Source organism: Arenibacter certesii DSM 19833 (assembly GCF_000429545.1).
GTDB classification, from domain to species: domain Bacteria; phylum Bacteroidota; class Bacteroidia; order Flavobacteriales; family Flavobacteriaceae; genus Arenibacter; species Arenibacter certesii.
Genome location: NZ_AUCB01000007.1, coordinates 115,343 through 173,013 on the forward strand (window position 1 = coordinate 115,343; position 57,671 = coordinate 173,013).

Consider the following 57,671-nt stretch of genomic DNA (forward strand, 5'->3'; position numbering starts at 1 on the left):
TGACTTGGATGCCAATATGGATTTGGCGGAGGATTTTATAAAAGAGGTAATAAATTATGCCTTGGAAAACTGTAAGGACGACTTAGAGTTTTTACAGCAGCGACTTCTGGACGAGGAAAAAAGCAAGCCCGCAGCAGAGCGAAGCGACATGCCACTTATAGAGAAGCTGAAATTTGTATCGGAAAACACTTTTAAAAGAGTTTCCTATACAGAAGCTATCGACATTCTAAGGAACAGTAAGCCCAATAAGAAGAAAAAATTTAAATACCTAATAGATGAGTGGGGTGCCGATTTACAGAGTGAGCACGAGCGTTATTTGGTAGAAAAGCATTTTAAATGTCCTGTAATCCTTTTTGATTACCCAGCACAGATCAAAGCATTCTATATGCGCTTAAATGAAGATGAAAAAACGGTAAGGGCAATGGATGTTTTATTCCCTGGAATTGGTGAAATAGTTGGTGGATCACAGAGGGAAGAGCGACTAGATGTACTAAAAGAGAAGATTAAAGCCCTTAATTTAAGTGAAGAAGAGTTGTGGTGGTACTTGGAACTAAGAAAATTTGGTTCTGCCACTCACAGTGGATTTGGCCTAGGTTTTGAGCGTTTGGTACTCTTTACCACCGGGATGGGCAACATTAGAGATGTAATCCCATTTCCTAGAACACCGCAAAATGCAGAGTTCTAATCTTTATTCTTTAACTTTATAGGTTAGATTACGACCCATTATGCTTAAACAACATCTACAATTTAAATTATCGCAAAAATTATCTCCTCAACAAATTCAGTTGATGAAGTTAATTCAATTGCCTACGCAGGCATTTGAACAACGCTTAAAACAAGAGCTAGAGGAAAACCCAGCCCTAGAAACAGGAAAGGAGGAGATAGAGACCGAGCAAGATGAGTTTGATGATCTATACGATAACGAAACAGATAGTGAGAGTATAAGTGCGGAAGACATTAACATAGATGAATATTTAAGTGATGACGAAGTTCCCGACTATAGAACGCAAGCCAACAACTATAGTCAGGATGACGAGGAAAAACACGTGCCCTATGCTGCAGGCATTTCCTTTAATCAATATTTACTTAATCAGCTCAACACCGTCTATCTTAACGAAGAGGAGTGGGCTATTGCCAATTTTCTGGTGGGCAGTGTAGACGAGAGCGGATACATAAGAAGGCCATTAGAGGATATTATGGACGACCTGGCCTTTACTCAAAACGTATACACAGACGAAAAGACCATAGAGAAGGTATTACGCGTTGTACAAAGTCTAGATCCTGCAGGAGTTGCCGCAAGATCTTTGGAAGAATGCCTTCTTATTCAACTAAAAAGAAAGGAACCTACAGCACGTATTGAATTAGCTATTGACTTATTGGAGAAATCTTTTGAACAGTTTTCAAAAAAACATTACCAAAGACTCATCCAGAAACACAATATCACCGAGGAGCAATTAAAAGACGCAATTTCCGAAATAGAACGCCTTAACCCTAAGCCGGGAGGCTCCTATTCAGGAAACAATAGGATTGTAGAGCATGTTGTCCCAGATTTCACTATCCGCATCGTAGAAGGGGAATTAGAATTGAGCCTAAACGGAAGAAACGCTCCAGAATTACACGTATCCAGGGAATACAGCAATATGTTAGAAGGCTATAAACATTCCAAAGAAAAATCCAAATCACAAAAGGATACGGTAATGTTTATAAAGCAAAAATTAGACTCGGCAAAATGGTTTATAGATGCAATAAGGCAACGCCAGCAAACGCTATTTATAACCATGAACGAGATTATGCAATACCAAAAGGAGTATTTCCTAAGTGGAGATGAGCGTAATTTACGCCCTATGATCTTAAAGGACATTGCAGATGCCATAGACATGGACGTCTCTACGGTCTCCCGTGTGGCCAACAGTAAGTATGTTGATACTCCATATGGCACCAAACTGATCAAGGATTATTTTTCAGAATCCATGAAAAATGAACAGGGGGAAGACGTTTCTACCAGGGAAATAAAGAAAATCTTGGAAATGGTAATCATGGATGAGCCGAAAAGGAAACCTTATACCGATGATAAATTGGCGGCCCTATTAAAGGAAAAGGGATATCCAATAGCACGTAGGACCGTAGCAAAGTACAGGGAGCAGTTAGATATTCCAGTAGCAAGGCTGCGTAAAGAGATCTAATGAGGACCTTATTCCTGATAGTCTCCAATGTATTACACCCACTTTACATCCCATTTGCAGGGACATTGGCCTATTTCTTGATTACACCCAAATACAGCCCTTTTGAGACCCAGAGCGGCAACATTGCGCCCATATTCATCCTTACTGTAATTATCCCCGTAATCATATATTTTATATTTCGAAATCTAGCGGTTGCCAGTACCATACCGTTACCTAATTTCAATAATAGAAAATATACTTTATACCTAACATTGGCATTATTGCTGTTGGTTTTACTTAGAATAATCCCTAATAATTTCACACTAGAAGTATACTTTTATTTCTTAGGCTTGATTGCAGCCATTTTTTGCGCATTAATACTTATATTTCTTAAGTTTAGATGTAGTTTACATCTTATGGGAATGGGCAGTCTGTTGATGTTCTTAATAAATCTGAGCATACATTTTGAAAAGAACCTTATAATAACAATAAGCATCACTACATTTCTTACTGGCCTTTTAGCAACCTCTAGGCTTTACATTAACCCTAATAGGAGAGCAGAAGTCATTATAGGTCTTTTAATAGGGGTATTTACCCAGCTATTCACTATTAAATTTTGGCTATAATATATAAAAGACAAGTCCTATTTGTAGTGGCTGCAAATCTAAGGGGGTGCCAGAGGGCAAACTAACACCCTGTTTAAACAAGGAGGTTAGTGCATAATACGCATGTATATTAAAGGTATTATACCCCACATTTAGGGTCAATCCATACTGAAAGTTTCTAATATCCGGATTTTTGAATCCTATCTTTCCTGAATTGCCAACAAATTTAGAACGATTCCCCACCACATAACCCAATTTCATTCCAGTATAAATTCTCCAAAACTTATATTCTTCGGGGGTAGAATTACGCCATCTCAATTGAAGCGGCATTTCAATGACATGGGTTTCTATTTTATTTCTCTTATAGGAGGTATTCCCATCCAATAACTCATATGCTATACCCGAATCAAGTTTATGGGCACGCACATTAGAATAATAAGAATTAATAGCGTAACCAAGCCCTAAACCAAAACCAAGGGTTCTATCCCAGTTCACCGGAATATCTTTGATAAAACCGCCTTGAAGGCCGTAAGAAAGGTTCCTCTGCTCCACGTCTACAGGTAAGTCCCTAAGAAAGTTATAGGTAACCCCAACGTAAAATTGATCCTCCAAATACTTCCTATTTTCCTGATCATATAGGACGTGTTCTTGAGCGACCATACCGAAGCCAACAAGAAAAAATAATAAAAGTAATGCTCCCTTCATAAGGAATAAAGGTAATTAATTAAACATAAAAAAAACGCTTCAAATGCGAGCATCTGAAGCGTTTAAAATCTCTAATCCTTTTTACTAACTATTGTAAGTTCCGGAACGCATCACCTTCATAGGTGGTGTAGTTCACTTTTAAGGCATTTACTTTTCTAAGTTCTTGTTTAATATCTGATATGATACCCATATTAGCATCTTTATCCACTTTAAGTGATGTGGTCAATACATTTTGTAGTTCTTGTGGCTTTTTTGCTCTTTCCATCAAAATGTAATCTCCTACTTCAGAAGCTTCTGCGAACTTATCGTTCAATTGAATTTTAGATTCGGTTCCATAAACCTTCTCATATTCTTTGGTAGGTTTTCCAACATAGATATAAATTACCCTATCCTTTTTCTCCAGTTTTTTGATTTCAGTAGCGTTAGGCAGGGTGTTATCTACCTTTAAGGTACTATCTTTCATTACGGTAACTGTCATAAAAAAGAACAAGAGCATAAAAACGATATCTGGTAAGGATGCCGTATTCACAGCTGGTAAAGCGGCGTCCTTTTTCTTGTTAAATTTTGACATAGTAATTCTATTTATTAACCATTAATTAGTTGAAGCTGAAGCGGTTTCTGCTTCAGACAATTTCTGCGGAAACAGATCCTGAATTCTTTTCACTTTTTCCTTCAACTCATCCTTAACACTAGAAGGAGTTTCTGGATTAAGATACTCCGCTTCCATATCCGTAAAGTTTCTCTTGTACAAACGTTGGGCTTCACGGTTCCTAAGATCATTATAAGCTCCAACCAATTCATTTTGCACCGTAATGTAGGTAGAGTACTTAGTCTCCCTATCATTCTTCAAAGATATAATTGCCTTAGATGGACTATCGGATGAAGAAGCATCTCTAGCTCCTTTACAGTAGTTACAATAATCGTCACTACCGGAGGGCGATCCCCCATTATCTAAAAATGCAATGGCTTTAGCTCTAAGGTCTTTGATATTAATCAATTCCTCATCGACTAACAATTGCCCTTCACGGTTAATATTAACCTGAAATATATTCTTTTGCTTAATAATCACATCCGTATCTGGCGGCTCTATAGGTGGCAACATACGATCCAATCCTGCATCCGTCTCAATAGTGGTGGTCACTAGAAAAAAGATAAGCAATAAGAACGCAATGTCTGCCATAGAACCTGCATTAACCTCTGGTGGTGCTCCTCTTTTTGACATAATATTGTTTTAAATTATTTACTGATCATTTTCTTAACGCCAGAATACAACATGGCTGCTACAGCAATAATAGTCAGAAGGAAGAACACGTTTAATCCTGTTCCAATTGCCTTTACCGTATCTACGGTAGTAGGCACGCCCTTTCTGGCCATTTCATCCAAGTTTACATCTGTACCAGTGGCCATAGCGTAGGATATTACTACTACAATCAAAAGGCCAACTACAGCAAACAAGGCTTTCTTTAAACCTCCTTTAGAGGTGAATAAGTTCATCAATCCAAAAAGGACTGTAGCAACTATTGCAATTCCCAATAGAATATAGGTGATAATGAACATAAAGTTCATAGATCCATTGTTAATGGCCTCCGTTGCCGGAACGTCTGAACTAGGTAACTGGAACCATAATATGGCTCCCACAAGACCGAGTACAACTAATATTATTTTAACTATTTTATGCATGATACTTTAAGTATTTAGTCCGACTTATTTTTTGTGATCTGCCAACATATCAATCAAAGTGATTGATGAATCTTCCATGTCATTTACAATACTGTCGATTTTTGCAATGATATAGTTGTAGAAGATTTGAAGGATGATCGCAGTAATAAGACCAAATACCGTAGTCAATAATGCTACCTGGATATCACCTGCAATAAGCGAAGCACTCAAGTTACCTACAGCTGCAATTTTCTGGAAAGCCTGAATCATCCCGATTACAGTACCCATAAATCCAAGCATCGGTGCTACCGCGATAAATAGAGATAACCAAGAAACGTTCTTCTCTAACTGTCCCATTTGAACACCACCGTAAGCAACAACCGCTTTCTCAGCAGACTCGATGCTATCGCCAGCTCTTTCCAAACCTTGGTAGTAGATAGAAGCAACAGGCCCCTTAGTATTTCTACAAACTTCTTTAGCAGCTTCAATTCCGCCTGATGCCAATGCATCTTCAACTTGCAATTTTAATTTTGTAGTGTTGGTAGTGGCCAAGTTTAGATAAATAATCCTTTCAATAGCTACAGCCAAGCCTAGGATCAAACATAAAAGTACGATACCCATAAAGCCGGCACCCCCTTGTATAAACTGTTCCTTTAGCACTTGCGTAAAACCTTTTTCAGCAGCTGGAGCCGCGTCTTGCAAAACTGCCGCCGCAGCTACGACTTTTGCACTTACAGTATTTGTACCTGCTACAAATAACCCAGCTGTTGCTAGGATAGAGAATAATCTTTTCATTTTCTAAACTTAATTTTAGTTAGTTAATAGGGTTAAAGATAAAAAAAAAACACAATAAAAAAATTAAAACTTAAAGCAGAGAGGAAGGGATTCGAACCCTCGATACCCTTTTGGGGTATACACACTTTCCAGGCGTGCGCCTTCGACCACTCGGCCACCTCTCTATTTCACACTTAAATTACTGGGGTGCCAAATAACAAAAAATAAATTAGTTAATGAAATTTCGCGCCCTATTTTTATTGCATTTCTCCTCTTAGAGAGGTTTCAAATATGGTTTTGAACAACTTAGGAGAAATATTATTTCCTAAAAGATACATCAATTTGGCAATTGCAGCCTCTGTGGTGATATCTTTTCCGTTAATCAAACCCAAATTTCGGAGATGTTCACTGGTTTCATACTGTCCCATTAACACACTTCCGCCTGAACATTGTGTTACGTTCACCACAAATATACCTTTTTTAATAGCGCTACCAAGTTCTTTTTTAAACCATTCTTCCGTTGGAGCGTTGCCAGATCCATAAGTTTCTAACACCAAGGCTTTTAAATTTGGGGTATTCAACACACTATGCAATAAAGACTGACTAAAGCCAGGAAAAATCTTTAAAATAGCAACGTTTTGGTCCATATTTCTATGCACTTTCAAAGTTTTCCCCTTCTTCCCCGTTAGCAACATTTCCTTATTCACTTTTAAATGTACACCAGACTCCGCCAAAGAGGGATAATTCATGGAGGCAAAGGCCTCAAAGTGCTCCGCATTGATCTTGGTAGTGCGATTAGCTCTGTAGAGTTTATATTCAAAATATAGACAGACTTCCTGTATAACGGGCTTGTTATTTTCTTGTAAAGCCGCTATCTGTATAGAGGTAATGAGGTTTTCCTTAGCATCTGTACGTAAATCACCAATAGGAAGTTGCGATCCTGTAAAAATAACTGGCTTGCCCAAGTTTTCCAACATAAAACTTAAAGCAGACGAGGTGTAGCTCATTGTATCACTCCCGTGCAACACTACAAACCCATCATAACTCTCGTAATGATCTTCAATTATTTCAGCTATAACCACCCAATTGTTGATACTCATATTAGAGGAATCTATAGGTGCATCGAAAGAAATACTATCAATATCACAATCCAATTGATACAGCTCTGGAATATTCTTAAGGAGTTTTTTAAAATTAAATGCCTTTAACGCTCCAGTATTGTAATCTTTAACCATTCCAATGGTGCCACCAGTGTAGATCAATAGAATATTCGTCTTATTATTTATCAAAGTCAAACCGTTTATATTACATGTAATTTATCAGATTGTTTCTAGATAAGCTTTGCAGAAGTGCCGCGAGTAAATCTATGCTTTTAAGATAGGACTTCCAGCTTTAAAGCTAGGCGGAAACCAAATTGCTTTACCGAATAACTATACGCCAAAGACTTCCTTGGAATTTGCGGTGGTGATAGCCGCAACTTCATCTACATCCATATTATATAAAGATGCCACTTTTTCTAACACATGTACTATATAAGAGCTCTCATTTCGTTTTCCTCGATAAGGCATTGGAGCCAAGTAAGGCGAATCTGTTTCTAAAACTATATGTTTAAGGTCAATTTTATTTAAGAACGCATCGATCTTTCCATTTTTAAAAGTTACCACTCCCCCTATTCCCAGCTTCATATTATAAGATATAGCCTTTTTTGCTTGCTCATAATCCCCAGTAAAACAATGAAAGATTCCAAAGAGATCGTCTCCTTTTTCAGATTCTAAAACTTCAAAGATCTCATCAAAACTATCCCTTCCATGTATCACTATAGGGTATCCATATTTTTTAGCCCATTGAATCTGCTGCTTAAAAGCAATCTTTTGTTGTTCTAAAAAACTTTTATCCCAATATAGATCTATCCCTATTTCCCCAACTGCATAGAACTTCCGAGCCGTTAGCATTTCTTCTACATGAGCTAGCTCTTCCTTATAATTTTCCTTTACATAAGTGGGATGCAATCCCATCATTAAAAAAACATGCTCTGGATAGGCTTTTTCCAGATCTAACATAGAAGCGGCATAGGTGGAATCTATCGCGGGGATAAAAAAACGATTAACGCCTAGATCCAGCGCTCTTTTTATTACCGACTCCCTATCTTCCTCAAAAAGTTCACTATATAAATGGGTATGCGTATCCGTTATAATCATGCAACAAAAATAAGATTATCTTTGACAAAAAAAGTACATGGCCAGTCTGAAATCATTTCTAAAAAAGAAAAATTATATCTGCATACCTCTTACCCTTACTGCTACCAACCATTTTGAAATAAAGGTTTCCATCAATGGGGTAGAAGGACTATTTATTCTAGACACCGGCGCATCTAACACTTGCATCGGAATGGACAAAATAGACTTTTTTAAGCTGAACTCAAAAGAGTCTGAAATTAAAGCTGCTGGAGCGGGAGCAACAGAAATGCTAACCAAGCTATCAACAAAAAACAAGATTGAAATAGGCAAATGGTTAAAGAAAAAGCACAAAATAGTCCTCTTTGACCTTGTACATGTAAACGAAGCGCTAACCTCGCATCAAGCGATGCCCGTAGATGGCATCATTGGGGCCGATCTATTAAAAAAAGGAAAAGCCATCATCGACTACAAAAAGACGAGACTTTACCTAAAACAATAAATATTCACCCCAATAAAATAAATATCCATACAAAAATAAGGCCCACTGGATTATACATCTAGCAGGCCTTTTATAAATTAATTTGGTAGATTATTACATCTCCAATGCTTTCTTAACGTTATTGTCCATTAAGAACTCTTCAGGATTCTCTAATGCCTCTTTAACGGCAACCAAGAAACCAACAGACTCCTTACCATCTATTATCCTGTGATCATAGGATAAAGCCACATACATTATAGGAGCAATAGCTATTGCTCCATCCCTAGCTATAGGACGCTCAACAATATTGTGCATACCTAAAATAGCACTCTGCGGAGGATTGATAATAGGAGTAGACAACATAGATCCAAACACTCCGCCATTGGTAATAGTAAAGGTGCCACCGGTCATTTCATCAACTGTAATGTCTCCCTCTCGTGCTCTAATGGCCAATCTTTTAACCTCAGACTCCACCCCTCTAAACGTTAGGTTCTCTGCATTCCTAATTACAGGCACCATAAGTCCTTTTGGACCCGAGACCGCAATACTAATATCACAGAAGTCATAAGAAATCATTTCGTTGCCATCTATCATGGAATTGACCGCCGGGTACATTTGCAAGGCCCTTATTACCGCTTTAGTAAAGAATGACATAAAACCAAGCCCTACATTATGCTTATTTTTAAAATCTTCTTTATACTGCTCCCTTAATTTAAATATAGCAGACATATCCACCTCATTAAAAGTGGTAAGCATAGCAGTTTCATTCTTAGCAGATACTAACCGCTCTGCCACTTTCCGACGCAGCATAGATAGTCTTGAACGACTTTGCCCCCTAGAACCGCCAGTTGGCGTACCCATAGACGGAACTGCCTTAACAGCATCCTCCTTGGTTACCCTGCCATCTTTCCCAGTACCTTTTATTGTTGCCGGATCTATCTCTTTTTCAGCCAATATTTTTTTAGCAGCAGGTGATGCCGCACCCGTAGCATAAGTTTCTTTGCTTGCTTTTTCCTCTACAGGCTTATCAGCAACTTTCTTTTCTTCTGGCTTGCTTTCTGGAGCAGCTTCTTTTTTAGCAGCTCCCTCTGGCTTTTCAGCACTAGTATCAATTAAGCAGACAACAGCTCCTACCGCTACCGCATCGCCAACTTCTGCTTTTAAAGTAATAATCCCACTTGCTTCCGCAGGCAATTCCAAGGTAGCCTTATCAGAATCAACTTCAGCGATGGCCTGATCTTTTTCTACATAATCCCCATCACTCACCAACCATTCCGCTATCTCTACCTCTGTAATAGACTCCCCCGGGGAAGGAACTTTCATTTCTAAAATCATTTGCTATAATTTTAATTTTTGATTTGTCTTATTTTCTCTCCAATACAACAGTCTGTGATTGGACTTGTTTCTTCGTTTATAGCCGCAGCTACTTTAACTATTTTTTGTTTCTTTTCTTGCTAGCTCAGGATTCCTACTCATATTGTTCTTTTCAATATCGAATACATAATCGATCACCTGCTGATGGCGACGTTTAGAGCGCACTGCACTACCCGCTGCCGGAGAAGCATAAAATCTTCTGGAAGCCACCCTAAATTTATGGGCTTCGCTAAAATGCATAACCATATGCCCCCAAGCTCCCATATTTCTTGGTTCTTCCTGGGCCCAAACTATATCATCTGCAAATTTATACTTTTTCATGATAGCCTTAATCTGACTGGAAGGCATTGGGAACAATTGCTCTATCCTTACCAAAGCAACATCATCTCGGTTATTTTCTTCTCTAACAGCCAAGAGGTCATAATAGAATTTACCGGTACAGAATACCAAACTCTTTATCTTTTTCACATCAGCAGTAGCATCATCAATAACTTCTTGGAACTTACCATCGTAAAATTCCTCTACAGTAGAAACCGCTCGCGGATGTCTTAAAAGGCTTTTTGGAGTAAAAACAATTAATGGTTTTCTAAAGTTTACCTTCATCTGCCTCCTAAGCATGTGGAACAAGTTAGCAGGAGTAGTTACATCGGCAACATACATGTTGTCCCTAGCACACAACTGCAAATAACGTTCCATCCGTGCCGAAGAATGCTCGGCACCCTGGCCTTCATATCCATGCGGCAATAACATTACCAAACCATTCTGCAACTTCCATTTATCTTCAGCTGCAGAGATATATTGATCGATCATTATCTGAGCACCATTACTAAAATCCCCAAACTGAGCCTCCCAAATAGTTAATGTATTTGGACTCGCCATTGCGTACCCATAATCGAACCCTACCACACCATATTCGGACAATAGAGAGTTATAAATCTGAAAATCCCCTTGCTCTTGGGATATATGATTAAGGAGCATGACCTCTTCCTCACTCTCTTCTACTTTCATTACCGCATGACGATGGGAAAAAGTACCTCTTTCCACGTCCTGACCAGACATTCGGACGCCATACCCTTCCTCTAGTAATGAACCATATGCCAGCAGCTCTCCCATGGCCCAATCCAAAGAATTCTTTTCGAAGAACATATCCTTACGGTCTTGGACCAAACGCTCCACTTTACGTAAAAACTTTTTACCCTTTGGCAATTCGGTCAATACTTGAGCTATTTGGGTAAGCTTCTCCTTACTATAGGTAGTATCTACCGGATCTAACATCTCCCAATCCCTTACATACTGAAATCCTTTCCATTCATCAGCCATAAATGGAGTGATGATTGTTTTATCTTCTTTCCTAGAATCTTCCAATTCCTCTTCTAGATCGGCCTTATATTGTTGTTCTAATTCTCTTACATAATCTTCTCCAATAACGCCTTGCGCAATTAAAGCTTCCGCATAGATATCCCTAGCATTTTTGTGTTTAGCAATTGCTTTATACAATTTAGGCTGGGTAAACCTAGGCTCGTCCCCTTCATTGTGCCCATATTTCCTATACCCTAAGAGATCTAAGAAGACATCCCTTTTAAAGCGCATCCTAAATTCTAGGGCAAAAATAGAAGCGTGCACTACCGCTTCAGCATCATCGGCATTTACGTGTAACACTGGACTCAACGTCACCTTTGCTACATCTGTACAATACGTAGAGCTTCGGGCATCCAAATAGTTAGTGGTAAACCCAATCTGATTGTTCACTACGATATGAATAGTACCATTGGTCTTATATCCGTCCAACGTAGCCATCTGCACTAATTCATAAACAAGACCCTGCCCCGCGATAGCGGCATCTCCGTGTACCACGATAGGTAATATCTTAGAGAAATCGTCCTTAAAATGTGTATCTTGTTTAGCTCTGGTAATTCCTTCCACTACTGCACCAACAGTTTCTAAGTGCGAAGGGTTGGGAGCAATATTCATTTTAATTTTCTTGCCATTCCTGGCTTTTCGCTCGGAAGTCCATCCAAGGTGATATTTTACGTCCCCGTCAAAAATCTCCTGATCATAGTCCTTTCCATCAAACTCACTAAAAATATCTTTTGCTTCCTTCCCAAAAATATTGGTGAGTACATTTAGACGACCTCTATGTGCCATCCCCATCACAAATTGCTCAACTCCCATTTCGGCAGCTTTCTCTACCATAACATCTAGGGCAGGAATCAATGATTCGTTCCCTTCCAAGGAAAATCGTTTCTGTCCTACGTATTTGGTATGAAGGAAACCTTCAAAAGACACTGCTTCGTTCAGTTTCTTTAGGATATGTTTCTTTTGCTCTGCATCAAAATTGGGATGGTTATCATTTACATTCAACCAATCCTGTATCCACTTTACCCTTTCCGGATTTCGGATATACATATATTCCACGCCAATAGCATCACAATAGATATTAGTGAGGTGTTCAATGATTTTATCAAGTGTACTTGGACCAATACCCAATATCTCCCCTGCAGTAAAGACCGTGTCTAGATCTGACTTCTCCAATCCAAACTCTTCCAAATCCAATGTAGGGAAGTATTGTCTCCTCTCCCTTACGGGGTTAGTTTTAGTGAAGAGATGCCCCCTAGTTCTGTAGCCATCTATTAACCGGACCACTTGAAACTCCTTCTGCAAGGCCTTGGGCACCTCTACCGTTTGCCCATCCACTGCGGAAGGAGCTGGCGATTCTAACGCAAGACCGTCACTGGAACTTTCCATTCCAAAGTCAAATCCTTGGAAGAAAGCTCGCCAACTGGGCTCTACACTATCGGGGTTAATTAAATACGTGTCGTATAATTCTGCAAAAAATGAAGTATGTGCAGCGTTTAAAAAAGAATATTTATCCATGAAAAAATTCTCTGTCTTTTGAACAAAAATTAAATCAAAAATACAACTTTTCGCATATCTAAGCTTATCTTAGACATAATATTGACAAATATTTAAGAATCATTATGAAAATAAGAGGTTACTCCCACATTTTAATATTCTTTTTACTGTTTTTCGGCCTATTGACATCTTTTGTTCATTCCCAAGGAAATCCATCTCAATCCGATTTTTGGAATAAAGTACAGATTGGAGGGGGTTTAGGCCTTGGAATTGGAAATAAGAGCTTTAACGCTTCTCTTTCTCCATCGGCACTGTACAGAGCAACCAATCAATTTAGCACAGGTGTAGCCCTCAATTTAAATTACGCAAAATTTAATGATGCACAACTCATGGCATATGGTGGATCGTTATTAACCTTTTACAATCCCATTCCGGTAATACAATTCTCTGCCGAACTAGAACAGCTCAGGGTAAACAACAAAATAAAAATTAACGGTGAAAACCATACTACTTCCTATTGGTCTCCAGCACTTTTTGCGGGAATTGGGTATAGCATGCCTAATATTACAATGGGAGTTAGATACAACGTTTTACATGATGATCAGAAAAGCATTTACGCCAATGCTTGGATGCCCTTTGTCCGTGTCTATTTCTAACTTACGACCGGTATTTCTTTCGGAACCAAACTTTTTGCCATTCCCGTTTTAGGATCTCAAAGCTCACTTCCCCCGATATTTCCACCACATCATTACTCTTAACCGCCTTTACTGCGTTTTCTGAAACATCGATAATATAAAGAAGGTTTAGATATTCGCTAAATCTCTCCATTATAAGATAGTATACTTTTTCATGGATCACAGTCTTTAGATCCATCGGTAAAATATCATCTGGAAAATCCACAAAAACGTTGGCAAGGGTAAAATCTTTCCTAAGCTGCAACACTAGATCACGATAAAGACTGTTTTCCTGGGCATATTCTAAAAGCGCCGCAATATTGGGGAATTGGTTAACCATACGCTATTTACGGACATTTTTATACTTTGGCTTACACGCTCTTATAGTAACTTCATCATTTGGCATAAATATCATATTTCATACAGGTTTCCATCCATAGTAATACTATTTCTCCTCTGATCCTACATCCATCCCCACTCTTCATAACAATCAAAATGCACTATCTATTAATTAGGAGGTCATGCAGTATAGGTAAAAAGACACGACCCCCAATCAGCTATTATTTAGAAGTTGAAATATTAACGGTAGATGCTTTCCAATGCCTCATTACTTGCTTCGCAGCTTGACTTAACGAATTATTTCCTTATTTTTTGCTCCCAAAGCCAAGCCGATTTCATAGCTTCATCCAAGGAAGACGCTGCTTGCCACCCTAAAACCTCATTTGCTTTGGTGGTATCTGCATAGGCGGTCATAATATCACCTGCTCTACGCCCCACAATTTTATAGTTCAATTTTTTACCGGAAACTCTTTCAAAACTTTGGATTACTTCCAAAACGGAGCTTCCTTTTCCAGTTCCAACATTGAACACCTCATAATTCGCTTTATTCTTACCATCCAGTAGACGCTCTAAGGCAACAACATGAGCTTTTGCCAAATCTACTACATGAATATAGTCTCTTATACACGTTCCATCTTCTGTTGGGTAATCTCCACCAAAGACTGAAATTTGCGCTCTTATTCCGGCACCAGTCTGGGTAACAAAAGGCACCAAGTTTTGGGGTATTCCTATTGGCAACTCCCCAATCTCTGCAGAAGGGTGTGCTCCCATCGGATTAAAATACCTCAGGGCAATAGCATTAATAGTAGGGGTTACCTTGCAGGTTTCCTGAATAATCTCCTCCCCTATTTGCTTGGTATTTCCATAAGGCGATTCTGCAGCCTTTACCGGTGCATCTTCGGTAATGGGTATTTTATCGGCCTGACCGTATACGGTACAGGAAGAACTAAATATAAAACTAGCGCGCTGCTTTTTTGATAGCTCTTTTAAAAGGTAAACTAAAGTACCTATATTGTTTTCATAGTATAGTAAAGGCTTTTCTACACTCTCCCCTACCGCTTTGGAGGCGGCAAAATGGATTACTCCTGCTATGTCTTGATGTCTTTTAAAGAAATCCTCCACTTTGGATTTTTCTTTTAGATCTATTTTTTCAAATCCAGGTCTTTTCCCAGTAATGGCTACAATTCCGTCCAAGACCTTTTCGGTAGAATTGGAAAGGTCATCTATAATTACCACCTCAAAGCCTTTCTTTTGTAATTCTACTGTTGTATGGGACCCTATAAACCCTAAACCTCCTGTTACTACTATTTTCATTTCTTTATTATTGTAATTGGTTATATATGATTCCGCACTATTTATTAGTAAAACTGCGGATCCACAATAAGGATTAATCCTTTTAAATTAATTACGAATTCACAAATTTTATAAGGGTCGATGTAATATACGTTATCTGCTCGTCGTCCAACTCTGTATGCATCGGAAGTGAGATCACTTCCTTCACCAACTGGTTGGTTACCGGAAAATCCTCTTCCTTATAGCGTTCGTCCAAATATGCTTTTTGTTTGTGAAGTGGGATTGGGTAGTATACCCCACATGGAATCTGCAATTCTGCAAAGTGCTTTACCAAGGCATCACGTTTACCGTTGGTTATTCGTAGGGTATATTGATGAAAAACATGGCAATCACAATTTGCGCCCGCTTCTCCACAAGTATGGACAATACGAGGGACTAGTATATGCTCTTGACCTTTAAAGGCCTCAGAGTACTTCCTAGCGGCTTCTGCTCTTTGCTGATTATACTTATCTAGATGAGGCAATTTAGCACGGAGCACTACTGCCTGAATAGAATCTAGTCTGGAGTTCACTCCAACCACATCGTGGTGATAACGCTCATACATTCCATGATTAACAATCCCCCTTAAGGTATGCGCCAATTCATCGTCATTGGTATAAAGTGCTCCTCCATCCCCATAACATCCTAAGTTTTTAGAAGGAAAAAAGGAAGTGGCAGCTACATTACCAAAAGTTCCTGATTTTTTACGACTCCCGTCCTTTAGGGTATAACTAGCCCCAATAGCTTGGGCGTTGTCTTCAATTACATAAAGGTTGTGCTTTTCTGCTATCTCCAAAATTGCATCCATATTAGCACATTGCCCAAAAAGGTGAACAGGAACAATAGCCTTGGTTTTTGGAGTAATGGCCTTTTCTAGAGCAACTAGATCAATATTAAAACTATCTGGTTCTACATCTACCAAAACCGGGGTTAGATTCAATAGAGCAATAACCTCTACTGTAGCGGCAAAGGTAAAATCTGCCGTAATAACCTCGTCTCCTGGCTGTAGCCCCAATCCCATCATTGCTATTTGCAGGGCATCTGTACCGTTGGCACATGGAATTACGTGCTTTACCCCAAGATAATCCTCCAATTCTTTCTGAAAGGCATGTACTTCGGGCCCATTTATAAAAGCAGTAGTTTCCAATACATTGGCAATGGAACTGTTTACTTGATCTTTAATAGTCTGGAATTGACCGCTTAGGTCTACCATTTGTATTTTCTTCATCCTCCTGATTTATCAAAATAATATTGCAAAAATAAGGATTCGCAGCTAATGGATATTATTTAAAGAAGTATTTTAGCCCCAAACCTATTTAACGTGTCCAGGATTTACAATTTTGCCCTTCAAATAACTTCTTTGGCCTTACAACTAATCGCCTTATTTCATCCGAAAATTAAGCTTTTCATTGACGGCCGAAAAGAAGTTTTCACCCATTTAAAAAAGACCTTTTCCAAAGAAGACCAAGTACTTTGGGTGCACACTGCTTCGCTGGGGGAGTTTGAGCAGGGATTGCCTGTTATAGAGCAATTAAAGAAAAATTACCCTGCTTATAAAATATTGGTCACATTCTTTTCGCCTTCCGGTTATGAGGTCAAGAAAAATAGTTCTGCTGCCCATGCAATAACCTATCTCCCATTGGACACGATCAAAAATGCAGAACGATTTGTGGATTTGGTGAAGCCTAAGTTGGTCATTTTTGTAAAGTATGAAATCTGGCCAAACTATCTAAAAACTTTGGGGCAACGAAAAATACCTATCCTATTAATATCTGCTCTTTTTAAAGAGGAACAAATCTATTTTAAAAATTACGGGGGCTTTATGAGAGGAACTCTTCATCACTTCTCCCATATTTTTGTGCAAAACACCAATTCGGTTCGGCTTTTGAATAATATTGGGATTAAAAATGTTACTCTAGGTGGGGATACACGTTTTGACCGAGTAATGGAAATAGTGATTAGGGATAACCACTTGGCTTTTATGGAAGAGTTTAAAAGTGACTCTCCACTATTGGTTGCTGGTAGCACTTGGCCAGAGGATGAAGCAATACTTGTCCCTTATATCAATGCCGACAACGCTAGTTTAAAATATGTGTTGGCGCCGCACAATATTAAACCTGAACATATCAATAAGCTAAAAGCATCTTTTACTAAACAAACCGTACTCTACTCCCAGTTGGAAAACAAATCCTTGTCCGATTACCAGGTCTTAATTATAGACACTATTGGCATACTGACCAAAATATACAGCTATGCAGACATGGCCTATGTGGGTGGAGGTTTTGCAACTGGTCTCCATAATACCTTGGAACCTGCCGTATTTGGAGTACCTGTAATTATTGGCAGCAACTTTAAAGGGTTTAAAGAAGCCGAGGACCTGGTAGAAGAAGGGGGAGTTTTAGTAGTGAACAATAAAGAGGAGTACCATGATCTTATGACTCGATTGGTATCGGATTCGGAATTTCTAAGACGCACGGGAGACATCAATCGCAACTATATTAATAAAAATAAGGGAGCCAGCATACAGATTATGGAGCACATAAGTACTTTGCTTTAACAGCTGCATTACGTATCATGGTTATTCGATTAATCTCTCTCCCGTTTTACGAGGGCAGAACATGTGCCTAATTTTTGGTTCTTAAGCCTGATAGTTATCTTGTAATTTCATTTTATTCCAATACTACGCTAGTAAATCATGTTTAACATGATGTTTACAAAGGATAAGTTATGCGTAAGCGACAAACAAAACTTATGACTAGCAGTATTTTGCCGAAAATTTTGACTGTTCACCAAATAATTACAATAAATAACACACTAGTAATCGAAATCCACTCCTAATGGTTTCAAAATCAATTATTATTTCTTAAATTGTAGTAAAATCCTAAATTATGGAAGATGTCACTTTTGGCACACGGGTGCTTAATGGGTTTCTAAGCGTAATGATAGTGGTATTGATTGCGATACTTTTGGCTGTAATAGTAAGCCTAATTTTGGCCGCTTTCGGTTTCTTTTAACCCAAGTCCAAGCATGTAATTATACTAAATTCAGAGGCTTCACTTCTTGATGAACTTGTCATCAGGAAACCCTCATGTTCTTTTTATACAACACCCCTTCCACTTTATCATTATTACAAATCCATATATTTAATCTAGCGTTTTTTTTGAAACTAAGGTTTTAAGGCAGGTGGAAGTACCCCTAGATCATTAATAATTAGGAGAGTTGCTGGAAGAAACTGAGGGTTACATGAATAAAAAGTGCTATTAAAAAAAGAGAAATTGATTGGGCTTTTGACGTAAAATGGCTATTGGCTGCGATTATTGTTACCCATATTTTTAACAGCTTTTAAGCTATCCACTTCCTTGCGGAATCGCAAAATCATTAAACTATCCAACTGTTGTCCAATACTATCCCGCATAACCGACCAATTGTCCTCATTCATTTCCCCGGTATATCGCATAATTTTATTAAACCTGGCCACGTTAAATCGATTGGCTTTCCACGCAGCCTCAGTACTTTCATGATGCTTTAGATCCTGCAGATAAATCCCAATAATAAAACCAAGGATGACAATCACCATTGCAAATACCCAACGAGTATTAGTTTTAGACATTATTACAATATTATATTAAAAACACATTTATTCTTAAATACAGAACTACATCAACAAAATAATCAAGTTTATTCATAGCGTACAAGAAAAACACCTGAATAATTAATGCAAAATTACCAAGTTAAACTACTATCCCTAAAAAAATATAGATACCACCAAAAATAAGATTACTACTACAACCGCTCCACTAAATGTGAGAACGACCTCTATAACCTTGATTTTTCCATTCATCCCTCAAATTATATAACCTATCGATCAGTTACTTCCACATCTGTTTTGAAAACCAAATTAGTTTAGCGGTTATTACCCGATGATTGAACATTGCCTCTAAACAAATACTACTGAGAAAAAGTCTCTACAGCATTCATTTGCCACAAAGGTGAATTTAATTTATGCAGTCCCCTATAAACAAAAAAAAATCCCCGACCAACGTTCATAAACTCGGCTCAATTGCCCAAATCCATCCAAGAAATGAAAATAAAATGATGGGAAACAAAAAAATAAAGCTGATAACATTAAAGAATAACCGAGTGAACTACTAAAATAGTATCAATCAATTTCCATACTCTCTAAAGCTCTTAATATCCTTCGCGATATAAAAATTAATGCAAAACGGATAAGGACAACTACCTCCACTAATCCCCAACAAAACACTATGAACCTCCTATTAAATATGAAAAAAGGATAACACACTTGAATTAAAATGAGGATGCTAATCTGTTTATTTCTTATTTAAGATAATTTCATCCTAAATAAAATAATATGTATCTTTATGAATACCAAATAACTAGTGATTGAACCAATGCCGATACATTCAAAACCTATAGGCAGACAAAACCAATATAGGCAGTTCTAAAGTTAGGCGGAGCTAAAACAAATAATTCTTAAAAGATCATTGCTAATAAAAAACGACATAACACAAGCAACAACTTGATTTAAATTGGCTGTATATATGACTCTTCCTCTTCCCCAAAGAAAGAACAAAACTCCCCCAACTAGTTACTACCATAGTTTAATTTATCCTGATCAATATAATATCCTAGATCGGGCACCCTAGTCAAACCTTGGTCTAACCACATTCATTAAACTCTTAATCAAAAAAATAACTACGACATGGAAAAAGACCCTTATAAAGTAAAACGGAAAATCTCTTTGGAAGGGAATACCTTCACTTACTACAGCCTTACCGAACTACAAGACCAAGGATATAAAATAGACAAAATCCCTTTTTCCATTCGGATTCTATTAGAAAACGTGCTGCGTAATTTTGATGGTTTTGCTATTACCAAAGAGCATATTGAGACCTTGTTAAACTGGCAGCCCCAAGGATCCGATAAAGATGTCCCTTTTAAACCAGCCCGAGTATTAATGCAAGATTTCACTGGAGTACCCGCAGTAGTAGATATTGCTTCCCTACGTGCAGAGGTGGCCAGAAAAGGTGGGAATCCAGAGTCCATAAATCCGTTAGTCCCTGTAGATCTAGTTATAGACCATTCTGTACAGGTAGATTATTTTGGAACCAATTATTCCTATGAGCGCAACATGGAAAAGGAATATGACCGCAATAAGGAGCGATATCAATTTTTAAAATGGGCCCAAAAGTCTTTCAATAATTTCAGTGTAGTACCTCCCGGGATGGGGATCTGTCATCAAGTAAATTTAGAGTATTTCTCCAAAGCTGTTATTGAAAGGGACGGGGAGCTATTCCCAGACACGCTGGTAGGTACGGACAGTCATACCCCCATGGTGAATGGGATTGGTGTAGTAGCTTGGGGCGTGGGCGGTATAGAAGCGGAAGCTGCTATTTTGGGACAGCCCATTTATTTTATTACTCCAGAGGTCATTGGCCTTAAACTTACCGGAAAGCTTCCCTTAGGTTCCACCGCAACCGACCTTGTTCTTACTATTGCCAATTTGTTAAGGAAACAAGGCGTAGTAGGCAAGTTTGTAGAAGTTTTTGGACCTGGTCTAGATCATCTTTCGGTCCCGGACAGGGCTACCATTGGCAATATGTCCCCAGAATTTGGTTGCACGATCACCTACTTCCCTATAGACGACAAGACGCTAGAATATATGCGAAAAAGTAATCGCTCCGAAAAACATATTTCGCTAGTGGAGAAATATTGCAAGACCAATATGCTTTGGAGAGAAAACGAGAATAAGATTATATACAGCGATGTAGTTGAATTGGATGTCTCCACTATAGAACCTACAGTGGCAGGACCCAAAAGGCCGCAAGACAAAATTTTACTTCGCAATTTCAAACCTACGTTCATCAATTTACTGGATCATTCCTTTGAGCGTGAGTATATTGAACAAAAAGACCGTGAAACCTTAAACTCATTAGCCAGATGGAAAAGCGAAGGTGGTAATCAACCGGAATCAAAAGTCTCACAACAACCGCACAAAGCAGTAGTTGAAACGAAGGAGAAAGACGGACTCAAAACGGTATGGATAAATGAGGGGGACGATAAATTTATGCTCTCCGACGGTTCTGTAGTCATAGCAGCAATTACCTCCTGCACCAATACCTCCAACCCCTTTGTAATGATAGGGGCTGGCTTGGTAGCCAAAAAAGCCCGTGAACATGGAATTGATGTAAAACCTTGGGTAAAAACTTCCCTCGCTCCCGGCTCCAAAGTAGTAACCGATTATTTAAATAAAGCCGACCTGATGAAGGATCTGGAAGCCTTACAATTCCATTTAGTAGGTTATGGATGTACCTCCTGTATAGGAAATTCGGGCCCCTTGCCACCTGCGATTGCTAAGGCCGTGGATGACCATGATTTGGTGGTTTGTTCAGTACTATCCGGGAACAGGAATTTTGAGGCTAGGGTACATTCCCAAGTTAAAATGAATTTCTTAATGTCGCCCATGTTGGTTGTAGCGTATGCCATTGCAGGACGAGTAGATATAGATCTGACCAAAGACCCAATTAGTTATGACAAAAATGGCTTACCAGTCTACTTAAAGGATATCTGGCCTTCTGATGACGAAATAAATGAAATATTAAGTCGCGTTCTCTCTCCCAAAGATTTTGCGAAAAATTATGGGGAAATATTTGAGGGAAATGAAATTTGGAAAAATCTAGAAATACCGGAAGGACAGCTGTACCGCTGGAACAAGGATTCCACTTACATTAAAGAAATACCGTTTTTCCGCAATATATCTGCTGAGGCTCCCCCTTTGGAAGATATACAGAATGCACGTGCACTTTTGGTGCTGGGGGATAGTATTACTACCGACCATATTTCTCCTGCCGGCGCCTTTGATGAACATTCAGCAGCAGGAAAATACCTCATTTCGAGAGGAGTCAAAAAAGAAGACTTTAACTCCTACGGAAGTCGACGTGGAAATGACGAAGTTATGGTCCGCGGTACTTTTGCCAATGTCCGCATCAAGAACAAGCTAGCCGAAAAGGAAGGGGGGTACACCCGATACCTACCTACAAAAGAGGAGATGTCTGTCTATGAGGCTGCCCAAAACTACAAGGCAGCTAAAACCCCATTGATTGTGCTTACCGGAAAAGAGTACGGAAGTGGATCTTCTAGGGACTGGGCCGCAAAAGGCACCTTTTTATTGGGAATTAAAACTGTACTAGCAGAAAGCTATGAACGTATCCACAGGAGCAACTTAGTAGGCCTTGGAGTACTGCCATTGCAATATAAGGAAGGTGACTCCGCAGCAAAATTAGGAATTAACGGAACAGAAACATTTACAATTACAGGAATTGCCAAGGATATAACCCCCATGAAGGAAGTTAAGGTAATGGCACGGAACGAGAAAGGGGAAGAAATTAAGTTTGGCGCCATCGCAAGGCTAGATTCCCTTATAGATATTGAATACTATCGTCACGGTGGCATTCTTCAATATGTACTAAGGCAATTTTTGGAAAATGAAAAGCAATAACACAAATAGGCCATATACATTAAAATTACGAACCTCTTAAAATAAACTACAATGAAACGTACAGCACATGCCCTTTGGAAGGGTTCCCTTAAAGAAGGGGAAGGAAAAATAACTACCCAGAGTAAAGTATTGAACAATTCGGAATACAGCTTTAACTCCCGATTTGGGGACGGAAAAAGCACCAATCCCGATGAATTATTGGCGGCAGCACATTCAGGATGTTTTGCTATGGCCCTGAGTTCAATTTTGGGGGAGGCCGGTTACACGGCGGACTACCTAGACGTTACCGCTACGATAACTATGGATGTGGAGAAGCTAGACCTTACCGAATCCCATTTGACCCTCAAAGCCAAGATCCCCAATATTGGGATTGACAAATTTAAGGAGTATGCTAATACAGCCAAAGACAATTGCCCAGTAAGCAAAGCCTTGAGTATAAATATAACTATGGATGCCCAACTGGAATAAAATGGATGTTATTAAAAGCGGTTTTGGAGACCAAAATTGGTCAACTCAAAAAGGTAACCTAAGGGTACCTATGCACAAGCCACATTGACCATCGAAGAATTGAATAAACTACACTATTATGGACCTAATAGAAAATATTGTACATTTTTTTGAAAAACCTATAGAGGAAACTAAAGGCAAATCACCGGAAGGAACTTGCCCACTTTGTTGGGGTTACCAAGAATACGACCATAAAATACGTGAGTTGTTCAAAGACAACCAGATAGACGTAAATAACCATCGCGCCAAGTATATGAAAATTCAAAAATTCATGGTAAAGTATATTGATGGCATCCGTTTAAAACAAGGAGAAATTAAAGAATGTACAACTTGTGCTAAACATTAAAAAATGGTGATGGAAGAATGCTCTCATCCTATAACGTATTACGGCGTAAAAACTATCATCTATGCTAGTACAATAGTTAATAATGGGGTACTCCCTCTAACTTTAAGGGGTTGTGAACTACAAAAATTAAAAGATGGCACTTCAGTCCGAAGATGAAGCCATGTTTTACAAAAGAAATACATAGAACAAAAAATCAGCTATTAAAAATTACAAATTATGAAAATTGGTATAAACGGAATGGGGCGAATCGGGAGAGCCGCCCTTAAATTAATACTAGAAACCGAAGGTTTGGAAATTATTTCGGTGAACGATATCATTTCCATCGAAAACCTAGCTTATCTTTTAAAATACGACACGGTTTATGGAATCTACGAAAAGGAAGTTACTTATGAAGATCAGACACTTATTGTAGGTGATACACGCATACATTATACTACCATTAAAAACCCGGAAGATATACCATGGAAAGAAAACAGTATCGATTTAGTCATAGAAAGTACTGGTCTATTCACCTTGCGAAAAGACGCAGAAAAGCACATTAAGGCTGGTGCTAAAACAGTTGTTATATCCGCTCCAACAAAGAGCAAGGACACCCCCACTGTGGTCCATGGGGTAAATTCAGCAGATGGAAAAGTTTCAATATTCTCATGCGCCAGTTGCACCACCAACAATATTGGTCCGGTAGTAGAAATTTTAGAACGTAGAATTGGCATTAAAAAGGCCATTATGACTACAGTGCATGCCTATACTGCCTCCCAACGTATTGTAGATGGTCCCTCCAATAAAAATTTTCGAATGGGTAGGGCTGGCGCAGCCAACCTTGTACCCACATCAACAGGTGCCGCCATAGCAACTACTAAAGCCTTACCAGCGTTATCAGGAAAATTTGATGGTGTAGCAATACGGACTCCTGTAACCGTAGGATCAATTTCGGATCTAACCTTTGTAACCAGTAAAACAGTGACCCCAGAAATGGTAAACGCTATATTTAGTGAAGAGGCAAAAACAGCCCGCTATGAGAAAGTCCTAGCTGTAACCTCTGCTCCTATAGTCTCCTCCGATATTATAAAAAGTCCATTTGCATCTACGGTAGATCTGAGTATGACAAGAGTGGTTGATGGAGATTTACTAAAGGTTATGACATGGTACGATAATGAATGGGGATTTACCAATCAAATGATACGGCAAATCCTTGAAATAAATAAATCATAACACACTAGCTAATGGTGGTCTAGGGAAAATATAATTACTATGGAAAAGCAAGCTGTTAAAATCAAATCGATTAACCACGCCACCCATGACGTGCTTCAAATTGTTACCGAAAAACCTAAGGAACTAAAATTTCTTCCAGGACAGGCTACAGAAATATTTATAGATAAAACGGGATGGGACAAAGAAGGAAGGCCCTTTACCTTTACCTGCCTTCCCAATATGGAATATTTGGAGTTTATGATAAAGACCTATCCAAATCACGATGGCGTTACCAACGAGCTACTCAAATTAAAAGCTGGAGACACGCTAATTGTCAATGATATATTTGGAGACATCCACTATAAAGGAGAAGGAACCTTTATTGCAGGGGGCGCAGGGATCACTCCCTTTATCTCTATTCTTCGGGATTTAAAAGCCAAGGGCAAAATTGGCAACAATAAGCTTCTTTTTGCCAACAAAACCACTTCAGATATTATATTGGAAAAGGAATTTAAAGATATGCTAGGGCAGCACTTCTTAAATATCCTTTCTGAAGAAGACACAGGAAAATATCAGCATGGGTATATTACAGCAGACCTTATAAAGAAAAATGCCGACTTAAATGGGTATTTCTATGTTTGTGGGCCTCCAAAAATGATGGATGCAATTGAAAAAGAACTGGGTAATTTAAACGTTAAAAAAAACATGATTGTGAAGGAGGCTTTTTAAATTTAAATGAAAGGATCCCTAATTTAATACGCTCTAGGGCATTTGGTGGTTAACTACTTCAAAGACCTTTATACAATCAATAAGAAAAGACTATACAATGTAAATTACAACAATTACATTTAGGGATAAATTAATGATTATGAGTTTTTACCAGCAAATTGCTCCCTATTATCACCATATTTTTAAAATCAATGATAAACAAATTGAGTTTGTCACGTTAAAACTACCAGCAATCGATTCTAAACTATTAGATATTGGATGTGGCATAGGAACGCTTTCTTTGGCATTAAGCAGTTATTTTCAGGATATTACCGGAATTGATATGGATCCCGAAATGATACGAGTCGCCAAGACAAAAGAAATAGGCATATCAAAATCCGTTCAATTTCATGTAGAAAGCATGCTTAAATTAGAGGCATTCACAGATAAGAATTCTATAGATGGGATAGTTTGTTTTGGAAACACTTTAGTCCATTTAAGTTCCTTAGATGAAATAGCCGATTTTTTACAACAATCAAAAACCGTATTGAAGACCAATGGAAAATTGTTGATGCAAATAGTCAATTACGATAAGGTTATTAAAAAAAATATCAGGCAACTACCCACTATAGAAAATGACGAAATTACATTTGAACGTAATTATGATTATCGTTCAAATGAAAATAAGGTCATTTTTAATACGCGACTAACTGTGAGATCTACCCAACAAGTAATTAAAAATAGCATACAATTAATACCTGTTTTAAAAAAAGAACTTACAGGTTTATTGAGTAAGGCTGGTTTTGACCATTACAATTTCTATGGGAATTTTAATCAGGAAGACTATTCAGTTGATAGTCCAGCTTTAATTGTAGAGGCTTGGTAAACGCATAATACAGAGCGTAATGTGCCCCTACCTTAATCTTTTAGCCATGAGTTAGTAGAAAAGCCAATTACCGTAAATTCAATTCATAGTGCATGGAATGGAAAATAACATAAGAAATCCACGTCTCCCTGAACAGAACGGGCAAACAAGTATGGGAGAATTCTAATCTCACTTAATGAGTAAATCATAAACAGATGACGAAATCAGGATCTATGTCAAACAAAACCATTTGGACTATTGGACATTCTACCAGGACCATAGAGGAGTTTCTAGAAATGTTAAGGTCATGTGAGATAGAATTAATAGTTGATATTAGAAGGTTTCCAGGTTCTAAAAAGTATCCTCAATATAATAAGGAATTATTGGAGAGATCTCTATTAGAGAACGATATCGCTTACAAACAATTGGAGAAATTGGGAGGGCGTCGTAAAATAAATGCACTATCAACCAACATTGCTTGGCGTAATCCATCTTTTCGGGCTTATGCAGATTATATGGAGACTTCCGACTTTAAAAGTGGTCTAGGAGAACTTCTGCAACTGGCTTACAACAAGCGCACAGCCTATATGTGTTCTGAAGCAGTATGGTGGCGTTGCCACCGATCCTTAGTATCGGACATTTTAAAATTTAATGGGTGGGAGGTACGGCATATTATGGGTGTTGATAAAACTACAGAGCATTCATATACTGGGCCTGCAACTGTTAGCCAAAATGGCATAATATACAGTGAGAAACAGGGCTAAGAACTATACGGTAAATGGCTTGGTCACTGTCCGACGAGACTAAATAATATACTAAATAGGGGCGCCCAAGTATAAAACCAGTCGATAAAATTTATTAAAATAAATTAGGTGCGAGTACAACTTTCCCAAATTTATAATAGGAACGGACATCATTTTTTGCAATTAGTTATAAACCCTCATTACGGCTATAAGATCTGGAATTGACTGAACGTTCAATTTTTCGAATATTCTGTTTTTATAAGTACTAACGGTAGAAACGTGAAGATTTAATTGGCTGGATAGCTCTTTTAATGACAGTCCTTCTATTAATTTATTTGCAACCTCTAATTCCCTATTAGACAGCGTTTCTATAGAGGTAGAAACGTGTTGTTTATTTAGGGAGTTAGAAACCATGAGGTCTTTCACCTCATCACTTAAAAATCTGCCTTTCTCCAACATAGTTGTCAGCGCAGCATCTATTTGTTCTCTGGACGATAGTTTATTTAAAAATCCATCTGCCCCCATTTTTAAATAACGCAGGGCATACAGATGTTCTTCTTGAGAAGAGAAGACAAGAATTTTTAATTTTGGTTGTTTTACCCTTATAAAGTCAATAGCCTGTTGAAACGTGCCATTTGGCATATTTACGTCTAGGATAAGCAGGTCAAAGTTCTCTCTAGAAATGAGGGAGAAAAGCGACTTGTAGTCATCTACTTCAGATAATATAGCATTAGGTCTTAAATTTTCAATAGTTTGCATCAACCCCATACGAACTATGACGTGATCGTCTGCAACTAAAATTCGAATTGATGTATACATAATTATTTTGTTTTATCTGGTAGCATAATAGAAATTTTCGTTCCCACATTTTCCGTAGAAACCACCTCAATTTCTCCCTGCATTAAACTTACGAATTTTCTGACAATTTTTAAGCTTAATCCAGCTCCTACCTCCCCATTGGTGCCCTGAAATATAGGACCTTCAAAGGAGAACAGAGATTTTTTAGTCTCTAAATTCATTCCCATTCCATAATCAACAATAGACAGAACAACGTCCTCGTTTTTTCTATCTATCTCAAAATGAATACGTTTACCGGAATCTGAAAATTTAATGGCATTATTTACTAGCTTTTTCAATATGAAAAATACCAGAAAAGGATCATTTTTAAAAGTCACGCTTTCATCCCCCTTATATAGCAAATCTATTTCCTTCGCCTTCAGCTCTACCTCAAATGTTTCTTTAAGTTGGAAAAATAAGTCTTGGGCAACCAGCGCTATACTTTGCGGTTCAAAATTATTCATTTGGGTTTTAAGCCAAGTACTAGTATCATTTACGGTCTGGAGGCTTTTTTTAGCATCTTGGGTTATTCGAGGTAACAGCTTAAAATAATCCTCCTTGCTAATGGATTCATTTTCTATTCCTTCAGTCAGCCACATTATATTTCCAAAAATCTCTTTAAAGTCGTGTGAGAGCAATGAAATCCATCCGGTCTTTAATTCATTTTCTTGCTTTAATCTTTTAATTTCTGCCTTTAGTTCCTCTACTTCCTTAATCATTATCTAATATTATCCTATTGTACCGTTTTTTAATCCGGAAAACTCACTGCCTCTCCCAACCATTTGTTAAGCATCTTACCTAATGATTCCTGCAAAAGGGGTTTTGACAGAAAATCTGTCATTCCTGCTTCCAGACATTTTTCTTTCTCCCCTGGCATGCTGCCCGAAGTAAGCGCTATGATTGGCACTTCTATGTTCTCTTCATAAGCCCTAATTTTCTCTGCAGCTTGAAGTCCATTCATTACCGGCATTTGTACATCCATTAAAATAATATCTGGCTGCTCGGTTTGATATTGCTCTACTGCATCTTTCCCATTAATTGCCTCAACTATGATAGCATGCGGATAGAGGTTTTTTATGAATAAGCTCGTTAAAAATTTATTAACATCATTATCATCTGCTACTAAAATCTTTATTTGATTCGTATTCGTAGGGGAAGTCGCTATTTCGGGAATTATATTTTTCTTCTTTGTTACTCCTTTTAAACCAGACAAAACCTCATACATCCGTTTCATACGTATAGGTTTTACAAGGCGATTCTCAATTTCTAATTCATGGCAGGCTGACTGAAGGTGCTTATCATCGGAAGAACTATAAAGTACAATAAATGGCGGTTCATGGGCAATGGAAGGTTCTAACCCTTTTATCTTTCCTATAGTTTCTATTCCATTCATTACCGGCATATGGTAATCCATAATTACCACATCAAAATCAGGATTATCCATCATCATCAATAAAGCTTTAGGCCCGCTATCTGCCTCCTCAACTTCAATGTTTTTGATTTCTAGCATCCGTCTAAGGATTTTTCGGTTGAACTTATTATCATCAACCAGCAGTACTTTCTTGATTCCGTCTAGGGAGTGTTCCAATTCCTCCCTTTCCATCTTAAAATCAAGATCGAAGTAAAAATCGCTTCCTTCCCCTTGCTTGCTCTCCAATTGTAAGCTACTATTCCCTAGAGCCAATAATTTATTAGAGATAGTGAGTCCTAGACCGGTACCACCATATTTTTTGGAAATACTTCCATCTTCCTGTGAAAAGGCATTGAAAATTTCTTTTTGCTTATCTATATGAATCCCAATTCCGGTATCTTTTACTCCAAAACGTAAACGCATTTTTCCATCGCCATACTCTTTTATGATGCTTACGTAAAGTTTTATTTCCCCCTTCTCCGTGAACTTTAAAGCGTTGCTCAAAAGGTTAACTAAGATCTGTTTTAGACGCATGGCATCTGCCCAGAAATATCTTGGGATTTTAGGGTCAATGTCTATCAACATTTCCAACCCTTTTTTATTTATGCTATAGGACACCATACTAAAGGCATCGGAAACCACTTCCTCTACTTCTACCCTATCCCTAACCAACTCCATGTGGTTACCTTCCATTTTGGAAAAATCCAGGATATCATTAATGATGCTATAGAGTGTAACTCCAGATTGGTTAATAATCCCTAGGTATTGTTTTTGGGTCTCATCTAGTTCTGTTGCCAAAACAAGTTCAGTAAAGCCGATAATCCCATTTAAGGGAGTGCGAATCTCATGGCTCATATTGGCCACGAATTCTGATTTTGCTTTATAGGCTTGTTCTGCTTCAGTCTTCGCTTTAAAAAGTTCGTTGTCTAACTTTTTCCGCTCTGTAATGTCCAGCACATTTGCCAAGACCTGTTTGTTTCCTGCCTCATCTTCATCCAGGGTACTCATAAAGTACCAAATAGCCTTTTCTCCGGATTTCTTAATAATCGCCATTTCTCCCGATGCCTTCCCATAATTCTGAACGGTAGCTAAATATGCTTTAATTTCATCTGCTTTATCGGGAGCAATTAAACTGTAGAGATTGGATTGTCGCATTTCTTCCTTGGAGTATCCTGCAGATGCTAAACCTGCATGATTTACTTCCAAGAAATTGCCATCCAGATCATGAATACTTAATATACCCTGTACATTGTCGAACAAATTGTGAAACTTTCTTTCACTTCCCTTTAATAATTCCTCCTGTTCTACATGTTCTGTAATATCGCGACCGATAAAGAATATCTGTTGAGTTTCCATTTCTGGAATACAGGTCCATTCTATCCATTTAACCCCCTGTTGTTTAGTACAATATCGGTTAGTGAAATTTCGGAGTGGTTTTCCCGAAATTAAGCCTTCCATGGCTTTTTTAGTCGCTACTAAATCTTCGGGAACTATAAATTTGACAAACTCCGATTCCTTAAACTCCTCCTCACTCCAGCCCAAAGTCTTGGAAAACGCAGGGTTTATCTGCACAAATTCCCCTTTAAAATTGCAAATACCCACTAAATCACTGGATAGTTGAAACAGCTGATCATGCTTTTTTAGTCGACTTTCTTTTTCTTTAACAGCTAACCACCTGTTTATTTGCTTAACCGATTTCTCTAAAATTATATTTTCGGAATCTGTTAGAATCCTTTCCTTCTCATCAAATATACTTAGGCATCCCATTCTATTCCCATTTTCATCTGTTATGGGAAAAGATGCCCAGAATTTTATTTCCAATTTTTCTACGCCATGTAAAGATAAGTTATGATTGGCAGCTCCAGATTCTAAAACGGTATTCTTACAAGCTTTAGGTAACCATATCTTTTCAACTGAGTCGTCATTTGTAGCAATGACAAAACCCTCCTCACCTTCGAACAAGCTAATGGTACAAATAGCCATATCTGTCATAGTGGCTATGGAGAATACTAAAAAATCGAACGCATCGGCGTATCGCTTATTTAGTGTTTTTAGCCTTTTGATAGAACGATCTTGCTCTGGCCTTTCTAAGGGATTGTCAAATTTCATTTTTATGCTTTAATCAAGTTATAAACGGTGCCAAAGCAGCTATATTATTAAAGTTTATGTCTTTAACAGTTCTTAGTTAGGAAAGATAACTTGATATGGGAAATCAATATTAACGAAATGACCAGAATTGGGAACGGTCTATATATAAACCGGAGTACCCTTTGGATTACGATAGCATTGCTATTTCCTGAAATTGGATTACCTATGATTTTAGCGTGCAAATATAATTGAAACTTATCGGTATCTACTTTTAATAGTCGATTTCTGGGTTTCGTCTTCATTTTACGTAGCTGAAATTCAAGTTAATATTTTCTTTTGGCAACTACTCTTCAAGAATAAAAGGACTCATTTCCAAGTAACATTAAAGCCGTGTAGCTGGTATTTTATTGAGGTGCAGCTAAGTTACTTCAACTTAGCTATAAACCCGCATAATTGCAATAAGCTCTGGAATTGACTGAATATTCAGCTTCTCAAATATTCTATTTTTATAAGTGCTAACTGTAGAAACGTGTAGATTTAACTGATTGGAAAGTTCTTTTAAAGACAACCCTTCTATTAATTTGTTTGCAACCTCTAATTCCCTGTTAGATAATATCTCTATAGAAGCTGAATCATCTTGGTTGTTTAGCTTATTGAAAACCATAAAGTCTTTCACCTCATCACTTAAGAACCTGCCTGTCTTTAGTATGGTACTAATTGCGTCATCTATCTGCTCTCTGGATGAAAGTTTATTTAAAAATCCATCCGCGCCCATTTTTAAATAACGTATAGCATACAAATGCTCATCCTGAGAAGAAAAAATAAGAATTTTTAATTCAGGTTGTTTTAATTTTATAAAATCAATAGCATGTTGTAGCGTACCATTAGGCATGTTTACGTCCAGTATAACCAAGTTCAGTTTCTCTTTAGAGACAAGAGAAAAAAGAGAACTATAGTCGTCTACCTCAGATAGTAGCACGTTGGGTATCAGCTTTTTAATCATTTGCATCAACCCCACACGAACTATAACGTGATCGTCCGCAACTAATATACGAGTGGCCGTTAGCATAATGTTTTACTTTTCAATTCGAAAGGGAAATAGAACAGTAATTTTAGTATCCACATTCTCAGGGGAGCTAACTACAATTTTTTCCAAGAAGCAAGGATACGAATTTTTTTACAACCTTCAAACCTATGCCTCACGAATTTCCATTTTTGTTCCTACAAGAATTGGAATCCAAAAAATATTGACCTAAGGCATAGGCAATTAGCCTCAACGCATAGCAAAGAATAACATTTACCCTCTCCCCTTATAAGTAGGTGCAGGCCCGCCTGGAGTACGGCAAGAGCAGACCCACCTGAAAAGTTCGGGCAGGCAAGTTTGGGAGCAGTTAAAACTTCACCTGGTGCGTAAAAAGAGCTATCTGGTCCATTACTCATACCTATACATTCAATTCGTTATACGCAGAACAATAGCAGCTTTAGATATCTGCTATTTGCTCTTATTTGCACGCCATCCCTAATCTAGTGCCAAGCACGTTGTATATTAAGGTTGATTGTAAATGGTTTCCCCTAACCATTTGGTAAGCATATTGCCCAAAGATTGTTGTAAAAGAGGTTTTGCAAGAAAATCTGTCATACCTGCATCCAAACATCTTTCTTTCTCGCCTGGCAGACTTCCGGCAGTTAGCGCTATAATAGGCACTTCTACCTCATCTTCTGAAGCTCTTATTTGTCGCGTCGCCTCCAAACCGTTGGTTATAGGCATTTGCACATCCATCAAAACAATATCTGGCTTTTCTTGGGTATATTTCTCCACCGCTTCCGCACCATTTAATGCCTCTACCACAGCGGCATTAGGAACAAGACCTTGCAAAAACAACTTGGTAAGCTGCATATTGATCTCATTATCCTCAGCTATTAAAATTTTTAGATGGGGACAACTTGGTTCGGAAATTTCATTTTTAGCGATAATAGGTTGCACAACAGCAAGATTCTTTAGCCCAGATAACGTCTGATACATTTGCCTCATCCTTATAGGCTTTACAAGCCTGCTTTCTACTTCTAATTCATCGCAGGCCGCTTGTAGCTGGTCGTCATCAGAAGAGTTGTATAATACTATAAATGGAATTTCACAAGATTGGGATGGTGCCAGTCCTTTAATCTTCCCTATGGTCTCTATACCGTCCATTACAGGCATATGGTAATCCATAATAATAACATCAAAATTTGGCTGATCCATCATAATCAGCAAAGCTTTTAAACCACTATCGGCTTCTTCCACTTCAATGTTTTTAATTTCTAACATCCGTCGCAGGATCTTTCGAGTGTTCTCGTTGTCATCAACAATTAGCACCCTCTTAATATCCTCAAGACTGTTAACTATATCTTCCTTTTCTACCTTAAATTCAACATCAAAATAAAAGTCACTTCCTTTTCCTTGTTCACTTTCTAGTTGCAAATTACTATTTCCTAACGCCAATAGTTTATTGGAAATGGTCAGTCCCAGTCCGGTACCCCCATATCTCTTAGTAATACTACCATCTTCTTGGGTAAATGCACTGAATATTTCCTTTTGTTTGTCCTTATGGATCCCAATGCCCGTATCACTAATTCCAAACCGTAAGCGCATTTTGTTGTTACCGCAATCCTCTAGAATAGTAACGTACAATTTAATTTCGCCTTTCTCTGTAAACTTCAAAGCATTGCCCAAAAGATGTACTAAAATCTGTTTCAGACGGGTAGCGTCTGCCCAAATATATGGTGGAATATTATGATCTATATCTATCAACATTTCCAGACCTTTTTTATTTATTCCGAAGGAAACAATATTAAACGCCTCTGAAACCACCTCTTCCACATCTACTTTATCTATTTCCAACTTCATTTTGTTGCTTTCAATTTTGGAAAAATCTAGGATATCGTTAATAATATTGTACAATGCAACTCCAGACTGGTTAATGATCTCCAAATATTGCTTCTGTGTCTCTTCTAGTTTTGTTGCCAACGCTAGTTCGGTAAAACCAATAATCCCATTTAATGGAGTACGGATTTCGTGACTCATGTTGGCAATAAATTGCGACTTGACTTTTAGTGCCTCTTCGGCTTCTTCCTTCGCTTTTAAAAGTTCGTCTGCCAATATCTTCCGCTCCGAGATGTCTATTACGTTCGTTAACACACGTTTATTTCCTGTCTCATCCTCATCCAACGTGCTCATAAAATACCAAACCTCTTTTTTGCCAGACTTTTTAATAATGGTCATTTCTCCAGAGGCCTTTCCGTAATCCCGAACGGCAGATAAGTACTCCTCTATTTTATCCTTCCTATCTGCAGCTACCAAATCATAAATACTGGACTGTTTCATTTCTTGTTCGGAATATTCGGAAGCCGCCAGGCCAGCAGGATTTACTTCTATGAAGTTGCCTTCTAGATCATGAATACTTAATATACCCTTTACATTATTAAATAAATTGTGGAATTTTTGTTCACTTTTTTCAAGCAATTGCTCTCTTTTCACAAACTCCGTAACATCCCGTCCTATAGTTAATATGACTTCTGCGTCCATATCGGGGGTACTGGTCCATTCCATCCATTTAATATCCCCCCCCTTGGTCTTACCTCTATTGGTGAAATTAACCACCGATTCCCCTTTCATGAGTTTCTGAATAACTTTTGCAGTTTCATCTAGGTCATCTTCATGAATAATAGCTGTAAAAGGTGAGTGCAAAATCTTCTCACTGCTCCATCCTAATGTATGGGTAAATGAAGGATTGTGTGTAATTAGGAGGCCGTTAAAGGAGATAATTCCGATTAAATCATTAGATAGGGTAAATAAATTATCATGCTTTTCTAAACGTTGATCTCTAAACTTACTCGCCACTAAAAAGTTGACTTGATAAATTGCTTTTGCAAGAAATTTATTTTCAGATTGGGTTAACGTTTTTTCTTTATCATCAAATATATTTAGACTACCCACAAGGGTACCCTTGTAATCAATTATAGGGAGGGATCTAGAAAATTTTACATTAAATTTTTCAGCGGAGTGTGGTGCTAAATTCAACAACTTCCCCTTGTCCTCTTCCTCAGTATTTAAAGCTGGGTCTAGGGGCCATATCTTTCTTATGGAATCATCGGTTGTAGCAATTACATACACCTCCGATTCTTTAAAGATGGTGATAGTACATAATCCTATATTGAGCATTTCTGAAACGGAATAGATCAGAAAATCAAAAATATCTTTATAAAGATTATTAAGCGCCCTTAATCTGCTTAAGGATTGATCTTGGACAGTGCTGATATGATTATTGTTCATTGTAATTTTCTTCTTTTAACAAAAAACAACTACCCTCTAAAGAGCAGTAAAGCTGTAAATAACATTAATAGAATAGGTAGTTTTTTCCTTTTCTATTAAGGATTGGGCAGCAGATGGGGAGATTAAATATTTGATATCAAATTCCTGATCCAAAACAGGGGCCCCTGCTGAGATAATTTTTTGTGGGGTGGTCGATAAGGCTACGGTACTAATGCCATCTACGCCTACTTCTAAAATAGTAGAATTTATGTTGGATTGTACTCCTCCTTTATTAAAGAACGAGGCGGCAGATTTCACATACAACTCATAATTTTCGTTGTTAGATAACTTGATTTGAGTTGAAATTACTTTAGATTGCCCTTGCTGGTAATGTGTTGCACTATTAAATTGGAAGTTTACTTCCTGTTTAGAGGGGGCAATAATTAATTCTGAAAGGGCAGGCACCACTAGTGTAACATCTGTTAATTGTTTTGCAGAATGTGCATTGTCTGGACTCTTAGCATCTAATTCCAACTGAAAGGTATAAGTACCTGCTTCAAAAAAGTGATTTTTAAGATCTAAATTTGAAATTGAAAAATTAAGGTCAAATGTATTTTGATTTCCAGGCACTACTGCAAATGGACCATTTGGGGTATAATTTGTCCAGTTTTCTTGAGAAAGAGGGAGTTTTGAAATTTTTGAAGAATTAGAACTTTCTAATTTTACAAATACCGGTGATACCGTAGATTGTACTGCTTTTGATGATATAAACTGTATTGCAGAAGTGGTTTTCCCCCATAAATTAAATTTAACCGTATTTGAAATTTTTGTTTGCCCGATCGGAATTTGTCCTCCTGTAATCTCTCTATATATATTTAAGTTGGAAATTGTATGATTTACAATAGTGTTATTAGACACCCAATTAATAGAGGAAGCCGAAGTCGAGGGAATTACAATAATTACATCAAAACTGCTCGGAGTAAAGTAACCTCCATAATTATGGTTAATAGTTAATTTGTACTCTCCCGGAACAAAAATGTTGGTCGCAAAAGCTGCAGCTGGAATTTTAAACTTAAAAACTACATTTCCTGCGGTAAAACTTGAAGCATTTGGATTGTGGATTTCATACCAGATTTTTGAACTGGTTGAAAACCATTGAAAATCTGGCAATACATCGTGCTGATGGTATTTAGGTCGATTACCACCAATATTATCAAGTTGCCAATGCAATATAGAAGAAGGCAGATTGGATCCTGCTATAGTTTTATGTGTAAACATATTACTTACAGACCAGATTGTTGGGTTGGTTTGCTGGGATCTCCAACTGTCATAGTTTCCCGTATTCATAACTGTTCTGGTAGTAGAAAATTCAGAGCCATTAATAATATTACTGGCCGGAATCTCTATTCTAACTTGTGCCTGGGCAATAAATGAAGTTAAAGTAGCTAATAAAGTAACCCCTCCTAAAACAAATCTTATATACGGCCTCATATTTCCCAAATTTAAAATCTTTTCACCTTTATTTCGGTATCTTTCTTCTTGTATTCGAACAATAAGATTTCAGCATTCTCTGTATTTCCAATTACTATAGTTTGCTTAGGATTGATGAAGTTGTATTTGTCATTTTTAATAAAGATATCGTATTCCCCATCTTTCAAGAAAAACTCGAACTCATCATTCTGATTTACAACAGCAGTATGCACTACCCCCTCCTCACTTTTGGCATACACTGCAATCCCGGTAACACTAGTCTCCTTAAAATCGTAAGCTTGTCTTATCTCCTTTAATTTACCTGATACCCTAATGGCTTTCACCAAGCCCACATTCATTTTAATATTTCTATCGACCACTATCATAGGATCCATCTTTAACCTAGCGCCTGCACTTTGGTTCACTTCTAATTTATAGATCCCTTGAGGTACATTCTGAAAAGTAACTTTTCCTTTTTTGTCGGTCATGGCTACATACCTATCCAGCTTTATCACTTCATTAGCCAGAACTTGTTCCCCTGAATCCAACACCCCATTGAAATTTGCATCTTCAAAAAGTTGGAAACTCACTTTGTGATTACCTAATGAGGTGGCCACGGCAAAATACTTTTTAAGCCCTACTCTAAACTGATAATTATATCCACTATAGCCGCCACTTTGTATGGATTCATAATCGGAATAATTTAAATATCCTGTAGTCGCCCAGTTGTTTGAAATTTTATATTCTAAATTTCCCGTAACCGTCTTATTTAAGTTTTGATACAACTCTGAGTAGTTGACACCTGCTGAGGCTGATCCCGAAAGAGCACCTTTAAAGGCCTGGAAATTATAGGAAGAATATACATTATAGTTAATAAAGCCTTGTCCGCTATAATGGTAAGAATTTAGTTCGTACACATTAATTGGATTCTTCTGAACTGTTCCATTTAAGGAAAAGTTGTTAAAACGATAAGACATAGTAGCCCTAAGGCTGTTAAACCAATCTGTGCTGTTTTCTTGCTTAGATTTGGCATAGTCTCCTGAAAGATTAAGTCCATGATTTCCAAAGGAGGTTCCAATATTGGCGTGAAACCTATAGGATAGAAGTCCGCGTGCAATAGCATTACTCTCATTTTTCTGCTGCTCCACCTGTGGAGATACTAAAAAATTCCAATTTTGGACAGTAAATTGATATCCCAACTTTACAGCCCCTGTACTATGAAAATATTTGGGATAATTGCCATAGCCGTTAGCTTGATTGATCGTATTCTGAAAACTTAAATATTCTGGTTGCACTTGGGAACGTTGATACAGTAAAAATACTCGTTTGCCCTTAGAAAACTCACGACCAATTCTTTGATTAAAGAAGTAGGCTCCCCTGCTTAATCCCGCATAGGCTTTTGAAGCATAGGAATTTGTGGACTGAAAATTCCAGTTTCCAATAGTAGCGTCATAATTCAATTCTGCAGAAGCACCTGTATTCTGATCATTGCTTAATAGTCCTTTTTCATGGCTCAATCCTCCCTCTAGGCGAAAATTATGTTGCTCGCTAATTGAAAATAAAGAAGTTAGGTTAGCCACTTGGGTGTCTATAGACAGTCTAGGGTCACGCTCAAAAATATAGGATAGCTTCCCATTAAAGTTATTTGAACTACCAAAGCTGTATTTTGCTCCAGCCATTTTAGACCCTTCGGTTTGCTGAAAGTAGGTGCCATATAGGCTGTAATTATTCTCCAGTCCCAAAACTTCTAATTGATTAGTTGCACCAAACCTAGTAGTTATCTTACCCCCTCTTCCAGAAACGGAATAATCATAATCACTTCCTTGCACATTCCCTATTCTCATGACGGAATTTTTATGCTCCAATTCTAGCCAAGTATCATAAAGATTATAAAGACCATCCTGCATGTAATAGTCTGTATTTATATTAAAACGACCATATAGGTTTTCCGATGCTGAAAATTCGGTATTTCCTCTTAGCTGCATGTAATTAAATCCAGAACTATTTTCATTGTAAGTGACTTCTGCATAGTTATTTCCCCTTCCCAAATCCACTCCTCTAGCGATTTGCCGGTTAGAGGACAGCACCACGAGTTGTATTTGGCTACTCCCCACGTTTTCACTATCTATTAAATCGGTAGCTTTTACCTGAATATTATAGTCGGGATATAGTACATTTTGATTTCTGGTAGCCACCCTTATCTCCACTATTCGCTTTTCTAGACCTTCTAAGGTGACGGTTTGCTGGTTAGGTGTTATAGTTAACCCATCAGGGAGGGATTGAAATTCCAATTTTATATTCCTCTTAGCATAGCCCCTGTTTTCCACAAAAACCATAAGGGACGATTCTGGTGTAGCGGGATTGAGGTAGTTTTCTCGCGAAAACGGATAGATCGATATAGTCGTATCTTCCTCTTTTTGGAGATAAAAAGCAGCCACTGCACTTTTGAAGATGGTACTGGTTTTAAAGGAAAAAGAAAACGCAATCTTATTAGAGGGCCTTTTCATAAAATCCAGATTGGCAATAAATTTTAGAGGCAGTCGTTTTTGCGCTCCTGCAGCCAAGGTGAAATTTGCCTTGGGATAGAAAAGCAATCCAGGATATTTTTCTTGCGGGGCTAATTCTTGAACAGTGATTTCTACATCGCTTGTATTTTTCACTACCAAGAAATTGGTAAAGGTGCTGCCTTTTACTACAGCGATACTGTCCGTTTCAAAATACGCCTCAATATCCACCTCATTCTGACTATATATAAACGAGAAATTTAGAAAAGCAAGGACAAAGAAGAAGCCTGCTTTTCTAAAAAAAGTGTTTGATATAGGACAGCGATTGCTCAAATTTTATTTAAAAACTGAAGTTTTTTTCACCCACCCGCATATCACTAGTCCCTGCCATTTTAATGATGGTTACTCCAAGATAATTCCCTGCAAGATTCTCTGGCAATATAAACTCAACCACTTGATGAGTATCTGGCATCATGGAGATGGATATGGGGTCTAATTTAATTTCTTCCCCCGTATCGGTATTAATAAGTTCAAATTCTACCGTAGCGTCATTTACCACATTACCGTCGTTAGTAATGCTTATAGCTGCTTTTTTACTAGCTGCATCTACAATCTCCTCTATATTGGTAATCTCCAAACTTTTTAACTTATTCCCAGCAGGCGTATAATATACATGAAGCCCAAACTCGAACAACGTTATAATCCCTAATCCAGTGCTGCTAGAAGTGGTTTTGTCTTCTTGCGTTGGTAGCTGGGTGAAAAACAACATGCTATTGGTTACTTCTGATGTGGACGCCTCTTCTGGAACCTGCATAGCAACTAGCACTTCCATAGTAGCGCCAGCAGCAACACTAACGGTGTTCTCCAGGGTAGAAAGCCAAGAAGCGTTGGAATTTTTTAAAGTACCAGATTCAAAGTAGACTTTATTTCCATCCAGTTCTCTCTTCCAGTCCTTGTAATTTACAGAAAGAACATAATCCTTGTTAGAACTATTGTGCAAGGTTACAAGCTCCGTAACGGTTTCCCCAGGATTCCCAGTGAAAAACAAACGGGTGGGAGACATGGACACCCCTTGAGCTGAAACCGATAGTGGCGTTGAGAAAATTGCTATAAGAAGGAGAAATAAAAAGCGCATGTTGTTTATGGTATAAATTAAAAAGATTCCCAAAATTACAGTAAATATGTAACTCTGGGAATCTTTAAATATTAAGTGAATATTATAGCGCAGTCGCAGTATATGTTACCGTTTGGGTATAAGTTCCAGCTGGTTTCCCCAAGATATCAGCTGAAGATGACTTGGCAGCAAGAATTTCATAATCCAAATCCAAGGTTAAAGCACTTCCAAGAGGTGCATTTCCAATTAGGACTTGATCGGTAGTTGATAGTTCGATGGTGTTCTGAGTACCAGCCATAGACCCACCTGTAGCAGCTTTAATATTCAGCACATTTACTGGAATATTATTTGTTCCATCGGTAAAGCTGGCCCCATCAGCTTTCACCTTTACGTCAAAGTTTTTGGTAGAAGTAACGATTAAGCTTTCGGGAACATTTACAGTTTTTGTGCTGTTATAATCAGCAGCGGTAACATAATTGAAATCAACTATTCCTCCATTAGCTACACTTCCAGCATCGATAGAGATGACATCGCTTAAAATAATATTAACAGTGGTTGTAGCTGTGTGATTTTGTGCCTTTACATTGTTAGTTCCTAATAAAATTGCTCCAAGAGCTAAAGTTGCAGTGATAATTTGTTTTTTCATGATAATTGAGTTATTTATTCTAATTGTTGAATTGTCTTTTGTTTGTTTTGACATTACAAATGTAGGTAGGATCTAAAGCTTTCTTTGTAGTAGATATTGGATTCGCTTGTAGCAAATTAACTACAACAGTAATTGCACTATAGCTATAATATAAGGTTATAAAAAACGGGAAGGCGTTGCACCTATAGCTTAATGACTAAGAAAACTAGTTGTATTGTACATAGATGGCACTGTTACTACAGACCTGTACTCAATATTATTAAAACTAAACGAAGGATTACATATTAAAAGGATAGAGAAATCCTTTTAAAAAGTCAATGCGCAAGGCTAAAGGGAAAGGCTTAGAAATGACAATTATTAGAGTGCAGTAGCCGTGTAGGTTACCTTTTGGGTGTACTTGCCTGCAGGTTTACCTAGAATAGCTGCGGAGGATGACCTAGCTTTTGGAATAGTATAATCTAAATCTAGCTTTAATTTGCTTCCACTACCTTCGCCGTTAATTAAAACCTGATCTTGAGTAGATAAAATAATAGGGGTAGCTGTTCCAGTAATTTCCGAACTCTCATTACATTTAACTGTAAGCACATTTACAGGGATAACATGAGAGCCATTTTCAAAATTTTCCCCATTGGCTCTCACCTTTAAACTAAAAGGCCTAGAAAAAGTTATAATAAGACTATTGGGAATAGTGGCTGTTTTTTCCGAATTGTAGTCGTGCACATTATCGTAATAAAAATCTACCGTGCCACCCTTTGCAGCACTTCCTGGATCAATTGAAACTATATCGGCCAATACAAGGTTTACAGTGGTTGTCGCTTCCTGTGCAAACACCAACTCCATACCAGCTATAAGCATGGTAAAAGCAAATACAATGACGCTAATTTGCCCATTCCAGATTACTACGTAGGTGTTCACTTCATTTGTGATTAAAAATGAGCGCTAAATATAAATAATAAAAACGATTGTAGGAAATTACCTCAAATATAAATCGATAATTTTTATGTGGTAAATTTGAATAGGCCCCACACTGTATTTCCTTTTTTTTAGGAAGCATTATTTAAGTAAAAGCCTTTAACAAGAGCTGACTTCAATTACAAAAGTGACCATAAAAAAATCCCTTGGCAGCAATTATAGCAACCAAGGGAATCCTTATCTTAAAATTCTTATTATTAACTTATAACTTAGCTTGCCGAAGCAGTATAAGTTACTGTTTGGGTATACGTACCTGAAGGTTTCCCTAAAATATCTTTAGATGCATCTTTTCCATCAATCTCATAATCTAAATCGAGCGTCAGCTTACTTCCATAGGGAGCCTTTCTAACCAATTTTTTATCAGACTGTCCTATTTTAATGCTTTCTTTATTCCCCTCCATAGAACCCCCTTTCGCGGTTATGGTCAATACCTTAACTGGGATTGTATTTTCCCCATTTTCAAAATCCTTACCTCCGGATCTTACTTTAATATCAAACTCTTTCGCTGAAGTTACTATTAAGCTATTAGCAATGGTGATAATTTGTGTAGTCTGATAATCCTCTGCCGTATTGTAGTAGAAATTGACTTCTCCATCTTTGGCTACACTTCCAGCGTCAATTGAGATTACATCTGCCAAGTTAATATTTGCAGTAGTAGGGGCGGTTTCCTGCCCATGCGCATAGCGAGTTCCTAATACCATTGCACTAAAAGCTAAGCTAGCTACAACAAGCTGATTCTTCATAATATTTTATCTATGAGGTTAATTTATTTGCGATTTACTCATGTAAAATCACAAATATAAATGGATATGCCACATCTCATTGTAGTAAACAATTGTGATTGATTGTAGCAAAATAACTACAGAGAGTACAACCGGTTATAAAAAAACGCCCTAGAGGTATTAAAACATTAACCCATTATAACAGATACGGGGAATTAATGTCAATAAAGGATCCATTTCCTTCTAATAAAATTTGGCAAACTATAAAGATTGTTGTTTAGCTTTCTAAGTTGCTGCATTCCATTTTTAAAAATATTACTCCACTACATCTGCCCCATAAACCAATTCTATAAAATCATTTTCTGGAAGGTCGCCAAAATATTCTTGGATATCGACATCCTTCAGCAATGTAGTAATATCCTCCTTTTCGTATCTAGTGCCAATGAAGAGCTGCTCTAAACTTTCCAACGGTTCCTTTCCAAAGAAATCCCCGAAAATCTTAAAGTCCTGGATATGTCCCTTTTCCACGAAAATTCGCATATCTACCTCCCCTATCGGGAAACGCTTGGAGCGTTGTATATTAAATTTAGGGGACTTCCCATAGTTCCAGTCCCAAGTGTCGTATTTCACCGCCTTTAATTGATGTACTCCTTCCCATTCCTCCGCCGTAAGATGATAGCTCTCAAAGGGTTCGCTCTCCTCATAAAGTCCTTCTAACAACAACTCACGGAACTCGGCAATTTTTATAGCATCTTGTAAAAATTCCGAAATATTCGCTACCCTACTTCGTACTGATTTATGACCTTTAGACACAATCTTGTCCATCTTAACATTAAGGGCATTTACCACTTCCTCTAAATCGGTATCAAAAAGTAAGGTACCATGACTCACCATTCTTTTCCCGGTAGAAAATTGGGCGGTACCAGAAATTTTCTTGTCATCTACCTCTATATCATTACGCCCCTTTAATTCGGCATTCAAACCTAACGCTTGCAACACTTTTATTACCGGAGCGGTAAACTTCTTAAAATTACTAAGGCTTTTGCCATCGTGGTTGGTAATAAAACTAAAATTAAGGTTGCCATTATCATGATACACCGCACCACCACCAGAAATTCTCCGCACCACATGTATATTTTCTTTTTCTACATATTGGTGGTTTATCTCCTCCAAAGTGTTTTGGTTTCTCCCTATTATAATGGAAGGTTCATTGATATAAAACAACAAATAATCATTCGCAGGATCAAAATTTCTTAGAACATATTCTTCCAAAGCAAGGTTTAATCGCGGATTGGTATTCCCTTCGTTTTCTATAAAAATCATTTTGTTACGTATAAAATTGCATAAGCACAAGATAAATCATTCCAATTGAGCACCCATAAATTTGGCACATATTCCTTAACATTAAATAGTAATCCAGGGGTTAGAGGTTGGTGAAACGCTCAATTAACGCATAAAGCGATAGTCCTGCTCCATCTCACTAGATAGAATAGGTGTCCTATCGCTTTCCTGTCCTTGCAGTGCTCTCCAAAATATTCGTCTTTTATGGTTTATAACAATACCTACACTCTTAAACTTCAAGAGCACATGTACTCACCATAGTAGACTTTTCTTTTTTTGGTGCTACATATTGTATTAGGTTCTTATTGGGCGTAAATCGGACCAATCGCATGGCATTTAAAATTACTATGAGCACACTTAATTCGTGGATCAACATCCCTGAAGCTAAGTTTACATTTTTCGTTAGTACACCAGCCAATAAGAGGGCAACTGTTCCCACGGCAATAAACATATTTTGTTTCATATTCCGTACGGTAGCTTTAGATAGTTTTAAAGCATGCGTAAGTTTATCTAATTTATCGGCCATTAAAACCACATCTGCCGTTTCCATTGCAATATCGGTCCCTGCAACCCCCATTGCTATCCCCACATTGGCGGTAGCTATTGCTGGAGCATCATTTACTCCATCCCCAAGCATAGCAAGGTGTATACCTTTCCCCATACATGCCTTAACTTTTGAGGCCTTGTCTTCGGGGAGTAGTTCGGCATAGATACGATCTATCCCTAATTCCTCACCTACAATTTTAGCGGTATGCCTATTATCACCGGTTAGCATCACCAAGTGTTCAATACCTTCTCCCCTAAGTTGACGAATGGTATCTTTAGCTTTATCACGTACAGTGTCTGCAATAGAGATAACCCCCAACACTTTTTTATCATCGGCAATAAACACCGCGGTGTTCCCTGCCTTTTCTTGTTCTGTGGCATACAATTCCACATCCACTTTTAGCGGCACATTAATTTGTTCTAGTCCTTTTCTATTACCCATATAGAGCGACTTCCCCTCTAGGCTTACTTTAATTCCCCGACCTTTAAGCACAGTAACTTCTGTTGGCTTGTTTATTAACGTTAACCCCATTCTCTTCGCTTCTTTTACGATGGCCCTGCCTAAATGATGTTCCGATATAACTTCAGCTTCTGCCGCCATCAATAACAGCTCCTTTTCGTCCATACCAAATCCTTTAACAGCAGTAACTTCGGGGCTTCCTTTTGTTAAAGTTCCTGTCTTATCGAACACCATAGCATTAATCTTGGCCAGGTTTTCCATTATTTCCCCTCCTTTGATTAGAATCCCGTTACGGGCCCCGTTCTCTATTCCTGCAACAATGGAAACCGGTGCAGAAATCACCAAAGCTCCAGGACATGCGATAACTAAAAAGGTAAGTGCCAAATGTATATCTCGCGTTATTAGTCCAACGAGCATAGAAAGAATTATTATTCCAGGGGTATAAATAGCAGCAAACTTTTCCAAAAAGCGTTGAGTCTTAGCTTTTCCTTCTTGGGCTTCTTCTACCAATTCAATGATCTTTGCAAAGGTGGTATCCTCACCAACACTCTCAGCTACTACTTCCAAATATCCACTATCTAGAATACTCCCACTGAAGACTTGGTCGTTCTTAACCTTGCTTACAGGTATAGATTCGCCCGTAATAGCCGCTTCATTTACAGACGCATTCCCAGAGATAACCAGACCATCAATTGGAATTTTTTCTCCTGTCTGAATAACCACCAAATCGTTTTTAACAACCTCATCAGCCATAATGATGGAGCGCAGTCCATTACGTATTACTATAGCCTCTAACGGTGCCATATCCATCAAAGACCTGAGGGAAGCGCGGGATTTTTCCAAGGACCTCCCTTCTAAGTATGCCCCAAAAAGGAATAGGAAAGTTACCGCTGCCGACTCTACATATTCTCCTATGATTAAGGCACCTATTACGGCAATGGTCACTAAAAGCTCGATGCTGAACATTTTTAAGATGCTGGCTTTCCACGCTCTAATAAAAGTGGGAATTCCAGCTACAATGGTGGCTAATATTAAAAGTATATTTAATAACGGCAAGCCCCAATTGAACAAGTAGGTTGCAAATGCAGCAAGAAGTAAAATTCCTGCTGCATACATTATCCAATTTACATCTTTCGTTTTCATATTATTCTTGGATTACTTAATTAAGAGGTTATTACGGTATAGCCCACTTTCTCTATCAATTCTGCCATTTTATCTGCTGATACCTTCTCCTCATCATATTGTATTTTCACTTTGCTAGAGTTAAAGAGCACCTTAGCGTTTTCTACACCAGGCTCCTTGTTAAGAACTCCTTCTATTCTGTTAATACAACTTGGACAGGTAAGTGTCTCTAACTGCAATCTCACCGTTTTAATGTCTTTAATAGTTTTCATTTTAAATTGTTTTATAGTTTTTATAAATCCTCATTCTTTAGTTACTAATGCTGAGCATGATCGCTTCCTGAATGAGATATTGTTCCGTGTAATAAGTGCTCCAAAGCCTCCAAAGTGTGGGTGTACTCTACATAAGCCTCCACATAAGCCCTTCCTTCTTTAACAGAATTATCTTTTGTTTTGTTACGTTTAGCTACTGTAGCGTATCGATCCCTTAATATTTGCTCCAAATGGGTGGTTACGGTAGTTACCACGACTTCCACATTATCGCTGGCAATTGAATTATCTGCCATTTCCACTAAGGGAGTCATAGACCCAGCAGGTTTTAATCCAGTATAAGGAGCGCCTTCGGTCTCTCTATGTAACCGTACAAGAGTTTCCAAGAAATGCTTTTCTACTATAGAGTACACTTCTTTGTCCCCGTTCTTTAACTGATAGGTTTTGTTAAATAAAGGAATAATCTCCTTTTCTTGTTGCGGCTCTATCCACTTTAAAACCAACTGAACGTTGTTTTTATCCAATGCTTTTAAGGCATCTTTAATTACGGGCCCGTCATAGGAATCGCAATGTGCAAAACCAGTAATACTGGTCAGCATAAATGCAAAGATCAATAACAGAGCACGCATATTTAATTTAACGCTTCTTGCTATTCCTTTAGAATTTGTTCTGATTTCTTTTTTTACTTGAGTTTTCATAACACTTTCATTTTAAGTTAATAATCTATTTTTCTGTAAACAAAAGTATAGAGCAACTCCCGTCTGTGCGACCTAGATTGTAAAATGGCACCTATTAGAATAAAGGAACACATCCCAGATTATAAAATGGGACATGGGAAGTATAGAATTGCAGTTATTAAGAAGAGGAAATAGAATCTCGGAACCTACTGGGTGTAGTGCCAGTTACGTTTTTGAAAACCCTGTTAAAGGCCGATTTTGAATTGAAGCCACTTTCATAAGCTATTCCAAGTAAAGAGTAATTTTGATATTTTGGATCTTGAATTTTCCTTTTTACTTCGGCCACCCGATACTTGTTGATGAAATTGAAAAAGTTTTTTTCGTGCATTTCATTTATAACCTGCGAAAGATGGTGAGTAGATACGTTTAAATCTTGCGCCAATTTAGGTAAAGTAAGATCGGGATCTAAATACGGTCTATTAGACTTCATATATAGCCCCACTTTATTACAACAATTCTGCAGTTCATCATCTTCCAATTTTGATGCAGCATATTTTACTTCTGCATCAACAGTAGCAATCTTCGCTTCTAATACAGGGATACTAACAAACACATCTGTTTGTTTCAATCCGAAATACCCAATTAATATTATAAAAACTGAAAGGACAAGAAATAGCCCGTTTGTACAAAAATCCATGGTGAATAAATGAAATACGTGATGGATTACAGCTATAACAATCAAGAGCGTCCAAACTACACCAAAGACAAGGATCAGCTTTTTCAACCAATCCATATTGATCTCCTTTGCTGAAACATTAAAAGAAGAGCTCATTTGTATTTGAAACATTCTATGAGCTAGCAAAAAGTAAGATGGCCCCGATAATGCAGTGATAATGAGGAAGAGCAAAAATAGCACAGGTGGATTGGTTGAATCTCCTGAAACGTGATCTATGGTAATTCTATTTGAATATTCAGGAAATTGATTTGCAATAAACAGGTAAAGCATAAAGACCAAGAATGGTGCGAAATGCAATAAATTCTTAACCTTAAAATATTTTTCGTTTAGCGTTAAAGCACTAGTATATAGATATAAAAAAGGTCCATGTAATAAAAATGTACCGATTATAGCACTGTACAAAATAGCAGATGGAGCAAAATAAACTTTTGACAAGGCATAAGTTGCGGTAGCCAACCCAAGAGACTGCAACCAAAAGATCAATATTTTATCATGAAGTTGTTTTGTTCTTTTTTGCAGAAGTAATGCAAGAAAGAAAAACGCATTGAAAGAAGCTATAAATAATATATACGTCATTGGCTTATCGTTGCTGTTATTCTGTGCTTTTAATAACTTTTAACTCATTATATAAACAACCCTTTTACTCAAAGCTATATTAATTTCCTTGAATACCACAGTTCACTCCTCGGGTTCTTTCCCTATCTAGATGGAATCCTCTAATTAAAATTAAAAATAATGGATATTCTGTCCCTATCCTCATTTAAATGTCCGACCCCATAAATTAAACAATTCAATCACATAATTTACAGTAAAGCTGTCTTTCATAAATTGACTTGCCTTTACCTAAAATAGTCGCTAACTTGCAATTTGCCCTAGTTTTTAACTAGTTAGTGAGAATAAAGTTAATAAACCGCAACCTAATGTTGCATTCAAATTACATGTAAAAGATCCATTATTAATGATAACAAATCCTATTTCCCATAGCGTAAAGAAAATGACAAGAGCAATTGAGATTGATTCATTTATTATCCTTTTGGTTTTACTTATGCCCTTAGGCGTAATCGCACAAAATATATCCGTGAGTGTTTCAGGTGACATAAAGGACAAGGTCTCAGGTCAGGAATTGCCTTTCGTAAATGTAATTTTGAAGAAATCTTCAGATTCGTCATTTGTATCGGGCACAATTTCAAATGACAAAGGCTTGTTCACCATTTCAGATGCGGTGCCTGGCGACTATGTCATTGAAGCTTCCTACATTGGCTACAAGAATTACAGCCTCCCTCTGTTCATCGGTTCTAATTCAGAATTTATTGATATTGGCTCCATATTATTAGAAGAAGACATTCAGCAATTAGATGAAGTTGTTGTCACGGGTCAACAAGATGCCATAACGGGTAGGATGGATAAAAAGACCTTCAGCTTAGAGAATAATGTGAGTCAAAGTGGTGGAAGTGTTCTACAATCCATGAGCAACCTTCCAGGGGTAACTACACAGGATGGTCAGGTTCAGATAAGAGGCAACAATCAGGTAGTGATATTGATAGATGGTAAACAAACAGCTCTAACAGGGTTTGGCAATCAGAATGCATTGGAAAATATTCCTTCATCGGCTGTTGATAAAATTGAGATTATCAATAACCCATCGGCAAGATATGATGCTAGTGGAAATGCGGGAATTATTAATATCATCCTAAAAAAAGAAGAACAGGCAGGACTAAATGGTACGGTTGGACTATCTACTGGATTTGGATCTTTGTGGAAGCGAAAAGAAAACCTTCCTGGTATTCGCCCACAATATCAGTTTACTCCTAAAATTAACCCTTCTGTTTCACTGAATTACCGAAAAGATAAAATCAACCTATTTCTACAAGCTGATAACCTTTACACGGAAACACTTAGAAAAAATGAATTTGTAACTAGGACCTATGATAATGGCAGGGTGATTGACCAACAGATGAAGCGAAACAGAGACATTAATTTATTCACCTCTACAGCAGGGTTCGATTGGTTTATAGATGATTCTAATACCCTAACCGTTTCAGGGTTTTTCAGCCAAGAAACCATCAAAGACAATGGTGATCAACCATTTTTTAATGGAAGTACCGGAGAAAGTCTAAGGCTTTGGCAGTTTCTTGAAGATGAAGTGCTTACTGCAGTAATGGCCTCTGTGTCTTATGAGCATAAATTTCAACAACCCGGGCATACGCTAAATGTAGGCTTCAATTATACGTTTGACAGGGAAGATGAGAAATATTTCTTTACCAATACCACCCCTTCGTTTACTGCGGATGAATGGTTTTATCTTATAGCTGATCAAAAAGTGGCCGATTTTACATTGGACTATACCAAACCCTTGAAACATGGGTTATTGGAAACAGGGATAAAGTTCCGTAGCAGAACTATTCCAACCGACATGCAATTTAATCCATCCGCAGACAATTCTGTTTTAGATACCGGAGCAGACGGAATAGCCACTTATAAAGAAACGATTCCCGCACTTTATGGAAACTATACCTATGAAGTAAAGAAACTAGAGGCAGAAATTGGTTTAAGGGTGGAATATGTGGATCTGCGTTATGATGTGGATCCTAATCATAACACTTATCAAAGTGATGGATATGATTATTTTCAACCTTTCCCGAATGCCAGATTGAGTTATAAAATAAATGATCACAACAGATTGTCTGCTTTTTATAACCGCAGGGTAGACCGTCCTGATGAAAAGGATATTCGAATTTTCCCAAAGTATGATGATGCTGAGATCATTAAAGTAGGTAATCCGGCTTTACAACCTCAGTTCACTAACAGTTTTGAATTGGGATACAGGAATAGATTTAACAAGGGGTATTTTTATGGGGCCACCTATCATCGTGTTTCAGATGGTACAATTATGCGAGTGGGTACCACTGTGGAGGGCTCAGACCTGATTTATAATATTTCTCAAAATATAGGAAAAAGTTATAATACAGGGATCGAAGTGGTAATAAATAAGGAGTTAACCGATAAGATAAATGGAAATATAAACTTTAATGGGTATTACAATCAAATAGATTCATTTACAGTTTTCAATAAATACCCTATAGAAAACACTTTTACTGCAGAAGAGCAAAGTATATATTCTGGGAATATTAAACTGAACACTAATTTTAAGTTTGGAAAAAACACTGAGGCACAGTTTACCGCTATTTACCTTGCCCCGGACATTATTCCACAAGGCACAATCGACTCGAGATTTTCCCTAAACATGGGAGTAAAACAAGCCATCCAAAACGGTAAAGGAGAACTGTTTTTAAATGCTACAGATCTTTTGAACACCATGGTAGTTAAAAAAGAAATCGATGGAAGTAATTTTTCCTATACTAGCACAGATTACAACGAAACTCAGGTAATTCGATTTGGTTACAACTATAAGTTTTAAAAATTGGCAAAAATGGGGTTTTCACAACATTTTCAACAAGGACTGAGCCTATCTTTAAAGTACTAAGCGGATCATATAACATTGGCAATCAATGTTCAACTAATTTTTACAAGGTAAAAATAGAATGCTTCAAAAGATATCCATACGCTTAATTTGCTGTGAAAGACAAGAAAATTCGGTTGAAACCATGTAAAAAAGCAAGGAATTGATTAACTTTTAGACTTTACTTTGACTTGTGCTTTAAGTGATAACTCAAAATAGTAGTCCTATGGAAAATCAATTTAAACTACCAAAACTTCCTTATAGTGAGAATATTGATAAGAAGATGACGCTGCACCTGTTTTTGCAGATATTAGGGAAAGTCCGACTTAAAATGACCCCCAGAAAAAATCACTGGTGGTATATTACAGAATATATAGGCACTAATGGATTTACAACCGGAGATATACCATATAATTCTGGTGCAGATCAATTTAAAATCACCATAAATGTGTTAGATCATCAAGCGGAAGTTAATACAAGCCAAGGGGGATATGAGCGTTTCCCCCTAAACGAAAGATTAACTGTAGCGGACTTTTATCGCACGCTGATGGAGATACTTCAAGATTTGAACATCTCGGTTTCCATAGTCGACGTTCCTTTCGACCTAGGAATTGACAAGTCTTTTGGAGAAATTACGGAATACCATCACTATGATAAAAATTACGTAACGGATTTGTGGCGAGCCCTGCTATGGATAAATAATGTTTTTAAAGAATTTAGCGGTCGCTTTTACGGCAAAACCTGTCCGGTGCAACTTTATTGGCACTCTATGGATTTGGTGGTAACAAGATTCTCTGGTAATGAGGCACCACCAATGCCCGCAGAAGCAAGACTCTCTGATAAAGATGCGTATTCCCACGAATGTATAAGTTTTGGCTTTTGGCCGGGCGATGAAAATATTCCCGAACCCGCCTTCTATTCTTATACCTACCCCTCGCCCAAAGATCTAAACAAAGAGACTATAAAACCTGCTTCAGCAGAGTGGATAGATAACAACGGGAGCCCAATGGCACTTCTGAAATACAACATCTTATTGAAATCAGTCAACCCCAAACAAGATGTACTCCACTTTTTAGAATCGGCCTACATGGCAGGGGCTAAAAAAGCCAATTGGAATATTGAAAAATTTAGAGTTCCTGATTTGGATGAGATTTAATTAGAGCTTTAAATGTTTAATTACAAAATATATTTCTGAATAGCTTTCCCTTTGATCAGGCCCTTTGTCGTAGCTAATATTAAGCGTAGTTGAAATCCATAGGGTGAACTCCGAGATTCGGACTTTAACGCTCCATGTTAACTTCTAATAGGAAAGTGGCGTTACCTCATCTGGATTAAGAACTGCAGCGTGAGCGGCACGCTGAGCAATATCTGCTTCCTCGTTAGTCATTCCATCTGGAATAAATGAATTCCCCACCACATTTATGGAAGTAAGCGCTTCAAACCATGTGCATGCAGCGGTATATCTACCTATTTCATAATCTAGGTGATAACCATCTCGAGTAAAATTATCCCCAATACTAGTATTTCGTCCATTTTGAATAGCGGTGCCTGCAGGGATCAATACATCAAGCCCAAAGTTTGTCTTAGCCTTACGTATTGTATTCACAATGGCTGAATACATAGCTTCCTGGTCGTTTCCATAATTGGAAAAATTTTTGTGGGTAGAATTTTTAGAATAGGCCCAGGTTTGATGAATAATATACTTAACCTCAGAATTGGTACTACGGTCTTTTACATACTTCATCAACGCTGGCAAGGGCATAAGAAAAGTTTGATATTTTCCCGAATTCCCGCTTACTTGCTGAAAGCTGATATAGTCCCAATTTTCATCCAACACCGCGGTTTCAATAGTAGTTTCAGGAGTGTTAGATTTGCTACCGTTTTCTGTTGTTTTTCTATACTCATAAGCTGCTTGATTATTTTGGGCATGCTTCCAATGCTGTTCAAGCGAGGCACCACCGCGATACAGGTTACCAATTACCATCGGGATATTTTCGGCGGCAGCAAGTTCATGTAGGTAATTTTCAATAGCATCCATAGAAAAACTGTTCCCTATAGCTAAAATCTTTAAAACACCATCATCTTCATCGCCATTGACTGTAATATCAAAACTTGAGAATAGGCTTTCATCTTGAGAATAAAAAGCAATAGTAGCAGCTCCTTTTTTCTTTGCTGAAAGTATTACCGAATAATCTTCCATCACCTTAAGGGTAACCACATCTGGATTACTTGTTACCCAATTATATGTTTGCGTTGGCTTTACATTAGGAGAAAAACTAGGCACTACAGTAATTTCATCGTTAATATTTAGAATGGGGGTTTCAACGGTAACTTCTACGGATTCCTCTTTAGACTGATCTAGACTTAAGCTACCACAAAAGGAGAAGGTCACAGACAGTAAGACCACCATTAAACTCCTTAATACTATTTTACTATATCGTAAGAATCTTTTCATTTTACTTTTATTTATTCTATATGGCTCCCTGCCATCTAAATTTAAAAATAGCACCTATAAGGTATTACACGACTTTAGTTTGTCTATCCATCATAACGACTATTTTCTCCCTCCCAAAATACAAAAGTTCATCTAGATTTATAATTTAATTAAGCCATAATGAGACAGTATTATCTCATATTTCACGACTTACAATAGTCTCATTATGGTCAACCCTAGTATAATCACCTAATTAAACTTCACTACAGCCCCCATCGTCTTAAGACCTGAACGGCTATTATTTAGTAAATCCGAGGAAATAACATCTGCTTCCACCTTAGGTTCTTGTTGATTTCCAATTCTTACAAGTTCTTCCAATTCTGTACCGTATAGTAAAGCAGGGTTATCTTCACCTACAGGGAGAATTACATAATTCCCATGGTCTTGGAGCATGGAAGTATGATTAAAAGTGACTCCATCAATTTCTACTCCATTGAGGTCTATCACCGCGGCAGCGGAAATTGAGGAAATTATCTGTGGAGCTTGAGCATCTGCCTCAAAGACATCAATATCTTCTCCATCTACTAACTGCTTGTTTCCTGACACAATAGAATTGTATAAGGTAAGTTCATTCTCCCCACTTCGTCTAAAGATACCACCACCAGGACCTGTTGGAACCGCATTATCTGTGATCGTAGTATTGATAAGAGTAAGTTTATTGTTGTTATACATCATTATACCACCTCCTCCATTTTTGGAAGTGCTACTATTGCCGGTTATCATACAATTAGTTAAAATAGCAATTGAATTTTGTCTGATGTAAAATCCGGCCCCATAAGATCTTCCTTTGTTATCGGCTACTATAGAGTTGTTCATATAAATTTCAGCATCAGGATATCCGTGCACTCCTGCAGCGGTTCCACCAGAGTTGGCCAAAATCTTGGTATTAGAAATAAAAGCTTTGGATTCTCTAATCCATATGCCACCCGCATTGCTTATAGAGCTATTATTATTTATCTCACTCCCATCGATTGTCACTAAAGCATCTGCAAAAGCATAAAGTCCCCCAGCAAACTTCTCTGATTTATTATCAATTATATGGGTATCACGTATATCTACCACCGCATTACCGATGGTTATACCGCCCCCATAATCTCTTCTAAATCCAAGGCCATTAATGTCTGCAGAGGCAGACAAATCACCAGCATGCCCACTAGTAATAGTTAGCCCTACTAATTCTACCTTAGCTCCTTCTTCCTTAACTGCAGATACTGACACTACATGATACGAACTGTCATTTCCGTTAAGAATTGTCTTGTATTGCTCAGGATTTGGCTCAGTATCTTTAGTAGCATTTATAGGATATCCACCAACTAAGGAGATATTCCTTGAGATTTCAAATGTTAAGTCCCGAACATTTGCAGAATCTCCCCCAGTAATGGTCTCACTAGGCTCATAGGTACCTTCCGCTATATGTATGGTATTTCCACTAACTGCTAAATTCAAAGCAGTTGCCAAATCAGTTGCCTCGCTCCAAGAAAAACCACCCCCGGTACCGTTGGGGCGTACATAAATATTATCGGTATTACCTGCCTCTTGGATAACTAGTATTTCATAAGAAGCTCCTTCTCCCAAGGTAATGGTGATAGTCCCCTCTCTCTCATCATCCTCGTTTCTGATCACCGAAAATGGAAGGTCAATTCTTCCATTGGTCCCACTAGTCATCTCCAAGGTTATCCATTCTACATTAGTTTGGGCCTCCCAAGTTGTATTAGACAACAAATCAATGTTGTACTGATTATCCCCATTAGAGACCTCATAAGAATCTCTTGATACTACTAATTTAGGATCTATGCTATTTTTATTTTTGTCGCATCCGATAAAATGAAACATGACAAAAACTCCTATAAGCAGTTTTGCAATTGCTTTAAAATGAATCTTTTTATTCATCATTACATTGTTTTAAATTGGCATTATTACAATAATTATTTAAGCTTCCTTTCAGCTACTCTACACAACTAACGGTTATAAACTTCCGTTTAAAATATTCTTTATTACGGGAAATAATTTATCGGCAATCCGTTTATGGCCCAAGTCGGTAAAATGGGTGCCATCTATGGTGGCTTCATGATCCGTACCTATTAAAGCCGTATTATCCAAGTAATAGATTTGCTCCATCCCGCGCTCCTTCAATTGGCTATACGCCTCTTTAAAGGCGTTATTCTGGCCGATAACCTTAGCTCCTATTTTCTCATTCCAATGTCCATGCTCCCTAAAAACACTTTCCACCATGAGAATAGGTACGGAGGGATTCTCTTTTCGCAAGGTTTCAATAAAGGGCAATGTCCTAGTTCTTATCTCTTCTATGGATGGGTTAGGCACGCAATCCAAAATAAAGAGATCTGGATGGGAATTCTTCAAAACGTTTGCCACTTCGCGTTCCATTTTTCCCGCGCCACTAAATCCTAAGTTGCTAAAATTCATATTTAACCTGCGACCAAGAATAGAAGTAAATATCATTCCCGGTCTAGAGGCCGATGCGCCTTGGGTTATACTAGATCCATATACCACTATTTGCTTAGAAGGTAAATAGAAATCCTCTAATGGTTGGATGTCACTGCCGCTATCCACGCCAATTTCCACCTCAGTAACGCCACTGTACAAGGGGAAATACAATCTAAAACGTTGCATTTTCCCATCGAGGTTTTCAATGACAGTAGTTGAATTGGAAAGTCCTGTTGGTTTTGCTGCAGCTACAAATTGCCATTCTTCCCCATTCCATCCATAGAGGTCGAAACCGGCAACCGCTAAAGGAGTCATATTCCAAAGAGAATTATATTCCCTGAGTGTCCACCTCAATTTAATGGAGGAAGAGTTGGTTTTAAAAGGAACATTAAAGCCTGCTGTGTTTGTGGACAAGGCTTTCACCCTTTTGGGGAAATTGGCTGCTAAATCCTTCCGGATCCTATAATAGTGCTCCGTATCGGCTATCTTGGTACTCCCCAAAAGGGGAAACTTCAAAGCATCCACGAATTTAACAGCAGTAGCATTCTGCGCTTGGGCAATAGTCCCTAAACAACTAAAAAGAAGTGCTGAAAAAAAGATTCTTAACATGATAAGTCTAACTCTTATAGCTAAATTTAAGATACCTTCTTATTTATGTTCAAAATAATGAAGTTCTATGCTTATTCTACCATCCATTAATAGGACGCATTTAGATAATTGTTATATAGCATTTTATAACACACCATGAGATCTTTTTCATCATCGTATGCAGACTCATACATAAAAGGACCTCTATACCCTGCCTTATCTAAGGCAGCTAAAATTAACGTCCAATCATTTTGTCCCTTTACCGAACATGGAAAATAATGATTTTCATGTTTACCTGTACCATCTGCAATATGAACCGATTTCATTCTACTTCCCATTGCCAATATCAATTCTTCCGGGTTCTTAATATGATTCATATCAACAGCAGAACCGATAGAATTTGGAAGCCTATTCATAATTTCTATGGTTTCTTGAACCGTACGAAGTAAAGGTCGCTCACGATTTTC

The 57,671-nt window shown here is 37.8% G+C and carries 48 protein-coding genes and 1 tRNA gene (2 of these 49 running past the window's edge); 15 read left to right on the forward strand and 34 right to left on the reverse strand.

The window, feature by feature from the left end:
- A protein-coding gene (asnS, locus tag G466_RS0104230; RefSeq protein ID WP_026812532.1) for an asparagine--tRNA ligase crosses the window boundary here: on the forward strand, window positions 1–685 show its 3' portion. 749 nt of this gene lie to the left of the window's left edge; the window shows 685 of its 1,434 coding nt (coding positions 750–1,434); its start codon lies off the left edge, out of view; the stop codon is at window positions 683–685.
- Between the two features lie 40 nt (window positions 686–725).
- Complete coding sequence (rpoN, locus tag G466_RS0104235) at window positions 726–2,183, forward strand: RNA polymerase factor sigma-54 (protein WP_026812533.1); 1,458 nt, start codon at window positions 726–728, stop codon at window positions 2,181–2,183.
- A 599-nt stretch (window positions 2,184–2,782) separates the two neighbouring features.
- Here rpoN and G466_RS0104245 read toward each other — a convergent pair.
- The 8 genes from G466_RS0104245 to G466_RS0104280 all read right to left on the reverse strand — a co-directional run bounded on the left by G466_RS0104245 (window position 2,783) and on the right by G466_RS0104280 (window position 8,103).
- A complete protein-coding gene (locus tag G466_RS0104245) occupies window positions 2,783–3,472 on the reverse strand; it encodes a porin family protein (RefSeq protein WP_026812535.1) in 690 nt (229 codons plus the stop codon).
- 88 nt (window positions 3,473–3,560) lie between these two features.
- Window positions 3,561–4,043: an ExbD/TolR family protein gene (locus tag G466_RS0104250; protein ID WP_026812536.1), complete on the reverse strand. Its 483-nt coding sequence runs from the start codon at window positions 4,041–4,043 to the stop codon at window positions 3,561–3,563.
- Window positions 4,044–4,064: 21 nt separating this feature from the next.
- Complete coding sequence (locus G466_RS0104255; protein WP_026812537.1) at window positions 4,065–4,694, reverse strand: ExbD/TolR family protein; 630 nt, start codon at window positions 4,692–4,694, stop codon at window positions 4,065–4,067.
- 14 nt (window positions 4,695–4,708) lie between these two features.
- A complete protein-coding gene (locus tag G466_RS0104260; RefSeq protein WP_026812538.1) occupies window positions 4,709–5,152 on the reverse strand; it encodes a hypothetical protein in 444 nt (147 codons plus the stop codon).
- 24 nt (window positions 5,153–5,176) lie between these two features.
- Entirely contained in the window at window positions 5,177–5,926 is a 750-nt protein-coding gene (locus tag G466_RS0104265) for a MotA/TolQ/ExbB proton channel family protein (protein WP_026812539.1), read from the reverse strand.
- Window positions 5,927–6,002: 76 nt separating this feature from the next.
- A tRNA-Ser gene (locus G466_RS0104270) sits at window positions 6,003–6,090 on the reverse strand.
- A gap of 72 nt (window positions 6,091–6,162) precedes the next feature.
- Entirely contained in the window at window positions 6,163–7,191 is a 1,029-nt protein-coding gene (locus G466_RS0104275; RefSeq protein WP_026812540.1) for an asparaginase, read from the reverse strand.
- Window positions 7,192–7,335: 144 nt separating this feature from the next.
- A complete protein-coding gene (locus tag G466_RS0104280; RefSeq protein WP_026812541.1) occupies window positions 7,336–8,103 on the reverse strand; it encodes a TatD family hydrolase in 768 nt (255 codons plus the stop codon).
- A 37-nt stretch (window positions 8,104–8,140) separates the two neighbouring features.
- On the opposite strand from G466_RS0104280, the gene G466_RS0104285 reads away from it, so the two are divergent.
- Window positions 8,141–8,581: a retropepsin-like aspartic protease family protein gene (locus G466_RS0104285; protein ID WP_026812542.1), complete on the forward strand. Its 441-nt coding sequence runs from the start codon at window positions 8,141–8,143 to the stop codon at window positions 8,579–8,581.
- 93 nt (window positions 8,582–8,674) lie between these two features.
- Here the strand turns inward: G466_RS0104285 and odhB are convergent, their stop codons facing one another.
- Window positions 8,675–9,895: a 2-oxoglutarate dehydrogenase complex dihydrolipoyllysine-residue succinyltransferase gene (gene odhB, locus G466_RS0104290; protein ID WP_026812543.1), complete on the reverse strand. Its 1,221-nt coding sequence runs from the start codon at window positions 9,893–9,895 to the stop codon at window positions 8,675–8,677.
- A 93-nt stretch (window positions 9,896–9,988) separates the two neighbouring features.
- A complete protein-coding gene (locus tag G466_RS0104295; protein WP_026812544.1) occupies window positions 9,989–12,808 on the reverse strand; it encodes a 2-oxoglutarate dehydrogenase E1 component in 2,820 nt (939 codons plus the stop codon).
- Window positions 12,809–12,912: 104 nt separating this feature from the next.
- Here G466_RS0104295 and G466_RS0104300 point away from each other — a divergent pair, with 104 nt between their 5' ends.
- Window positions 12,913–13,443: an alpha-ketoglutarate decarboxylase gene (locus G466_RS0104300; RefSeq protein WP_034234599.1), complete on the forward strand. Its 531-nt coding sequence runs from the start codon at window positions 12,913–12,915 to the stop codon at window positions 13,441–13,443.
- 1 nt (window position 13,444) lies between these two features.
- Here G466_RS0104300 and G466_RS0104305 read toward each other — a convergent pair whose 3' ends face one another.
- From G466_RS0104305 to G466_RS0104315, 3 genes are all read right to left on the reverse strand, one after another.
- Window positions 13,445–13,801, reverse strand: a complete 357-nt coding sequence (locus G466_RS0104305) for a hypothetical protein (RefSeq protein WP_026812546.1) — start codon at window positions 13,799–13,801, stop codon at window positions 13,445–13,447.
- A gap of 296 nt (window positions 13,802–14,097) precedes the next feature.
- A complete protein-coding gene (gene galE, locus G466_RS0104310) occupies window positions 14,098–15,114 on the reverse strand; it encodes a UDP-glucose 4-epimerase GalE (RefSeq protein ID WP_026812547.1) in 1,017 nt (338 codons plus the stop codon).
- A 91-nt stretch (window positions 15,115–15,205) separates the two neighbouring features.
- Window positions 15,206–16,360, reverse strand: a complete 1,155-nt coding sequence (locus tag G466_RS0104315) for a DegT/DnrJ/EryC1/StrS family aminotransferase (protein WP_026812548.1) — start codon at window positions 16,358–16,360, stop codon at window positions 15,206–15,208.
- A 93-nt stretch (window positions 16,361–16,453) separates the two neighbouring features.
- Between G466_RS0104315 and G466_RS0104320 the strand changes: the two genes are divergently transcribed.
- Window positions 16,454–17,689 carry a 3-deoxy-D-manno-octulosonic acid transferase gene (locus tag G466_RS0104320; protein ID WP_034234609.1) on the forward strand — a complete coding sequence of 412 codons (1,236 nt, stop codon included), beginning with the start codon at window positions 16,454–16,456 and terminating at the stop codon, window positions 17,687–17,689.
- A gap of 331 nt (window positions 17,690–18,020) precedes the next feature.
- Window positions 18,021–18,146: a hypothetical protein gene (locus G466_RS24585; protein ID WP_262482312.1), complete on the forward strand. Its 126-nt coding sequence runs from the start codon at window positions 18,021–18,023 to the stop codon at window positions 18,144–18,146.
- 287 nt (window positions 18,147–18,433) lie between these two features.
- Here G466_RS24585 and G466_RS0104325 read toward each other — a convergent pair whose 3' ends face one another.
- Entirely contained in the window at window positions 18,434–18,742 is a 309-nt protein-coding gene (locus G466_RS0104325) for a hypothetical protein (protein ID WP_051315520.1), read from the reverse strand.
- Between the two features lie 1,113 nt (window positions 18,743–19,855).
- Here G466_RS0104325 and acnA point away from each other — a divergent pair.
- From acnA to G466_RS0104360, 7 genes are all read left to right on the forward strand, one after another.
- A complete protein-coding gene (acnA, locus tag G466_RS0104330) occupies window positions 19,856–22,651 on the forward strand; it encodes an aconitate hydratase AcnA (protein ID WP_026812551.1) in 2,796 nt (931 codons plus the stop codon).
- A gap of 51 nt (window positions 22,652–22,702) precedes the next feature.
- Window positions 22,703–23,119 (forward strand): OsmC family protein, encoded by a 417-nt coding sequence (locus G466_RS0104335; RefSeq protein WP_026812552.1) that lies wholly within the window; start codon window positions 22,703–22,705, stop codon window positions 23,117–23,119.
- 118 nt (window positions 23,120–23,237) lie between these two features.
- Entirely contained in the window at window positions 23,238–23,504 is a 267-nt protein-coding gene (locus G466_RS0104340) for a hypothetical protein (protein ID WP_026812553.1), read from the forward strand.
- A gap of 216 nt (window positions 23,505–23,720) precedes the next feature.
- Window positions 23,721–24,716, forward strand: coding sequence for a type I glyceraldehyde-3-phosphate dehydrogenase (gap, locus tag G466_RS0104345; RefSeq protein ID WP_229797156.1), 996 nt, complete (start codon window positions 23,721–23,723; stop codon window positions 24,714–24,716).
- 39 nt (window positions 24,717–24,755) lie between these two features.
- Window positions 24,756–25,424 carry a ferredoxin reductase domain-containing protein gene (locus tag G466_RS0104350; RefSeq protein WP_026812555.1) on the forward strand — a complete coding sequence of 223 codons (669 nt, stop codon included), beginning with the start codon at window positions 24,756–24,758 and terminating at the stop codon, window positions 25,422–25,424.
- 139 nt (window positions 25,425–25,563) lie between these two features.
- Window positions 25,564–26,289, forward strand: coding sequence for a class I SAM-dependent methyltransferase (locus G466_RS0104355; protein ID WP_026812556.1), 726 nt, complete (start codon window positions 25,564–25,566; stop codon window positions 26,287–26,289).
- 194 nt (window positions 26,290–26,483) lie between these two features.
- Window positions 26,484–27,032, forward strand: a complete 549-nt coding sequence (locus G466_RS0104360; RefSeq protein WP_026812557.1) for a DUF488 domain-containing protein — start codon at window positions 26,484–26,486, stop codon at window positions 27,030–27,032.
- A 162-nt stretch (window positions 27,033–27,194) separates the two neighbouring features.
- Here the strand turns inward: G466_RS0104360 and G466_RS0104365 are convergent, their stop codons facing one another.
- From G466_RS0104365 to G466_RS0104445, 16 genes are all read right to left on the reverse strand, one after another.
- Entirely contained in the window at window positions 27,195–27,830 is a 636-nt protein-coding gene (locus G466_RS0104365; protein ID WP_026812558.1) for a response regulator transcription factor, read from the reverse strand.
- A gap of 2 nt (window positions 27,831–27,832) precedes the next feature.
- The gene (locus tag G466_RS0104370; RefSeq protein WP_026812559.1) at window positions 27,833–28,567 is read right to left on the reverse strand and encodes a sensor histidine kinase; all 735 of its coding nucleotides are present in this window, start codon (window positions 28,565–28,567) and stop codon (window positions 27,833–27,835) included.
- A gap of 29 nt (window positions 28,568–28,596) precedes the next feature.
- The gene (locus G466_RS21420) at window positions 28,597–31,368 is read right to left on the reverse strand and encodes a PAS domain-containing hybrid sensor histidine kinase/response regulator (protein WP_229797157.1); all 2,772 of its coding nucleotides are present in this window, start codon (window positions 31,366–31,368) and stop codon (window positions 28,597–28,599) included.
- 412 nt (window positions 31,369–31,780) lie between these two features.
- Entirely contained in the window at window positions 31,781–32,416 is a 636-nt protein-coding gene (locus G466_RS0104380) for a response regulator transcription factor (RefSeq protein ID WP_034234616.1), read from the reverse strand.
- 477 nt (window positions 32,417–32,893) lie between these two features.
- Complete coding sequence (locus G466_RS0104390) at window positions 32,894–35,659, reverse strand: PAS domain-containing hybrid sensor histidine kinase/response regulator (protein ID WP_229797158.1); 2,766 nt, start codon at window positions 35,657–35,659, stop codon at window positions 32,894–32,896.
- A gap of 36 nt (window positions 35,660–35,695) precedes the next feature.
- A complete protein-coding gene (locus tag G466_RS0104395) occupies window positions 35,696–37,129 on the reverse strand; it encodes a hypothetical protein (RefSeq protein ID WP_026812563.1) in 1,434 nt (477 codons plus the stop codon).
- Between the two features lie 11 nt (window positions 37,130–37,140).
- A complete protein-coding gene (locus tag G466_RS0104400) occupies window positions 37,141–39,945 on the reverse strand; it encodes a hypothetical protein (protein WP_229797159.1) in 2,805 nt (934 codons plus the stop codon).
- Window positions 39,946–39,952: 7 nt separating this feature from the next.
- Window positions 39,953–40,747 (reverse strand): hypothetical protein, encoded by a 795-nt coding sequence (locus tag G466_RS0104405; protein WP_229797160.1) that lies wholly within the window; start codon window positions 40,745–40,747, stop codon window positions 39,953–39,955.
- Between the two features lie 82 nt (window positions 40,748–40,829).
- Complete coding sequence (locus G466_RS0104410) at window positions 40,830–41,372, reverse strand: hypothetical protein (protein WP_026812566.1); 543 nt, start codon at window positions 41,370–41,372, stop codon at window positions 40,830–40,832.
- 357 nt (window positions 41,373–41,729) lie between these two features.
- Window positions 41,730–42,287: a peptidoglycan-binding protein LysM gene (locus G466_RS0104415; protein WP_084418728.1), complete on the reverse strand. Its 558-nt coding sequence runs from the start codon at window positions 42,285–42,287 to the stop codon at window positions 41,730–41,732.
- Between the two features lie 266 nt (window positions 42,288–42,553).
- Window positions 42,554–43,087: a hypothetical protein gene (locus G466_RS0104420; protein WP_026812568.1), complete on the reverse strand. Its 534-nt coding sequence runs from the start codon at window positions 43,085–43,087 to the stop codon at window positions 42,554–42,556.
- A gap of 294 nt (window positions 43,088–43,381) precedes the next feature.
- On the reverse strand, window positions 43,382–44,389 hold the full coding sequence (locus G466_RS0104425; RefSeq protein WP_026812569.1) for a lipoate--protein ligase: 1,008 nt from the start codon (window positions 44,387–44,389) through the stop codon (window positions 43,382–43,384).
- A 247-nt stretch (window positions 44,390–44,636) separates the two neighbouring features.
- The gene (locus tag G466_RS0104430) at window positions 44,637–46,556 is read right to left on the reverse strand and encodes a heavy metal translocating P-type ATPase (protein ID WP_026812570.1); all 1,920 of its coding nucleotides are present in this window, start codon (window positions 46,554–46,556) and stop codon (window positions 44,637–44,639) included.
- 20 nt (window positions 46,557–46,576) lie between these two features.
- Window positions 46,577–46,807 carry a heavy-metal-associated domain-containing protein gene (locus tag G466_RS0104435; RefSeq protein WP_205622023.1) on the reverse strand — a complete coding sequence of 77 codons (231 nt, stop codon included), beginning with the start codon at window positions 46,805–46,807 and terminating at the stop codon, window positions 46,577–46,579.
- A gap of 44 nt (window positions 46,808–46,851) precedes the next feature.
- Window positions 46,852–47,502 carry a DUF6448 family protein gene (locus G466_RS0104440; RefSeq protein WP_026812572.1) on the reverse strand — a complete coding sequence of 217 codons (651 nt, stop codon included), beginning with the start codon at window positions 47,500–47,502 and terminating at the stop codon, window positions 46,852–46,854.
- Window positions 47,503–47,659: 157 nt separating this feature from the next.
- Window positions 47,660–48,793 (reverse strand): helix-turn-helix domain-containing protein, encoded by a 1,134-nt coding sequence (locus tag G466_RS0104445; protein WP_026812573.1) that lies wholly within the window; start codon window positions 48,791–48,793, stop codon window positions 47,660–47,662.
- Window positions 48,794–49,175: 382 nt separating this feature from the next.
- Between G466_RS0104445 and G466_RS0104450 the strand changes: the two genes are divergently transcribed.
- Together G466_RS0104450 and G466_RS0104455 are read left to right on the forward strand one after the other, a co-directional pair.
- Window positions 49,176–51,635, forward strand: a complete 2,460-nt coding sequence (locus G466_RS0104450) for a TonB-dependent receptor domain-containing protein (RefSeq protein ID WP_229797161.1) — start codon at window positions 49,176–49,178, stop codon at window positions 51,633–51,635.
- Window positions 51,636–51,903: 268 nt separating this feature from the next.
- Window positions 51,904–52,833 (forward strand): DUF5996 family protein, encoded by a 930-nt coding sequence (locus G466_RS0104455; protein WP_034234619.1) that lies wholly within the window; start codon window positions 51,904–51,906, stop codon window positions 52,831–52,833.
- A 144-nt stretch (window positions 52,834–52,977) separates the two neighbouring features.
- Here the strand turns inward: G466_RS0104455 and G466_RS0104460 are convergent, their stop codons facing one another.
- The 4 genes from G466_RS0104460 to G466_RS0104475 form a co-directional block, all read right to left on the reverse strand.
- Window positions 52,978–54,132, reverse strand: a complete 1,155-nt coding sequence (locus tag G466_RS0104460) for a DUF4886 domain-containing protein (RefSeq protein ID WP_205622024.1) — start codon at window positions 54,130–54,132, stop codon at window positions 52,978–52,980.
- Between the two features lie 228 nt (window positions 54,133–54,360).
- On the reverse strand, window positions 54,361–56,064 hold the full coding sequence (locus G466_RS0104465) for a BACON domain-containing protein (protein ID WP_034234622.1): 1,704 nt from the start codon (window positions 56,062–56,064) through the stop codon (window positions 54,361–54,363).
- Window positions 56,065–56,136: 72 nt separating this feature from the next.
- The gene (locus tag G466_RS0104470) at window positions 56,137–57,225 is read right to left on the reverse strand and encodes an SGNH/GDSL hydrolase family protein (protein WP_051315521.1); all 1,089 of its coding nucleotides are present in this window, start codon (window positions 57,223–57,225) and stop codon (window positions 56,137–56,139) included.
- Between the two features lie 86 nt (window positions 57,226–57,311).
- On the reverse strand, window positions 57,312–57,671 hold the final stretch of the coding sequence (locus G466_RS0104475) for a sugar phosphate isomerase/epimerase family protein (protein WP_026812579.1). It continues 609 nt past the right edge of the window; only the last 360 of its 969 coding nucleotides appear in the window; the start codon falls outside the window, past its right edge; the stop codon is at window positions 57,312–57,314.

Coding starts and splice junctions, on each gene's coding strand:
- galE (WP_026812547.1), bottom strand. CDS start 15,114: ATGAAAATAGTAGTAACAGGAGGTTTAGGGTTTATAGGGTCCCATACA.
- G466_RS0104405 (WP_229797160.1), bottom strand. CDS start 40,747: ATGCGCTTTTTATTTCTCCTTCTTATAGCAATTTTCTCAACGCCACTA.
- G466_RS0104285 (WP_026812542.1), top strand. CDS start 8,141: ATGGCCAGTCTGAAATCATTTCTAAAAAAGAAAAATTATATCTGCATA.
- G466_RS0104350 (WP_026812555.1), top strand. CDS start 24,756: ATGGAAAAGCAAGCTGTTAAAATCAAATCGATTAACCACGCCACCCAT.
- G466_RS0104420 (WP_026812568.1), bottom strand. CDS start 43,087: ATGAAGAATCAGCTTGTTGTAGCTAGCTTAGCTTTTAGTGCAATGGTA.
- G466_RS0104380 (WP_034234616.1), bottom strand. CDS start 32,416: ATGCTAACGGCCACTCGTATATTAGTTGCGGACGATCACGTTATAGTT.
- G466_RS0104250 (WP_026812536.1), bottom strand. CDS start 4,043: ATGTCAAAATTTAACAAGAAAAAGGACGCCGCTTTACCAGCTGTGAAT.
- G466_RS0104460 (WP_205622024.1), bottom strand. CDS start 54,132: ATGAAAAGATTCTTACGATATAGTAAAATAGTATTAAGGAGTTTAATG.
- gap (WP_229797156.1), top strand. CDS start 23,721: ATGAAAATTGGTATAAACGGAATGGGGCGAATCGGGAGAGCCGCCCTT.
- G466_RS0104440 (WP_026812572.1), bottom strand. CDS start 47,502: ATGAAAACTCAAGTAAAAAAAGAAATCAGAACAAATTCTAAAGGAATA.
- G466_RS0104355 (WP_026812556.1), top strand. CDS start 25,564: ATGAGTTTTTACCAGCAAATTGCTCCCTATTATCACCATATTTTTAAA.
- G466_RS0104300 (WP_034234599.1), top strand. CDS start 12,913: ATGAAAATAAGAGGTTACTCCCACATTTTAATATTCTTTTTACTGTTT.
- G466_RS0104265 (WP_026812539.1), bottom strand. CDS start 5,926: ATGAAAAGATTATTCTCTATCCTAGCAACAGCTGGGTTATTTGTAGCA.
- G466_RS0104445 (WP_026812573.1), bottom strand. CDS start 48,793: ATGACGTATATATTATTTATAGCTTCTTTCAATGCGTTTTTCTTTCTT.
- G466_RS0104335 (WP_026812552.1), top strand. CDS start 22,703: ATGAAACGTACAGCACATGCCCTTTGGAAGGGTTCCCTTAAAGAAGGG.
- G466_RS0104325 (WP_051315520.1), bottom strand. CDS start 18,742: ATGTCTAAAACTAATACTCGTTGGGTATTTGCAATGGTGATTGTCATC.
- G466_RS0104305 (WP_026812546.1), bottom strand. CDS start 13,801: ATGGTTAACCAATTCCCCAATATTGCGGCGCTTTTAGAATATGCCCAG.
- G466_RS0104465 (WP_034234622.1), bottom strand. CDS start 56,064: ATGATGAATAAAAAGATTCATTTTAAAGCAATTGCAAAACTGCTTATA.
- G466_RS0104470 (WP_051315521.1), bottom strand. CDS start 57,225: ATGTTAAGAATCTTTTTTTCAGCACTTCTTTTTAGTTGTTTAGGGACT.
- acnA (WP_026812551.1), top strand. CDS start 19,856: ATGGAAAAAGACCCTTATAAAGTAAAACGGAAAATCTCTTTGGAAGGG.
- G466_RS0104390 (WP_229797158.1), bottom strand. CDS start 35,659: ATGAACAATAATCATATCAGCACTGTCCAAGATCAATCCTTAAGCAGA.
- G466_RS0104365 (WP_026812558.1), bottom strand. CDS start 27,830: ATGTATACATCAATTCGAATTTTAGTTGCAGACGATCACGTCATAGTT.
- G466_RS24585 (WP_262482312.1), top strand. CDS start 18,021: ATGGAAGATGTCACTTTTGGCACACGGGTGCTTAATGGGTTTCTAAGC.
- G466_RS0104370 (WP_026812559.1), bottom strand. CDS start 28,567: ATGATTAAGGAAGTAGAGGAACTAAAGGCAGAAATTAAAAGATTAAAG.
- G466_RS0104260 (WP_026812538.1), bottom strand. CDS start 5,152: ATGCATAAAATAGTTAAAATAATATTAGTTGTACTCGGTCTTGTGGGA.
- G466_RS21420 (WP_229797157.1), bottom strand. CDS start 31,368: ATGAAATTTGACAATCCCTTAGAAAGGCCAGAGCAAGATCGTTCTATC.
- G466_RS0104435 (WP_205622023.1), bottom strand. CDS start 46,807: ATGAAAACTATTAAAGACATTAAAACGGTGAGATTGCAGTTAGAGACA.
- G466_RS0104295 (WP_026812544.1), bottom strand. CDS start 12,808: ATGGATAAATATTCTTTTTTAAACGCTGCACATACTTCATTTTTTGCA.
- G466_RS0104315 (WP_026812548.1), bottom strand. CDS start 16,360: ATGAAGAAAATACAAATGGTAGACCTAAGCGGTCAATTCCAGACTATT.
- G466_RS0104340 (WP_026812553.1), top strand. CDS start 23,238: ATGGACCTAATAGAAAATATTGTACATTTTTTTGAAAAACCTATAGAG.
- G466_RS0104425 (WP_026812569.1), bottom strand. CDS start 44,389: ATGATTTTTATAGAAAACGAAGGGAATACCAATCCGCGATTAAACCTT.
- G466_RS0104410 (WP_026812566.1), bottom strand. CDS start 41,372: ATGAAAAAACAAATTATCACTGCAACTTTAGCTCTTGGAGCAATTTTA.
- G466_RS0104280 (WP_026812541.1), bottom strand. CDS start 8,103: ATGATTATAACGGATACGCATACCCATTTATATAGTGAACTTTTTGAG.
- G466_RS0104455 (WP_034234619.1), top strand. CDS start 51,904: ATGGAAAATCAATTTAAACTACCAAAACTTCCTTATAGTGAGAATATT.
- G466_RS0104245 (WP_026812535.1), bottom strand. CDS start 3,472: ATGAAGGGAGCATTACTTTTATTATTTTTTCTTGTTGGCTTCGGTATG.
- G466_RS0104450 (WP_229797161.1), top strand. CDS start 49,176: ATGATAACAAATCCTATTTCCCATAGCGTAAAGAAAATGACAAGAGCA.
- G466_RS0104360 (WP_026812557.1), top strand. CDS start 26,484: ATGACGAAATCAGGATCTATGTCAAACAAAACCATTTGGACTATTGGA.
- G466_RS0104395 (WP_026812563.1), bottom strand. CDS start 37,129: ATGAGGCCGTATATAAGATTTGTTTTAGGAGGGGTTACTTTATTAGCT.
- rpoN (WP_026812533.1), top strand. CDS start 726: ATGCTTAAACAACATCTACAATTTAAATTATCGCAAAAATTATCTCCT.
- odhB (WP_026812543.1), bottom strand. CDS start 9,895: ATGATTTTAGAAATGAAAGTTCCTTCCCCGGGGGAGTCTATTACAGAG.
- G466_RS0104255 (WP_026812537.1), bottom strand. CDS start 4,694: ATGTCAAAAAGAGGAGCACCACCAGAGGTTAATGCAGGTTCTATGGCA.
- G466_RS0104430 (WP_026812570.1), bottom strand. CDS start 46,556: ATGAAAACGAAAGATGTAAATTGGATAATGTATGCAGCAGGAATTTTA.